Source organism: Sphingobium sp. AP50 (genome assembly GCF_900109095.1).
GTDB lineage: Bacteria > Pseudomonadota > Alphaproteobacteria > Sphingomonadales > Sphingomonadaceae > Sphingobium.
In genome coordinates this window covers 1-41,275 of sequence record NZ_FNYZ01000031.1, presented here as the reverse complement: position 1 = coordinate 41,275, position 41,275 = coordinate 1, and the positions used below count along the sequence as shown (strand labels likewise).

The 41,275-nt window shown below is 59.4% G+C and carries 53 protein-coding genes; 23 read left to right on the top strand and 30 right to left on the bottom strand.

Annotation, left to right across the window (positions count from 1 at the left end):
* Positions 1–305 precede the first annotated feature (305 nt).
* From BMY84_RS27015 to BMY84_RS26995, 5 genes are all read right to left on the bottom strand, one after another.
* Positions 306–632 (bottom strand): single-stranded DNA-binding protein, encoded by a 327-nt coding sequence (locus tag BMY84_RS27015; protein WP_093088114.1) that lies wholly within the window; start codon positions 630–632, stop codon positions 306–308.
* Positions 633–661: 29 nt separating this feature from the next.
* Positions 662–1,459: a hypothetical protein gene (locus BMY84_RS27010; RefSeq protein WP_093088104.1), complete on the bottom strand. Its 798-nt coding sequence runs from the start codon at positions 1,457–1,459 to the stop codon at positions 662–664.
* Complete coding sequence (locus tag BMY84_RS27005; RefSeq protein ID WP_143075187.1) at positions 1,444–2,292, bottom strand: DUF7146 domain-containing protein; 849 nt, start codon at positions 2,290–2,292, stop codon at positions 1,444–1,446. Before BMY84_RS27005 ends, BMY84_RS27010 begins: the two co-directional genes overlap by 16 nt.
* A gap of 163 nt (positions 2,293–2,455) precedes the next feature.
* Positions 2,456–3,094 carry a helix-turn-helix domain-containing protein gene (locus BMY84_RS27000; RefSeq protein ID WP_256215474.1) on the bottom strand — a complete coding sequence of 213 codons (639 nt, stop codon included), beginning with the start codon at positions 3,092–3,094 and terminating at the stop codon, positions 2,456–2,458.
* 567 nt (positions 3,095–3,661) lie between these two features.
* Positions 3,662–4,111, bottom strand: a complete 450-nt coding sequence (locus BMY84_RS26995; RefSeq protein ID WP_256215473.1) for a hypothetical protein — start codon at positions 4,109–4,111, stop codon at positions 3,662–3,664.
* A 67-nt stretch (positions 4,112–4,178) separates the two neighbouring features.
* Between BMY84_RS26995 and BMY84_RS26990 the strand changes: the two genes are divergently transcribed.
* Both BMY84_RS26990 and BMY84_RS26985 read left to right on the top strand, forming a co-directional pair.
* Entirely contained in the window at positions 4,179–4,529 is a 351-nt protein-coding gene (locus BMY84_RS26990) for a helix-turn-helix domain-containing protein (protein WP_371262452.1), read from the top strand.
* A complete protein-coding gene (locus BMY84_RS26985) occupies positions 4,529–4,819 on the top strand; it encodes a hypothetical protein (RefSeq protein ID WP_143075186.1) in 291 nt (96 codons plus the stop codon). The genes BMY84_RS26990 and BMY84_RS26985 overlap by 1 nt, the downstream gene beginning before the upstream one ends.
* A 3-nt stretch (positions 4,820–4,822) precedes the next feature.
* Here BMY84_RS26985 and BMY84_RS26980 read toward each other — a convergent pair whose 3' ends face one another.
* On the bottom strand, positions 4,823–5,407 hold the full coding sequence (locus BMY84_RS26980; protein ID WP_143075185.1) for a helix-turn-helix domain-containing protein: 585 nt from the start codon (positions 5,405–5,407) through the stop codon (positions 4,823–4,825).
* Positions 5,408–5,596: 189 nt separating this feature from the next.
* Here BMY84_RS26980 and BMY84_RS26975 point away from each other — a divergent pair, with 189 nt between their 5' ends.
* The 17 genes from BMY84_RS26975 to BMY84_RS29515 all read left to right on the top strand — a co-directional run bounded on the left by BMY84_RS26975 (position 5,597) and on the right by BMY84_RS29515 (position 22,172).
* Positions 5,597–6,625: a lytic transglycosylase domain-containing protein gene (locus tag BMY84_RS26975; RefSeq protein ID WP_093088096.1), complete on the top strand. Its 1,029-nt coding sequence runs from the start codon at positions 5,597–5,599 to the stop codon at positions 6,623–6,625.
* Positions 6,622–6,876 (top strand): TrbC/VirB2 family protein, encoded by a 255-nt coding sequence (locus BMY84_RS26970; protein ID WP_093088095.1) that lies wholly within the window; start codon positions 6,622–6,624, stop codon positions 6,874–6,876. Before BMY84_RS26975 ends, BMY84_RS26970 begins: the two co-directional genes overlap by 4 nt.
* Positions 6,876–7,187 (top strand): TrbC/VirB2 family protein, encoded by a 312-nt coding sequence (locus BMY84_RS26965; RefSeq protein WP_093088093.1) that lies wholly within the window; start codon positions 6,876–6,878, stop codon positions 7,185–7,187. The genes BMY84_RS26970 and BMY84_RS26965 overlap by 1 nt, the downstream gene beginning before the upstream one ends.
* Entirely contained in the window at positions 7,187–7,453 is a 267-nt protein-coding gene (locus BMY84_RS30685) for a TrbC/VirB2 family protein (RefSeq protein WP_093088091.1), read from the top strand. The genes BMY84_RS26965 and BMY84_RS30685 overlap by 1 nt, the downstream gene beginning before the upstream one ends.
* Positions 7,454–7,484: 31 nt before the next feature.
* Entirely contained in the window at positions 7,485–7,823 is a 339-nt protein-coding gene (locus tag BMY84_RS26955; RefSeq protein ID WP_093088089.1) for a type IV secretion system protein VirB3, read from the top strand.
* Complete coding sequence (locus BMY84_RS26950; protein WP_093088088.1) at positions 7,816–10,188, top strand: VirB4 family type IV secretion/conjugal transfer ATPase; 2,373 nt, start codon at positions 7,816–7,818, stop codon at positions 10,186–10,188. Before BMY84_RS26955 ends, BMY84_RS26950 begins: the two co-directional genes overlap by 8 nt.
* Positions 10,189–10,201: 13 nt before the next feature.
* Positions 10,202–10,915, top strand: coding sequence for a type IV secretion system protein (locus BMY84_RS26945; RefSeq protein WP_177204228.1), 714 nt, complete (start codon positions 10,202–10,204; stop codon positions 10,913–10,915).
* A 16-nt stretch (positions 10,916–10,931) separates the two neighbouring features.
* A complete protein-coding gene (locus tag BMY84_RS26940; protein WP_093088084.1) occupies positions 10,932–11,204 on the top strand; it encodes an EexN family lipoprotein in 273 nt (90 codons plus the stop codon).
* Positions 11,205–11,211: 7 nt separating this feature from the next.
* Positions 11,212–12,258: a type IV secretion system protein gene (locus BMY84_RS26935; RefSeq protein ID WP_093088083.1), complete on the top strand. Its 1,047-nt coding sequence runs from the start codon at positions 11,212–11,214 to the stop codon at positions 12,256–12,258.
* Positions 12,259–12,666: 408 nt separating this feature from the next.
* A complete protein-coding gene (locus BMY84_RS26930; RefSeq protein ID WP_093088081.1) occupies positions 12,667–13,356 on the top strand; it encodes a virB8 family protein in 690 nt (229 codons plus the stop codon).
* Positions 13,353–14,222 carry a P-type conjugative transfer protein VirB9 gene (gene virB9, locus BMY84_RS26925; RefSeq protein ID WP_256215472.1) on the top strand — a complete coding sequence of 290 codons (870 nt, stop codon included), beginning with the start codon at positions 13,353–13,355 and terminating at the stop codon, positions 14,220–14,222. Before BMY84_RS26930 ends, virB9 begins: the two co-directional genes overlap by 4 nt.
* On the top strand, positions 14,219–15,559 hold the full coding sequence (virB10, locus tag BMY84_RS26920) for a type IV secretion system protein VirB10 (RefSeq protein WP_093088079.1): 1,341 nt from the start codon (positions 14,219–14,221) through the stop codon (positions 15,557–15,559). The genes virB9 and virB10 overlap by 4 nt, the downstream gene beginning before the upstream one ends.
* The gene (gene virB11, locus BMY84_RS26915; protein WP_093088078.1) at positions 15,559–16,554 is read left to right on the top strand and encodes a P-type DNA transfer ATPase VirB11; all 996 of its coding nucleotides are present in this window, start codon (positions 15,559–15,561) and stop codon (positions 16,552–16,554) included. Before virB10 ends, virB11 begins: the two co-directional genes overlap by 1 nt.
* 174 nt (positions 16,555–16,728) lie before the next feature.
* The gene (locus BMY84_RS26910; RefSeq protein WP_256215471.1) at positions 16,729–18,624 is read left to right on the top strand and encodes a type IV secretory system conjugative DNA transfer family protein; all 1,896 of its coding nucleotides are present in this window, start codon (positions 16,729–16,731) and stop codon (positions 18,622–18,624) included.
* A complete protein-coding gene (locus BMY84_RS26905) occupies positions 18,624–19,013 on the top strand; it encodes a hypothetical protein (RefSeq protein ID WP_093088074.1) in 390 nt (129 codons plus the stop codon). Before BMY84_RS26910 ends, BMY84_RS26905 begins: the two co-directional genes overlap by 1 nt.
* A gap of 164 nt (positions 19,014–19,177) precedes the next feature.
* A complete protein-coding gene (locus BMY84_RS26900; protein WP_177204226.1) occupies positions 19,178–20,875 on the top strand; it encodes an AAA family ATPase in 1,698 nt (565 codons plus the stop codon).
* 7 nt (positions 20,876–20,882) lie between these two features.
* A complete protein-coding gene (locus BMY84_RS29515; RefSeq protein WP_143075183.1) occupies positions 20,883–22,172 on the top strand; it encodes a hypothetical protein in 1,290 nt (429 codons plus the stop codon).
* 66 nt (positions 22,173–22,238) lie between these two features.
* Here BMY84_RS29515 and BMY84_RS26890 read toward each other — a convergent pair whose 3' ends face one another.
* The 4 genes from BMY84_RS26890 to BMY84_RS26875 form a co-directional block, all read right to left on the bottom strand.
* Complete coding sequence (locus BMY84_RS26890; RefSeq protein ID WP_093088069.1) at positions 22,239–23,546, bottom strand: DNA cytosine methyltransferase; 1,308 nt, start codon at positions 23,544–23,546, stop codon at positions 22,239–22,241.
* A 318-nt stretch (positions 23,547–23,864) separates the two neighbouring features.
* Positions 23,865–24,347 carry a hypothetical protein gene (locus BMY84_RS26885; RefSeq protein WP_093088067.1) on the bottom strand — a complete coding sequence of 161 codons (483 nt, stop codon included), beginning with the start codon at positions 24,345–24,347 and terminating at the stop codon, positions 23,865–23,867.
* The gene (locus BMY84_RS26880) at positions 24,344–25,612 is read right to left on the bottom strand and encodes a relaxase/mobilization nuclease domain-containing protein (protein ID WP_218147047.1); all 1,269 of its coding nucleotides are present in this window, start codon (positions 25,610–25,612) and stop codon (positions 24,344–24,346) included. Before BMY84_RS26880 ends, BMY84_RS26885 begins: the two co-directional genes overlap by 4 nt.
* A gap of 227 nt (positions 25,613–25,839) precedes the next feature.
* Complete coding sequence (locus tag BMY84_RS26875; RefSeq protein WP_093088064.1) at positions 25,840–26,448, bottom strand: ribbon-helix-helix domain-containing protein; 609 nt, start codon at positions 26,446–26,448, stop codon at positions 25,840–25,842.
* A gap of 158 nt (positions 26,449–26,606) precedes the next feature.
* On the opposite strand from BMY84_RS26875, the gene BMY84_RS26870 reads away from it, so the two are divergent.
* A complete protein-coding gene (locus tag BMY84_RS26870; protein ID WP_093088062.1) occupies positions 26,607–26,996 on the top strand; it encodes a hypothetical protein in 390 nt (129 codons plus the stop codon).
* An 81-nt stretch (positions 26,997–27,077) separates the two neighbouring features.
* A complete protein-coding gene (locus BMY84_RS26865; protein WP_093088061.1) occupies positions 27,078–27,335 on the top strand; it encodes a hypothetical protein in 258 nt (85 codons plus the stop codon).
* Here BMY84_RS26865 and BMY84_RS26860 read toward each other — a convergent pair.
* The 9 genes from BMY84_RS26860 to BMY84_RS26820 all read right to left on the bottom strand — a co-directional run bounded on the left by BMY84_RS26860 (position 27,332) and on the right by BMY84_RS26820 (position 32,609).
* Complete coding sequence (locus BMY84_RS26860; RefSeq protein WP_093088059.1) at positions 27,332–27,667, bottom strand: hypothetical protein; 336 nt, start codon at positions 27,665–27,667, stop codon at positions 27,332–27,334. The two genes, BMY84_RS26865 and BMY84_RS26860, sit on opposite strands and share 4 nt — an antisense overlap.
* 217 nt (positions 27,668–27,884) lie before the next feature.
* A complete protein-coding gene (locus tag BMY84_RS26855; RefSeq protein ID WP_093088057.1) occupies positions 27,885–28,208 on the bottom strand; it encodes a hypothetical protein in 324 nt (107 codons plus the stop codon).
* A gap of 155 nt (positions 28,209–28,363) precedes the next feature.
* Positions 28,364–28,711, bottom strand: a complete 348-nt coding sequence (locus BMY84_RS26850; protein WP_093088055.1) for a hypothetical protein — start codon at positions 28,709–28,711, stop codon at positions 28,364–28,366.
* Positions 28,708–29,382, bottom strand: a complete 675-nt coding sequence (locus BMY84_RS26845) for a ParA family protein (RefSeq protein ID WP_177204224.1) — start codon at positions 29,380–29,382, stop codon at positions 28,708–28,710. The genes BMY84_RS26850 and BMY84_RS26845 overlap by 4 nt, the downstream gene beginning before the upstream one ends.
* Before the next feature lie 227 nt (positions 29,383–29,609).
* Positions 29,610–29,951, bottom strand: coding sequence for a single-stranded DNA-binding protein (locus BMY84_RS26840; protein ID WP_093088051.1), 342 nt, complete (start codon positions 29,949–29,951; stop codon positions 29,610–29,612).
* A 317-nt stretch (positions 29,952–30,268) separates the two neighbouring features.
* Entirely contained in the window at positions 30,269–30,850 is a 582-nt protein-coding gene (locus BMY84_RS26835) for a recombinase family protein (protein WP_093088049.1), read from the bottom strand.
* 1 nt (position 30,851) lies between these two features.
* Positions 30,852–31,478, bottom strand: a complete 627-nt coding sequence (locus BMY84_RS26830) for a hypothetical protein (RefSeq protein WP_093088047.1) — start codon at positions 31,476–31,478, stop codon at positions 30,852–30,854.
* A 175-nt stretch (positions 31,479–31,653) separates the two neighbouring features.
* Positions 31,654–32,070, bottom strand: a complete 417-nt coding sequence (locus BMY84_RS26825) for a hypothetical protein (protein ID WP_093088045.1) — start codon at positions 32,068–32,070, stop codon at positions 31,654–31,656.
* Complete coding sequence (locus BMY84_RS26820) at positions 32,070–32,609, bottom strand: hypothetical protein (RefSeq protein ID WP_093088043.1); 540 nt, start codon at positions 32,607–32,609, stop codon at positions 32,070–32,072. Before BMY84_RS26820 ends, BMY84_RS26825 begins: the two co-directional genes overlap by 1 nt.
* Positions 32,610–32,762: 153 nt before the next feature.
* Between BMY84_RS26820 and BMY84_RS30025 the strand changes: the two genes are divergently transcribed.
* On the top strand, positions 32,763–32,924 hold the full coding sequence (locus BMY84_RS30025; protein WP_177204223.1) for a hypothetical protein: 162 nt from the start codon (positions 32,763–32,765) through the stop codon (positions 32,922–32,924).
* Between the two features lie 18 nt (positions 32,925–32,942).
* Here BMY84_RS30025 and BMY84_RS26815 read toward each other — a convergent pair whose 3' ends face one another.
* The 3 genes from BMY84_RS26815 to BMY84_RS26805 form a co-directional block, all read right to left on the bottom strand.
* Positions 32,943–33,182: a hypothetical protein gene (locus BMY84_RS26815; protein ID WP_093088040.1), complete on the bottom strand. Its 240-nt coding sequence runs from the start codon at positions 33,180–33,182 to the stop codon at positions 32,943–32,945.
* A 61-nt stretch (positions 33,183–33,243) separates the two neighbouring features.
* On the bottom strand, positions 33,244–33,465 hold the full coding sequence (locus BMY84_RS26810) for a hypothetical protein (protein ID WP_004213291.1): 222 nt from the start codon (positions 33,463–33,465) through the stop codon (positions 33,244–33,246).
* Between the two features lie 231 nt (positions 33,466–33,696).
* The gene (locus BMY84_RS26805) at positions 33,697–34,164 is read right to left on the bottom strand and encodes a hypothetical protein (RefSeq protein ID WP_093088039.1); all 468 of its coding nucleotides are present in this window, start codon (positions 34,162–34,164) and stop codon (positions 33,697–33,699) included.
* 184 nt (positions 34,165–34,348) lie between these two features.
* On the opposite strand from BMY84_RS26805, the gene BMY84_RS26800 reads away from it, so the two are divergent.
* Positions 34,349–34,687 (top strand): hypothetical protein, encoded by a 339-nt coding sequence (locus BMY84_RS26800; RefSeq protein ID WP_093088037.1) that lies wholly within the window; start codon positions 34,349–34,351, stop codon positions 34,685–34,687.
* Positions 34,688–34,697: 10 nt separating this feature from the next.
* Here BMY84_RS26800 and BMY84_RS26795 read toward each other — a convergent pair whose 3' ends face one another.
* From BMY84_RS26795 to BMY84_RS30280, 8 genes are all read right to left on the bottom strand, one after another.
* On the bottom strand, positions 34,698–35,597 hold the full coding sequence (locus tag BMY84_RS26795; protein ID WP_093088036.1) for a zeta toxin family protein: 900 nt from the start codon (positions 35,595–35,597) through the stop codon (positions 34,698–34,700).
* 8 nt (positions 35,598–35,605) lie between these two features.
* Positions 35,606–35,908 carry a hypothetical protein gene (locus BMY84_RS26790; RefSeq protein ID WP_371262453.1) on the bottom strand — a complete coding sequence of 101 codons (303 nt, stop codon included), beginning with the start codon at positions 35,906–35,908 and terminating at the stop codon, positions 35,606–35,608.
* Between the two features lie 351 nt (positions 35,909–36,259).
* Positions 36,260–36,559: a DUF7673 family protein gene (locus tag BMY84_RS26785; RefSeq protein WP_093088035.1), complete on the bottom strand. Its 300-nt coding sequence runs from the start codon at positions 36,557–36,559 to the stop codon at positions 36,260–36,262.
* A 71-nt stretch (positions 36,560–36,630) separates the two neighbouring features.
* Positions 36,631–38,778: a ParB/RepB/Spo0J family partition protein gene (locus BMY84_RS26780; RefSeq protein WP_093088034.1), complete on the bottom strand. Its 2,148-nt coding sequence runs from the start codon at positions 38,776–38,778 to the stop codon at positions 36,631–36,633.
* Positions 38,779–39,217: 439 nt separating this feature from the next.
* Positions 39,218–39,460: a hypothetical protein gene (locus BMY84_RS26770; RefSeq protein ID WP_093088031.1), complete on the bottom strand. Its 243-nt coding sequence runs from the start codon at positions 39,458–39,460 to the stop codon at positions 39,218–39,220.
* 11 nt (positions 39,461–39,471) lie between these two features.
* Positions 39,472–40,086, bottom strand: a complete 615-nt coding sequence (locus BMY84_RS26765; RefSeq protein ID WP_177204222.1) for a DUF6884 domain-containing protein — start codon at positions 40,084–40,086, stop codon at positions 39,472–39,474.
* Between the two features lie 11 nt (positions 40,087–40,097).
* On the bottom strand, positions 40,098–40,886 hold the full coding sequence (locus tag BMY84_RS26760) for a hypothetical protein (RefSeq protein WP_256215470.1): 789 nt from the start codon (positions 40,884–40,886) through the stop codon (positions 40,098–40,100).
* Entirely contained in the window at positions 40,883–41,275 is a 393-nt protein-coding gene (locus BMY84_RS30280; protein WP_256215469.1) for a hypothetical protein, read from the bottom strand. Before BMY84_RS30280 ends, BMY84_RS26760 begins: the two co-directional genes overlap by 4 nt.

The following is a 41,275-nucleotide window of genomic DNA, read 5'->3' as shown; positions in this document are numbered from 1 at the left end:
GGGGACACCCCCATGATCGCCAAGCGAGGGAGCGCAGCGAGCGAGACGGTCCAGCCCTTGCGCCAGGGGGCCGGAACAGGCCCCTAGAGCAAACCATATGCGGCGGCCCGCCGCCTCGATCGGGAAGGCGACGGCACGGCGCACCCAACAAAAAAGCCGCAAGTTCCGCGTTGCGGATCTCGCGACTATTTTGTGCGCTGATCGTCACCCGAATGGGACGAAACCGCTTGCGGGTTCGGTCGGAGCGCAGCGGAGATAGAGCGGATGCCCGAAGGGCCGCACCCAAAGTCTCCCTTTCGTCCTGATTATCCGGCGTCACCGCCCCCAGCTCGATTGAGAACCGAAAAGGAATCGGCAACCAAATCGGTCCCGTAGATAGTCGCACCTTCTCGCTCGTAAGAGGTCTGCCTGACACGTCCCGTTATATGAACCATGTCACCTTTGCCTGCATTCCCAGCGTATTCAGCACACCTTCCAAAGCATGTGACACGGTTCCAATGCGTATCTTCCTGCCATTCGCCATCAACCTGACGGTTATAATTTGAAGCGACATTGACGTATGTGACTTTATCCTTTGCATCGACGCCACCAACTTGCCCGATGATACGAAATTCAGCGATATTCCTTGGCATTAGAACGTCTCCATCGTTGAAAATGACCGTCAATTGATCGGAATCGCCGGCACTTCGTAGCCTTGCGCTTCCGGCTCGATTTCAGCTTGCAACACGACTGGCTCTTGCGGTTCGGACGCGGGCAAAACGACTTGCTGTTGCATCGCCTGCTGCCGGATTTTCGGGGCGCTCGCCCATCGTTGCGGCAACCCGAACCTCGCCAGATTTTGGGGCGTCATTGCGTGATCGTATGACCCGATCCAGTCCAGCGCGACGGCCTGTTGAGCGGCGGCCAGTGTCAACTGACCGCTGCAAACCATGCGATTGAGCAGGGTTTCAAGGCCGTCCTTCTTCTCGCCGTTCTGTTCGCCCGCCCAGGACTGCAACCATAGGTTGCGTTGGTCCTTGGGCGCGCCGCCCAGCGCGATCGGCACCAACTGATCCAGCACCAGATTGTCGGGATTTTGGTCAGGATAGAGAACATCGGCCATGCGGCGCGTCGTCGCTGCCGTCCATGACGGCGGCGGGGTGCGGGCTTTGATGAAATCGGGATTGCAGATGGTTCGGCTGATATTGGCCTGTGTGATCCGAGAATCTATCACGCCGGGGGTTCGCCTATCGTCGGGACGGGAAGGCACCGCGGCGACCTGGGGCCGTCGCTCCTGCCGCATTTCGTTGAAGGCGACAGCAGCACGGCAATAGTTGCCGTCCATGATCTGTCCGCAAGCCTCGCGGGGGGTTTGCGGCGGATTTTCGATCATGTCGCGGTGGGTGGATATGAAAACGCCAGCGAGAATGACGCCACCAACGATCAAAATAGGAAGGCGCGGGTTCACGCTGCCCTCCAAGCGTCGTTCCAGTCGCCACCTGGGGGCGGAAGGATCACATTGAGCCGGCGTCCCTGGGCCGCAAGGTTCGCCTCGGCCTTCTCGATCCCGACGCGGGCGGCTTTGCCGTGCTGCGAATAGATCGTGATGGATCGGATATGATCGGGAACATGCAAACGGGCGTAAAGCTCGCTGCCGCTGGCCGACCAGCAACCCGGAAGGCCAAATTTGGCAATCACGGATTCAGCGTCCTCGAAACCTTCGGCCAGGTTCAAATGGTCGCGCTCGATAGTGCCGATCTGAACGGCGCCGCCGCAAGGGTCGCCCAAAGTCCGCTTTGGGTCGCAAAGCTGGGGATGCTTGTTGCCCTGCGCGTCCACGAAAACGCGCGCCAGAGCGACGATCGTGCGGCGCTCGACAATGGGCAAGAGCAGGGCGGGAAGGCGGAGCCGCTTGCCGCCCTCGTAGGTCATGGCGGCGGGATCATATCTGCCGATGATCGAATGGCCGATGCGGCGACTATCAAGATATAGCTGGGCGGGCGTTCCGCGCAGGGGGCGAGCCTTTTCCCATAGCTCGCGCGCGAGCGGTGCTAGGTCACGCCGGATTGCCGGGGCCGTGTCGCGTTCGGTCGGGCGGACATATCCGCCGTGGTTGTTGAGCGCGGCCATGATTTCGGCCTGGCTGCATCCGGCGAAGCAATGGAACAGCACGGCGCTGCGGCCCGGTGTGATCGAAAGCGAAGGGCTGCTATCCTGATGGGCTGGGCAACGCGCCTTGCCATAGGAACCGTGCCAAGTTCCCTTGAGGCGTCGCACGACTTCCTGCGCAGCGGCGGTGACGGTCAAGTTCATAGTCCGAGAATAGACTATGGGACAAATCCGGCAATGATTTTTCGCGCTGCCATATCGGCTTGCTCCCGCTGGGGAGCATTCCGGCGGCGTAGCCGACGGTCCTGCCGTCGCCGCTTGGCTTATAGGTTAGATCAGAGCGATTTGGTGCCGTTAGGGTAGCCCGTCAGGGCTGACGTGTTGCCCGACTAGGGCAACTCCGCTTCTCCATCTTATCAAATATAGAAATCATATGAGGTTCAATCCAACCGTTGAACTCACGGCTCCCGGCTTCGACGGCAAGGCGCTGATCGGCGCGCGTGGCGGCGGCAATCAGGGCTGCGCGGGTTTCCGGCTCTGAGGGCATCAGGCGACGGCGTTCGACTTTCCCGGCGCTGGCAAGCATCAAGGCATGATCCTCAAGCGCGGCTTCCCGATGGCTCACAGCATCATCGGGCAGGGGGGCGTCAATGCCGATCAGCTTCGCGAGCCACTTGGGCATTTCAGCGCGATAGAGGTTTGAGGTTTGCTCCGATCGCGCTCCATGCTCCTTGCTCTGGCTATAGACATAGCGGCGTTTCCAATCGAGCAAGCCGATGGCGCGAAGGGCTTTGATCGCATTGTGGACGGTCCCGCGTGAAAGGCCGGTCCAGCGCATGACGGTTTCATAGGACGGGACGCACCAGCCCTTTCGATAGAACAGCTCGTCCAGCAAACGCAGATAGATTTGGTGGCATGATGTGGTGAAGCGCATCAGCTTTGATTGCTCGGCATCCTGGGCTTCCCCGGCGCGGGAATTGCGGGCGACTTCGCGGGCCTTATCCAAGATCAGATGACACGCCTTGCGGAAGCGCGTTCGTTGGAGCGTGGACAGGGGACGGACAAATTCGGTTTCCTCCGTTTCGCCGGTCTGAACGCTGCCAGCCCATACGGGGGTGCCGGTGATGTGAAGGCCCCCCGCGCTTTTGCGCGCCGGGGGTTTGGTCCGCATGATCTGGCGGGTCGCGTGGCCGACCTGGGCGCGATAGTCGCGGGTCACAGGTTCCGCGCCAACTAGGACGGCAAGAGGATAGACCGGCGCACCGGCTCGGCGCTGGGCATCCTGCGTCAGAATGCCAAGATCAATGTCGCCTTGCGAAATGCCACGCGCCAGCAGCTCGTCAATGACGGACTGCGGGGTGCGGGTATCGCCGTTCTTTTGGGCAAGCATCATCGTTCGTCCTCCCATTCGGAAGGCCGTTCGCAGGCAAAGCTAGTCCGTGGCGCGAGACGCGCTGTTTGTTGACAGTGGGTGCGGGAGAGGCTATCCAATCGACAGATTTGATTGGGTCGATCCAAGTGGCGCCAACCACCGGATAACCTTCCCGTAGCCCGGCCTCGTGCCGGGCTTCGTTTATCCGCTCACGGCGCTCCCCCCTTCATCAATTAGCGGTAACTGTTGCGGTGCAGGCGTCAGGTCGCTGACGTGTGCGCCAATGGTTTCCAGAGCAACGCCCAACGGAATGCCCCGATTGCGCAAAGCAACGGATTCCAGAAAGGCATGATGCTCACGCGGAATGTGGACAGCGATCTGCTTTCGCTTCATGTGATCTTCGGGCGGCGGGGGCGCGATTAGTTCGTCTGCCGAGTAATCGACCATCGCCCTCCTTATCATCGCTGAAATTACATGATCGAGGCCGCGCATCTTATAGCGGGCCTTCAATTCCTTGAGGCGTTCACCGAAGCTGACGGGAATGTGCATTTTGCATTGCACGTTGCCTTCATCATATAGCGCCTGCCGCTTGCGGCGCATACAGGCCGCAGGCGTCGTGCCGACTCGTTCATGTGAAACGGATTGTCCCATGCTGCATTGGTTATTGCGGCATGAACGCATTGTCAAACAAAGGCCCTTTTGAGGTAGTTAATCAGATATGGTCGCCAAGGAACCAAAAAAAGCTATAAGCGAAGCCGATGTTATTGACCGGGGGGGAAATGACGATGGAGAGCCACGGAACAGCCGTATGCCGCAATATCTGAAGCTGGACCAAGCTGCATCAGAGCTGGCCACAAATTTAGGTACGAACTGCCGCGAGCGCAGGGCGAAAATGCGGATTTCGCAGGCGGAATTGTCTGAAAGGACGGGAATCGCTGCGTCCCATCTATCGTATATAGAACACGGTCGGGCGAATCCGACCCTTGAGGTGTTGCAGAGTCTGGCCGATGGTTTGGGGTGCACAGTGTTAGATCTCCTAGCGAAGCCAGGTGCATCCAAATTGGGGTAATGCAACTCAATAGCAGGGTGACAGCCGTATCATTCCTGCATTACGGTGAGCTGATGAATGTTCATTTCAGAGGGCCGAACGCGCAAAACGTGAACGGTAATTTCGGTGCGAACGCGCGGAGGGCCGCCAGTGAGGGCGGCCATCCGATCGCGGAACTGGTGAAAACCAGTGCGATCGCGGAAGATCGCTTGCGCTCGATTTTCGACGGCGTTGCCACGGACATTACGCTGCGAGAAATCGCCAGCATGTCGGTCGCTCTGAACGTCACTCTGGACGTGCTGCTCGGATAGCTTTCAGTTATCCGAAGCCGCGCGATGACGTTGCAAGAAATCGAAAAGGGTTGTCCTCCCGACGCCCAGCTCCTTGGCGACGGCCGATACTGTCGCTCCACCATCAATCATCGCCTGGATAGCCGGAAACTGATCGTCAGACAGTAGGGCCTTGCGCCCTACTTTGGCGTCAGGAGAATGGGTTTTCATCCCATGGATACGCCGCCAGTGCTGATCCAGCATTCCGACAAGGCGGAATAAATCGGTTTCTGCATCGGGTTGGATGACGATCTTCGGCGCGCAAAACTCGACCGCGATTCCCTGCCTTAAGACTTTCACCATCATGCGAACAAGCGTCATGGTGTTGATCGGTAAACAGGCAAGATCATAAATTTTGATCTTGTCGCCGCGTTCTAGCCTATGCCCTGCACGCGCTAATGCTTTGGGCAAGTCAAGAAAGCTGACTGTTCCAGCGTCAACGAGAAGATCGCCTGCATGTTCGCACAATGCGCGCTGTTCTTCGATCGTCGGTGATCGGTTTGTTTCTGCGAGGAACAGGACAGTCTTAGCCAATTGCGACGCTCGCTTTGTTGTTGTTGCGGGCATCATTTTTCCCGCTTTTTCCGCGCGAACCTAAGCGAAGAGTCCGGTTTTCATCAAGAGACGAAGCCGGACGATAACCTAAATTGCGGTGAACGATCATTCCGAACGGGCGGATTCCGCAATTGCGAATGTGTGTTGCGCCTATGTCGGAAATGTCTTACATCCTATAACCGGACTCACCAAAGGGAGGCTTGAATGCCTTTGGAAGCATCGGTTTTGGCGGCACTGCTGACCTCTTGCGCACCCAATGTTGCGCCGGCGACGATGATCGCAATTATTCAGGTAGAGTCAGAGAGCGATCCCTATCGGATCGGCGTCAACTCCGGTGCGGCCTTGCGCGGCCAGCCTGCCAGCAAGAGCGATGCGGTTGCTACCGCGCGTAGCTTGCTGCGCCAGGGCGCAAATTTCGACGCTGGGCTTATGCAGATCAACAGCGCCAACTTTGCGCGCCTCGGCGTTACCGCCGACACGGTTTTCGACCCCTGCACCAATCTTCGCGCTGGGGCGCGAGTGCTGGCAGACAACTATGGTCGCGCGGTCGGCGCGGGGCATGGGAACCCGCTTCAAGCGGCGTTGAGCGAGTATAATACTGGATCGAGGTCGCGCGGTTTCCGCAACGGCTATGTCCGCAAGGTCTTCGCGGCTGCGGGGAGCATGATCGCGCCCGTAGCCGCGGCTCAAACGCCTCTGGCAAATGTCGGCAGCATCGCACCGTCACCCGATCAGGTCGGCCAGATTCTCATGGCCGCGTTCGGTGGTCGGATCACGGACACAGTGCGTCCGATGAATGCGCTCTATGGTGCGCGCAACAGCTATCACAAACACGGCCTTGCCGTCGATTTCGTCCCGCATGGTGGGGTAGGCGCGATAGATCGCGGTCAAATTCGCGCGCTCTTGGCAGCGAACGGGATCGCCATTGTCGAACTGCTCGGCCCCGGCGACAAGGACCATAGCGACCATTGGCATGTAGCGTTCGCAGGGGCCGGGATTGCCCCGGCAATCGTCGCGCCTGCTGCGCCATGGTCGGTTACGGTGCAGAACAGCGCCCCCGTTCAATCCGATGCACAGGAAGGAGCCTTTCGGGTCGCCGCCTCCTATGTGCCGGTTGGCGGGGCTGGTGAGGCTCCCCCAACTGCCGATCCAGCCCCGCCAGCGTGGGACGTGTTCGCGCAAGCATCTTGGAAGCAGCGGCAAAGCTCGCCTTCAATGGAGGGCGGTCTGTGAAGCTGTCGCATCATGTCATTCTGAAATTATCAGTCGTGCTTTTGCTCGGCTTGATAGTCACGCCCGCTCATGCGGACGTGGGAGGCATAGCAACTGCGGTTCTCGATGAACTCAAGGCGCTAGTGGCTCCAGCAATACTACTCGGCGTCATTTGGCTGGGTGTTCTTATAATGACGGGCAGGGGGACGCTAATCACGTTTCTGACCTTCTGCGTCGGCATTGTCATTGTCACAAGTGGAGGTTTTTTCTGATGAAAATGGTTCGCTACATCAAGGATCGCTGGACGCATAGCTGCGCCCTTGCTGGTGCCACGCTCGCACTGGCTCCTGCCCCGGCTTGGGCGCAGGCCGTCAACACGAATGACGTCGAAACCATGGTTGACCTGGTTCTGGCGCTGCTGACTGGCCCGATCGCGAAGGGTCTGGCGGCAATCGCGCTGGTGATCGCAGGCATCATGTTCTTCTTCGGCGCGGGCAACAAGGGGCTGCTGGGTTCGATCATCATCGGCTGCTTCATCGTGTTCGGCGCTGGCTGGATCGTCGATACCGTTTCCGGGACGTAATGCGTCGCGTCCCCTCCCTTCTCGCGGCCCTGATCGGGGCGGCGTGGTCGATGCCGGGGGCGGCGCAAGTCGCCTCCGCATCTTCGCAGGCATCAGCCATGGCGAGCAAGATGATGGCTGCGGGTGCCGCCATCGGGACGCTCGTTCTGGTGATCGCCGGGTATTTCTACATGGTCGGCCACGGAGACAGGCAGACGATGGCGCTTTGGTTGGCAGGCTTGGCCGTCATCCTCTGCGCCCCGTTCTTCGTGGATTTGCTGACGTAACAGGCTGCGTAGCGGCAAAGAGAGGTATGGGGTGTCAGAGCCAGAATATCTAACCGAAGATCCGTTGTTCCTCGCGCTCACGCGCCCGACGCTCTGGTTCGGCGTCCCCGTCGAAGCCACGTTGCTGATCGGCATGGCATCGGTGTTCGTGCTGATGGTTGTCGGCAATCCGATTTGGGCGCTTGCGATCGGCGGCGCGCTCCTGGGTGCCGCACGGCTGATCGTCCGCACGGACTACAATATGTTCAAGATCATTTTCCTGTTCGGTCGGACGAAAGCCCCCGCTCCCAACAAGATGTTGTGGGGCGGTTCCAGCTATTCGCCGCTGCCGGTTGCAGGCGTGAAGCGGAAGGGATTTTGCCGTGTTTAAGCGCAAGCCTCCGATCAAGCTGGAACGCGATCCGTCGCAATATCTGCCGTATGCGCGCCATGTAAATGAGCATGTCGTCGCGCTCGACAACGGCGAATATATGGCCGTTTTCGCGCTCGACGGGATCGCATTCGAGACTGCCGATGTATCGACCATCAACGATTGGCATGAAAAGCTGAACACCGCATGGCGCACTATCGCCCATGAGCGGGTGGCAGTGATGGTCCATACGATCCGCCGCATTGAGCGCAACTATCCCGATGGCGGTTTCCAGTCGGATTTCGCCCGCGATCTGAATGCGACATATAAGCGCCGCGTCCTCGGCAAGCGCATGTTCGTCAATGAGCATTATCTGACGGTGCTGTATCGCCCTGCGGTCGGCGCTGCGGACAAAGCCGCCTCATCGGTATTCTCGATCTTCTCCAAGGCCACGGCTGACGAGGCGGAAGAGGAAATCATTGAGACGTTCAGCGATGTGCTGCGGGACGTGCAAAAGCTGCTGGGCCGCGTCAATCCGCGCATCCTCGGCGTCTATGAGTTCAACGGCCTGCAATTCAGCGAGCCGATGGAACTGATCCAGCGGATCATGACCGCCGACAATCGGCGCGTTCCGCTGGTGCGCGGCCATCTAGGCCGTGCTGTCTATTCGGATCGCGTCATCTTCGGGCAGGAATTGTTTGAGGTCCGTGAACCCGGAGGCTCCCGCTATGGCGGGGTGCTGGCGGTTCGCGAACATGCCGCCCGCACATTTCCGGGTCAGCTCAATGCGCTTCTGGAAGCGAAATTCGAGTATGTGCTGGGTCAAGGCTTTGCCTTCCTCGGCAAACAGATGGGCATGGAGACGGCGCGACGGAAGCGGGCGCAGTTGAGCGCCACGGATGACGTGGCATTCAGCCAGCAAGCCCAACTGGATGAAGCGATGGACGATCTACAATCCAATCGCTTCGTGCTGGGCGAACATCATCTGGCGCTCTCGGTCTTTGGCGAGACGCCCAAAATTCTCGCTGAAAACCTAAGCATTGCGCGGGCCGCACTGTCAGAAAGCGGCATCGTTGCAGCGCGCGAGGATTTGGCATTGGAGGCAGCATATTGGTCGATGCTGCCGGGGAATTTCGCATGGCGAACCCGCCCTGCGGCGCTTACCTCGCGCAACTTCGGCGCGCTGGCACCGATCCATACCTACCCGATGGGCCGTCCCGATGGGAACCATTGGGGCAAGGCGGTTGCCCTGCTCAAAACCACGGCAAATTCGCCCTACTATTTCAACTTCCACTTTGGCGATGTGGGTCACACGCTGATCCTCGGCCCTTCGGGCGGCGGTAAGACCGTGATCCAGAATTTCATGCTCGCGCAGGCTGAAAAGAGCGGCGCGCGTATGGCGTTCATCGACAAGGATCGCGGCGCGGAAATCTTCGTGCGGGCGGCGGGCGGCACCTATCTGGCCCTCAAGAATGGCCAGCCATCAGGCTTTGCGCCTCTCAAGGCACTGGACGGAAGCGCCCGCAATCGGGAATTTCTGTCGTCCTGGCTGCGCCAGATTGTCACGCCGGAGAACGGCGAGTTGAATCCGCAAGAGCTATATCAGCTCAATCAGGCGCTCGATGCAGTAACGCGCCTGCCGCAAGAGGTCCGTTCGATCTCCGCACTCCGCTCGCAACTGGATCAAACCAGCATCGACGGGATCGGCGCGCGATTGGAGCGGTGGACCAAGAGCGGTGAATTTGGCTGGGTGTTCGACAATGAGGCGGACACGCTGCGCCTCGATGCCCGACTGATGGGCTTCGACATGACGGATTTTCTTGAAAACGACGCGATCCGCCCGCCGCTCATGAGCTACCTGTTCCATCGGCTCGATGACATCGTGGACGGGAACCCGGTAATCATCGACATTGACGAGTTCTGGAAGGCGCTGGGCGATCCGGCATTCCGCCAGTTCGCGCGCGACGGCTTGAAAACCTACCGTAAGCGCAATGCGCTGATGATGTTCGGCACACAGTCCCCAGCGGACGCGCTTCGCTCCGACATTGCCGAAACCATCATTGAGCAATGCCCGACGAAAATTTTGCTTCCCAACCCAAACGCGCAGGCCCGCGACTACATCGACGGCCTCAATCTGACGGAAGCGGAGTTCCGGCTTATCAAGGTCGATCTGTCGCCGGAAAGTCGGCGCTTCCTCATCAAGCAAGGCCATGATTCCGTTGTGGTCGAATTAGACCTGAACGGCATGGATGACGAATTGGCGGTCCTGTCGGGCCGACAAGGAACGGTCGCGTTGCTCGACAAGCTGCGCGCAGAGTTCGGGGATGATCCCGAAAAATGGCTGCCCGAATTTAAGCGTCAATGGCGCTCGGTCGGGCGTAGGTGATGGAGTAACTGATATGAGAAAGCAGATTATCAGGGCGGCGCTCCTTGCTGCCGCGACATTCGGAATGGCAGGGACCGCGCACGCGCAGCTCGCCGTTGTCGATGTGAAGTCGATCGCGCAGGCTTTGCAGACAGCCAGAAACACGCTCAACACGCTGCGCCAGGCTGAACAGCTTTATTCCTCGCTGAACAGCATTTCCAACATCACCAACGTCAGCAACATGCTGCAACAGCGCATTTTGCGTGATGCCCTGCCCGATGGAATGCAGGAATCCATCAGCCTGATTTCCTCCGATCTGCGCGACCTGGGCGCGATCGGCAATCGGGCAGAGTCGATCATGGGGAATTCGGACTTTTCCCTGTCGGGCCTCAACGGACAGTTCGGGGACGCTGCCGGCATTCTTAACAAGGCGGCGACGGCCAGCGCCCGCGATCAAGCCTATGGCGAATATATGCTGGAATCGACCACCGCGACAACGGAGGGCTTGAACCAGCTCAACACTGGCCTGTCCTCCTCCACGACAATGCGCCAGTCGCAGGACATTGGCGCCCGCGCTGCAATCGAGAATGCAGCGGTGAACAACCGCCTTCTGCAACTGGCGGCGGCGGCGGAAGCCGCGCGGGGTCAGTCGGCTCTCAAGTCGCAGGCCGAGTTCGCAGCCTCGCAGCGCAAAACCCAAGAGAACATCGAGAACGGCAATCTGTGGCCGACTTGGGAAGGCAACTGACAAGGAAGGTATGGCTATGCGGAAGTGTTTCATAATTTTGGTGTGTGCGGCGCTTCCGCTGGCCGCCTGCGGCGAGAAAGAAAAGTCCGTCGAATATTACAAGCTGCACTTGGACGAGGCCCGCGAAAAGGTCGGTCGTTGCCAGAGCAACGGCGATGCCGGTGTCAACTGCGGCAATGCGGCAGTCGCGATGAAGCGCGCTGCGCAGGAGAAGTTCGAGCGCGAACGCGCCCGCACTGAAAAGAACATCAAGGACGGCTCGATCTTTCCGACCTGGAACGGGAAGTAGGTGATTTATGGCGCTCGACGCGATCTATAACATGCTCGAAGGCCAGATTACTGGCACATTGGCGGGCAAATACGCCGCTGTCATGGGTCTGGTGTCGGGGCCGCTACAAACGGCCATGGCGATCAACTTGGTGATCGTCGGCTTCGCCGTGATGCGGGGTATCTCAAACGAGCCTTTCGGCAACTATCTCGGCACCTGGCTCAAATGCTATCTGGTGATACTGGCGGCAACGTCCAGTCTCGCGCCGCAAGTCGCGGCGACCGCGCAGAATGCACCCGATCAGCTTGCCAGCGCCCTCGGCGGCGGCGCGATTTCAGCATCATTCGACGCTTTTGTGCAGAATGCCGTCGAACCCGCGTTGAGCATCCATAATCAGATGGAGCCATGGTTTGAGGCGACGACATGGATTCCCGTCACGGTTCCCAATCTTGCGACCGGACTGATGGTCATCCTCATTCTGCTGCTGTCCTACATCATCGCCGCTATCGCGATGACAGTCGTGTTGTTCATCAAGTTCGGCCTGTTCGTGACGATCGCCACGATGCCGATTTTCGTCGGCGCACTCATCTTCCCGTCCTCGTCGGGCTTGTTCTTTAGCTGGCTGGGCGCGGTGTTGAACTACACGATCCAGACTGCAGCGGTTGCGATCGCCCTCATGTTCGTGGTCGCACTCGTCAACTCGATCCCCGGTTCGGTCGGCGTAGGGTCTGGCGGCGACACATGGACTGCGCTCGCCGCGATGTGCCTGCAACTGGTGGCCGTCCTCGTCGGCGGCTTCATCATTCTGCAAGCGCAGTCGATCGGCTCATTCGCAGGCGGTGGCGGATCGTCGGGCGCGGGCTTCCTGTCCGCGATCTATCCGGCAACCATGCAGCGCAGAATCATGAACTCGGTCATGGGCGCGCCTCGTGGCGCAACAAGGGCCGTTGGCAATACGGCTCGCTGGTCACTCAATCGCCAGTCTGCGGCGCGGGCCAGCTTCATAGCACAGGCTCAACAATCTTCCGGTCGAACGACGATGCCCGGTGCGTCGTCCCGCCCCGGCAACAGGTAGGAGGTATCTCATGGCGAAGGTGAAGCACGGTGCGCCTAGTGCGCGCCGATGGGTTCGGATTCTCTGTGTTGGGGTCACAAGCTGCGCTCTGACGGCTTGTGCGACAACATCGGAGGGCCGCGATCCTCCGAAGCATTGCAGCCGTGGAAGCGCCCGCAATGCAAACCCCAACGGCTCGATCTTCCTACAGGCGACGGCAAATGCAGCGCCGGATGCTGCGGGCCAGCGTGAGGTTGAAGTCATGGTTTTCGGCAAGGATGGCGAGGCGAAGCCCGCCGATCCTGCTGAAACGGTCGTCCCAGCCCCGCCAAGCGGGGCCGTCATTCCACCGGCTGCGCCTGCGGGTAGGCCGCTTTCAATGCGGGGCGGCATGATCCCTCTGCAAACTCAATATGGGAGCTGCTGACCATGGCCCTCGGTGTGAAGAAAAAGAGCGATCTCGATAAGTATTTCGCAGACGCGAAAGATTGGGATTTTGATCGCGTTCGCGAGGCGACCAAGCAAAAGCGTATCGCCTATATCGTTGGCGCCAGCGGTGTAGCTTTCGGCCTCATGATGCTGGGATGGCATGTTGCGATGCCGCTGCGCTCGGTCGAGCCGTATGTGATCCGCGTCGATCGCCAGACTGGCGGCGTCGATGTGGTCACGCGGCTTTCCAATACGCGCGACGTGACGGTTGATGAAACGGTCAACAAGTTCTTCCTGTCGGAATATGTGCGCAACCGCGAGGCATGGAACGCGGCGGCAGCGCGCGAAATGCAGCATCGTGTCTATGCGCTGTCGGTGCCGCAAGAGCAGGAGAAATTCGCGGGGACGCGCCGTGCGCAAAATCCCAACAGCCCGGTCAATCAATATCAGTCGGGTGAGATTGTGGCCGCTTCGGTGCGCAACATCACCTTCATCAATAACCGGGTCGCGCAGGTCCGGTTCACGCGCTCGGTGGTGAAGCCGGGTAATGCGGGCGACGAGACAAGCAATTGGATCGCCACCATCAATTTCAAATATGTCGATCGCCCGACCACGGAGAGGGGGCGGCTCGATAATCCGCTCGGCTTCCAAGTGGTCAGCTATCGCGCTGACCCGGAGATTGGCTCATGAGCGCCCTTCGTCATATCCTGCTGGGCGGGTTCATGGCTTCGGCCATGATCGCGGTCCCGGCTCTTGCGGAGGAAATTCCGAACGCAGGCCGTCAGGATTCCCGCATCCGGTATATCAATTACGATACCGACGAGGTTGTCCGCATCAACGGCGTGTTCCGCGCCGCCTCACAAATCGTTTTCGGGGAGGGGGAAGCGATTTCCAGTGTCGCCCTGGGCGATACCGTGAGTTGGGAAGTCGCTCCTGCGGACAATATCTTGTTCATCAAGCCGCGCGAAAAGGCACCGGCCACCAATCTCATCGTCGTGACGAAACGTGGCGGCGTCGTGCGGACATACACATTCGCACTCTCGGCCCGTAGCGGTGCAATCGCACCGGGAACCGATGCTCAATTTGTGGTGCGCTTCCGCTACCCCCAGCAGGAGGCCGAAGCCGCCCGCATGGCGAAGCTGCAACAGGTCCAGACGCAAATGCTGATGGTGGAGGCGGGCGGCGTGAAAGTGGCACTTGAAGCCGCTGCCGTGCAGGGCCGTCGCAACCTCGATTATGAGATTGCCGGGTCATCGGATCTCGCCCCGTCCGAAGTCACCGACAACGGGCAGTTCACGATCTTGCGGTTCCCCCGGAACCAGCAACTCCCGGCGATCTTCACCGTCCTGCCCGATGGGTCAGAGGCCATCGTTCCTTATGATGTTCGCGGCGAATTCGTCGTGATCCATCAGGTGAGCCGCGAATTGCGGCTGCGCCGGGGGCAGGCGCTGACGTGCATCTGGAACAACGCTTTCGAGCGGTATGGCCCGGATAATTCGTCTGGCACCGCCTCGCCCGATGTTCAACGCAACATTGATGGGAGCAGCCCGCAATGAGTGAGAATGAAAACAACGCCGGTCGCGGCGACGAAACCGATGCCCGCAATCTGGATGATCGCAGAAACCGCCTGACCTATGACAATTCCGAGGTGCAGGATGACGTTCTCAAGGACGCGAACAGCACCAGCCCCGATTTCGATCGCAAGGCATTCAATCCGCGTGGTCGGTTGCAGTCGATGGGCAAGGGCATGGTGAGCGCCGTTGCGATCGGCGCGGCCTTCGTCGGCTTCATGGTCTATTCCATGGCTTCACAGTCCCAAAAGCCCGCAAAGCCCGATGACAGCACGTTTCAGTCAAATGATGCTGATGCCGAAAGGTCGGCGCGGGAAGCTGCCAAGGTCGTTGTCCGTCAGGAGCGGCCTGGGCAGAGCATGGAGCAAGTCGGCACTGATCCCTTTGGTAATCCGATTATGGCCGATGGACAGGATATATCGGGGCCGATCAAGGTGCCTGGCCCTGATGGGGCGCAGCCCGATGGCGAGGGTAATGCCTCTAACCGGGTCGATCGCGAACGGCAGGAACGAATGGCAGCATTGCAGCGCGAACGCGCCAGACAGGACGCCATGCGCCGCGCGCCGATCATGGCAATCTCGCCCGCTGCTGGCGGTCAAGCGTCGGGGCCAGCCCCCGGCAATGGTGGCCCGTTCAGCAATTTGCGCGTGGGCAGTATGGGCGAGAACGGCGGCGAGAGTGGCGAGGGCGCGAGCGAACCGAACGCGCTGCAACGCCAGTTGAACGGCATGGACATTAAACAGGTGTCAGCCGGTCGCCTTCCGAACCGGAATTTCCTCATCACGGCGGGGATGCAAATCCCCTGCGTCCTGCAAACCGCGATGGATTCGACGCAACCGGGCCTGACTAGCTGCGTCGTCCCGCAAGATATTTGGTCGACCAACGGCAGCGTGATCCTGATGGAAAAGGGAACGCGGGTGCTGGGCGAATATTCGGGTGGCTTCTCGACAGGGCAGCATCGGATTTTCGTCCTCTGGAACCGTGCAATCACCCCTGCGGGGATTTCGGTCAGTCTTGGGTCGCCTGCGGCTGACCAGCTCGGCCGCGCCGGGATGGGCGGCAAGGTCGATACCTTCTTCTGGCAGCGGTTTGGCGCGGCGCTCCTGCTCTCGGTTGTCGGTGACGCCGGCAGTGCGTTGAGCAACAGCGTGTCCGGGGTCGATCAGACGATCGACACTCCGAACACGGCGGCAGCGATTGCCGCGCAGGATGCGCAGCGTATCAGGCCACGCCTCCGCGCGGCCCAAGGCAAGGAAATGACGATCATGGTGGCGCGCGACGTGGACTTTAGCAGCGTCTATTCCTTGAGGCTGCGCCGCTGATGTTCGATCAATCCATCCTCGTTCATCATCTGGAACCGCTACGCGGCCTGCTGGATGCCGATGCCGTCACCGAACTGGTCATCAACAAGCCCTTTGAGGTCGGGATTGAGGGCCGGGGCGGTTGGGATTGGGTGAACAATGATAAGCTGTCGGTCGAGTGGCTTGAAACCCTCTCGACCGCCATGGCGAACTTCACAAAACAGAAGGTGGGGCCGCAAACGCCCATCTGCTCGACAAGTCTGCCTACCGGTGAGCGTGTCCAGATTGTCGCGCCGCCAGCCTGCGACCTGGGCAATTACTCCATCACGATCCGCAAGCCGTCGATCAAGACTTTCGGCCTTGATGAACTGGACGCGGGCGGGTTGTTCTCGGAAACCAAGATCGCGCGGGGGCGCACGGTCGCCGCCGATGCGGAATTGATCGCGCTCAAGCAAAAGGGCGATTGGCCGGGATTTCTGGAACTGGCTGTCAAATCGCGAAAGAATATCCTGATTTCGGGCGCAACGGGGTCGGGCAAGACCACGCTTTCCAAAGCACTGATAAAGCTGATCCCCGAAGAGGAACGCTTGCTGACGATCGAGGACACGCGCGAATTGATCGTCCCGCATCGCAATGCCGTCCATCTGCTCTACTCCAAGGATGGGCAGGGCCAGGCGCAAGTCGGCGCGAAACATCTGCTTGAAGCCGCCCTGCGTATGCGGCCCGATCGCATTCTGCTGCAAGAGCTGCGCGACGGCACGGCGTTCTTCTATCTGCGCAACGTCAACAGCGGCCATCCCGGTTCGATCACAACGGTTCATGCCGACTCTGCCGCGCTGGCATTTCAGCAACTCACGCTGCTGGTGAAGGAATCAGAGGGCGGGCGCGATCTCGCGCGCGACGACATTTTGGCGCTGCTGCGAATGCTCGTTGATGTGGTCGTGCAGTGCAAGAAAATCGAAGGTCGCTTCCGGGTGACGGAAATCTATTTCGAGCCGGACACAACCGGCATGTGAGGGAGAACGCTCATGGACCGGCGCTTGATAGCCGTTTACGCCGTGCTGGCGATCATTGTCATCTTCGTCCTGGGCAGTCTCGTCGCGATCATCGGTATGGGCCAGTTCCGGCCCGATCTGAACCTGATCCGCCTGCCCGAATATTTCTGGTTCTACCGCCACAATGCCTTTGTCATGGGCTGGCTCGCGAAAGGCATCGCGGGCGTGGTCGGCGCCGCCGCCCTGATCGCGGTGATGGTCTATCTCAACAGGAAACAATCACTGCACGGCGCAGCTCGGTGGGCCAAGCGGGGAGAGGCGCGGACGGCGGGCCTCCTTGGCAGTGAAGGGCTATTGCTTGGGCGAGGCCCGCGCACACTTTTCGACATATTGCTTTTTAGGGATGGCAAAGAGTTCATCCAGTTCGATGGAACAGAGCATGTCCTGCTGGAAGCCCCGACCCGCGCAGGCAAGGGCGTCGGCGTGGTCATTCCCAATCTGCTGACATGGGCGGATTCAGTCGTCGTCCTCGACGTGAAGCAAGAGAATTGGGAGAAGTCAGCGGGTTGGCGCAAGCGCCTCGGCCATCAAGTGCTGCTGTTCGATCCGCTCGACCCCCAAGGCCGCACGGCGCGCTATAACCCGTTCTCCCACATCAACCGGGGCGATCCTGTCGAAGTCATCGACGAATTGCAGAAGATCGCCGCGATGCTGTGGCCCCCGCCAGCGAACGGTGAAAGTTTCTGGATGGATAGCGCCCGCACGGCGTTTATCGGTGTGGCGGCGTATATCGCAGCCACGCCGGTATTGCCGTTCACGATGGGCGAGGTTTATCGCAATTTCAGCGCCGGGGACGCCAAAGAGCGTTTCCCCAAGATCATCAAACAGCGACGGGCCGCGAACGATCCGCTTTCCGAAGCCTGTATCTCGGCGCTGAATGACTGGATTTCGAGTTCGGCCAATACCTTTACCGGCATTCGGCAATCGGTGTCGGCAAAGATTAACCTCTGGATCAATCCCTATGTCGATGCGGCAACATCGGAATCCGATTTCGATCTGCGCGAATTTCGGTCAAGGCCGATCTCGCTCTATCTCGGCGTTTCGCCTGACAACATCGAGCGCGTTTCGGACATTTACAATCTGCTGTTTCAACAGCTCATCGACCTGAATGTGCGCGAGTTGCCCGATCCAAAGGCAGGCAAGCATCCCCTCAAGCTGCTGCTCCTGCTGGACGAGTTTGCCCGCCTCGGCCGCGCGAGCGTCATCGCATCAGGTTTCAGCTATGTCGCTGGTTACGGTATCCGGCTTCTGCCGGTCATTCAGGCCCGCGCGCAATTGCGCGACGTTTATGGACCGGACGTAACGAGCGAGATTGTCCAGAACTGCGGCGTCGAACTGGTCTTTACCCCCAAGCATGTCGATGTGGCGAAAGAGGTGTCCGAACGCCTCGGCAACTACACATATGAGGCCAAGTCGCGATCCAAGCGGATTTGGGACGCCTTTGAAGGATCGGTGTCAACTTCCGACCAGCGTAGGCCGCTGATGCTGCCGCAAGAACTGCTCCTGCTCTCGCAGGAGGAAGTCATTGTGCTGCGCGCCGGTATCCCGCCGCTCAAGGGCGGGAAAATTCGATACTACAAGGATAAGTGGATGGCGAAGGCATCGAGCGTAGCGCCGCCACCAGTAAAGCCGCGGCCTCTCGATCCATCCGTTGCACGACGTTCGCTGGCGATCATTGAAGGGATAGAAGCCCCGGAAATGTCCGATGCCGAAGCAATGGCCGGTGTCGATTTCGCGCGCCTGGTTGGCTTCCCGATTGATGACCTTCCCGACGATGGCGATCCGCATAAGGCGGCTAAGTTTTTCGCGGCGCTGGGCCTGACGCCGGATTTCACAGGCATGGATTTCAACGCTGCCGAACATCGCGAGGAAGAGAGCGAACGGGAAGCTGCGGAGGACGTGGACGGGCAGGAAGCCGCTGATAGCCCCGATGATATGTCTGCGGCCCAAACGGGCATGGATGGCGGCAGCGTGGCCGAAGGCGACGGCGATCCCGACGCACTGGCCTTTTTGAAAGGAGCTAAGGGATAATGGCAGACGAAAGGACAGAGCGCGCAGAGGGCGGGCGTCCAAGCGATCGGTCAACAGGCGGGCGCGATCCAGTCCGTCAGGAACGCGATCGGCAAGTGACGCAGGATTTCCGGCAGATGACGCAGGCCGAAAGGTTGCAGGACAAGAAAACCAATCCGGCTGCAAAACAGATCGCGGCGATCGACGCGACTATAGATCAGAAATATGGTCGCGCCACGCCGGAAGCCGCTCGCATGAAGGCGGCAGCGCGCGAGGCGGTGGCGCAAACGCTGGAACGTGGTGGCGAGGTCCGCGCGCCCCGCGTCCGCGAGGTCGAGCAGCGCCGGGATGAAACCCGCGACCAGCATCGCGCGGCGGCCGAAAAGACGACAAAGGATCTAGAACGCTAGCAGCGGTCAAATCACCTCAATGATAGACTGCCGGTAACACGCATCATCCGCTGGATAGCGCATAAATGCCGCTATCCAGCGGCTTGCCTTGGCGAATCTGTGCTCACGCTATATCAGGCGCGTGGGTTGGGCCGTGCGGAGCGCCAAACCCCAAGGGGGTGCAGGTGTTCATATCGTCGTTTGTTGAGGATGATCGTGTCTCGCTCAAGGATGAGCTTGAGACATTTCTCGAACACCTTGAAACCACGCACAAATTTGATTGGGCCTTAGGCGAGCGCGATCTCCCGACAGGCGTTCCCTCTAGATTTCTGGACATTTATCCCGCCGGGATCGTCGATAAATATGACTCTTTTGGTCTGATCTACGTTCGCCTTTGGTTAGTCGGAAGCAATCCTCAGAAGATCATATCTGGCATTTTTTTAGGCGCAGCGCGCGCGGAACAGGCCGAACCAAGGAGAGCGGCAGCCTACCTTCGAAGTCGTTTGAATGACATATTCGATCCACTCGAAAGAGAGCGCGGATTCCAATATAAGAATTGGGGTGACGCCGATATTTGGTGGCGTGAGGAAGGCATGTCTGTGCGTGCTGTAAGCCGCCAGCTTGAGCAGTTCATGACATATCGTGCTGCTGAACCCACCGATGAAAATATCCAGCGCATCACCGACGATGTAGCGACGCTCGTCCGCGCGATAGATTCAGCGATCGAGCAGCTGGAACCAATTCGCGAATTTGGAAAAGATATTCTTCTACTATACTACGGTCAAAATTTGCCTGCCGCAACGGGTGATGATGGCTTTATTGAAGGTGCGTCCAACAATGAGGCGCGAGAGATTCAGCAGAATGTCTTAGATGACAAAGTGGATTGGTTTTCATCTCTACCGCCAGTGCCCGACTTGGGCGATCTCAAAGGGATGCAGTCAGCATACGAAAAGTTGGTCGCTGCTTTGGCGGCAGGAAAACACGTCCTCCTCATGGGTGCGCCAGGAGTAGGTAAAACAGAGTTAGCCGAGACTGTATGCCGCCTCATCCCTCAACCATACGATGTAGTCACGGCAACTTCCGACTGGACCTCGGTGCATACAATTGGTGGGTACATGCCGGTTCCACAGGCGGAGGGAGATGCAGAGCCGCTAGACTTCATACCGGGAGTTTTCACGGAAGCTATGGCAGCAAATAAGTGGCTCGTCATAGATGAAATGAATCGCGCGGACATAGATAAAGCTTTTGGCGAAATGTTCACTTTGCTGGGCGGCAAATGGAAAAGCATCATGCTCCCATACCGCAAGCGCCAAGAGGATGGCTCTTATAAAAGGGTGGTCTTGGGTAAAGCGAATACTCAAGATGGCGATGCTCATGTTTACCCTCTCGACCCTTCTTGGCGTTTGATTGGAACTATGAATACTTTTGACAAAGCCAGTCTTTTTCAAATGTCATTCGCGTTCTCTCGGCGCGTGGCTGTGATCGAGATCGCTATTCCGAACGAAGCAGATTATCGCCAAATTATTGCGACCGGAGCTGCCGTTCTTCTGGGAGAAGATAACTCCTTGCATGACGCCGTTCTGAACATTTTGTCGTCAATTTTTGCGGTGGAGTCCGGCGTCGGCCTTGGCCGACTTGGCCTCCGCGTTGGTCCAGCGATACCTCTCGACATCATTCGATTCATTGAGCGAATGCGGCGATTTGAAACCGATCCTGCGAGCCTAGTCCTTGTCGGACTCGAGTCCTATTTATTCCCGCAATTCGAAGGCAGGCATGAGCAAACTGCCGACATAGCGGCGGCAATCGCAACTGCGTTGGGTTGGCCAGCTCTGCCCCAGGAGAGCCTTAACAGGCTATCTACATTCACGGGCGCCGTGGACTGAATTGGCGATGCGCAGAGAAGCTTGGGCGCGTTTGATCTGCGATACGCGCAGTGCTGGACGCTACCTGCTACCTGGGCGTGATCTGGAGTTTCTCCCAAACTTCACTGATCTTGATGAAACGGAAGTTCATGACTTCCTCAACAAATTGGACAGTCATGGCGGCAGTGTGGAATTGCTCGCTTCGGCATATTGGCTAAGTCAACCAGAGGTTGAAAATTTCATATTTACTGACCTTCCAGTTCTTCTTCGAGCACTCGGACATGGCTCTCGTTCTTCTCCGCCTTCCGTAGAGCCTACTTTTAAAGGTCGCGTACTCTGGCAAGAAACCATTTTAGGTCGCCTATCTGGCGCTGTGCCTCGCGGAAGATACCTTGTCCAACACGTCGAGAAGTCGGCGGATATACCAGAAAACCGGTTGTTGAAATTGTTTCTGACGCGAATTGTAAGCGCCTCAACGGAGATGGCGCGTCGAGGAACTGGCGCATTGCCTGTTCGGTTTGCCGCAATCCGCGATGCAGCAACGAAAGCGCTATCAAATACTTACATTCAAGGCGTAGAGCTTGAGCATCGCTTAAGTTCTCGAATGATTAACACTGCGATCCGTCACCGCGATCCGCGCTATTCGAAACTTGCATTGCTGGCGAAAGATTTTGATGCTTCAATAATAAGGGGGAAATGGGCACAGATAGTAGAGCTGCTGCAAAAAGGGTGGCTCTCGCCGGTTTCTAGCGACGACCTCTTTGAACTTTATGCTCTAATCCTCGTGATCCAAGCCGTTGAAACCGGGCTTGGGTTTGGCCCTCCAGTTTCATATGGACTGATTCAGCGTGGGCGCTCAGCCGTTGCATCGTTTCATGACGCTGAGCGTGGTTTGAAAGCAGAACTGTACTTTGACCAAGTTCCAAGTGGAATCTTCAAAAGTACGTCTGAGTACATGGAGATTGTCAAAACCTACAAAGGCATTTCGGCGCAGGAGCGACGGCCAGACATGCTTATCCGCTTTTCGTCGCCATTAGGTGAAAGGCGCGCGCTCATAGAAATCAAAGAAACTGAAGATCCAGCTTATATTAGAGACAGCATCTATAAGGTGCTGGGGTATCTTCGGGACTTTTCTTCTATTTGGGATAATGTCCCCGATCAACAGCCAAAGGCACTTCTTCTATTTCCATCCGGCATCACGCCAACGGATCGAATGCCTGACATAGCGATCGTGTCAGTGGACCAAAATGATGATTTGGTAAACGCCCTTTGCCATGTGGCCGCGCCGATCACGCCTGATCGGAATCAGGCAAGCTGAGGCTGAGCGAAACGGTTTGCCGAAGTCAGATAGTCCGATCCGCCACATTAGCGGCGGATCATGTTCTCAGGCTTCAACGCTCACTGGAGCAGATTTTCGAAAGCTACGAGCGCCCCCCACTTGTTCGAAAATTTTCAGGATCGCTCGCCCCAAGCCTTCGCCCATCAATGGCGGCACCGCGTTCCCAACCTGGCTACAACGGGCAACATCAAACTTCCTGCGAGGCCCATTGATTGTGTAGCGCCCATGAAAGGTGAAACGATCGGGGAACGACTGAAGCCTAGCCATTTCACGCACCGTTATATTACGAGGAAATTTGTAATGTATATACTCATCAGGATGGGTCGTGATTGTTGCAACGACAGCGGAAGAATCTAGAAGAACCTTCTTATCTTTTTTAGTTCCATTCGCCAGAAGAAATTCTTTGGACAGGCGACCTGGCTTCTGTGTGCTATGAGCCAGTTCATAAAGCTCGCGGACTGTCTCGCCGTGTATCGTCATACGATGTGAGTCAGGGATTGCACCACTAGGAACGCCCTCCCGCATTAGCTTTGCGTAGGCGCTTTTCGCACTGGTATAGATACCCGACTTGAATCGGGGACTATCTGGGCTAGGAACCAAGCGCGCACTCGAAAGATCGTCGATCGCGTCCTTGACCGAGATATTCCCGTCGGCAGGCAAGCCATGCTCAAGGCGAACCGCTTTAGCGGCTTCGGCCAAAGCGATGGCTGTGATTTCATGCAACGCTTGACGGGACATTGCCGGAGACAACAAACCGATTATCGCAACCCGCTTACGAGCCTGCGGAACCCCAAAATCGGCGGAGTTTATAAGATGGTAGCTCGCAATGTAACCAAGGTCTTCAAGCTTGGCGATCGCGTCTTCTGCGACAGACCCACCTGCTGAACCTGGCTTCGACACAAATCGCCTAGCCATTCCTTCGACATTCTCAATCAGAACGGCGCGTGGTTGGACCAGTTCGACAAAATCGAGCATCCGGTAAACCAGCGAGTTCCGCTCGTCCTCACCGTCGCGCTTACCTCCAACAGAAAACCCTTGGCAGGGTGGACCTCCAGCAACCAAGTCCACCGTGCCGCGAAGTTTGCTGAGGTTTTCTCGGTAATTATCGTCACTTAATAGTGCGACCAAATCTGTGTTCTGCCTTGGCATCCAGCTCGGCCATTGCCCAAACGCCTTAAAAGGTGCGCTGTCGCCCACCAGATTTGCCTCTAGCGTCTCAAAAGCCATGGCGTCCCGTTCAACAGCGAACAGGCCGTTCCATCCTGCCCGATGCAGACCTAGAGCCAATCCGCCACATCCAGCGAAAAGTTCGATTGAGGTGGGTTGAAGCCCCGCGACCGAGTTTTTAATCATCGTTTTGCTCCACCTTACACTCTTGCCTCGTCACGCTAGAAGCGCGCGCTTTAACTGAAATTGCTGATTCTGCACCATGCGCTGACGGATCATATCCCGCCCATAGCTCTTGGAAGAGTTGTCGAAGCGGCATCCGGCGCCGTTGGGCTTCCGCCTTAAAGGCTTGGGCAGTATCGGGAGGGAGGCTGATGCCTACGATCTGACGAGCGCGAACCATTTTCGTTCTCCCGATGTTCTTATCGGTTTGGTGCCCGGAATGACCCCAAATGTCAATGAGTCGACTCAACCATATAAACCGATCTTTATATCCTGACGATCTCATCGATCAGCTTCCGGGCTTTCAACGTTTGGCTGCCGGTTGACCTCCAAACTTTCTAAATCGCCATAGCGCTCACGGGCCATCCGCTCGATCTGCCTGTTTCTGACGCGCTCCATCATCGAAATATTGGCCTGGCGCTCAAGGTCGCGGAAGCCCGCTGCGAGCCTTGTAGGATCAACTTGGTTGAGTTGGGCTATATGCTCTTCCATGATGGCCTTGCCTGTGATCGGAGGTCCGTCGATTGGATAGTTTGCAAGGAATCGAGCGAACGCCTTGTCCTCAAGCACGTCCACAGGCAGCGGAGTTTCCGACCCCGATGCAAGATAGGTCATCCCGACTGCAACGCCGATCGCTGCCAAGCTGGCGGCCTGCTCATCCAGCTTGGCCGATATCGACTGCTGGTTCTCCATGACGGCCTGGACGCCTTCGGCAAGGGTGCCGATCTGGTCGAGCAAGGCGGTGAACAAGTCGTCCTCGGTCATCGGCCCGGTCCTTCCTTGTCGCGATCACGGTTGCGGTCCTGGGAGCGATCACGATCCCGGTTTTGGGCGCGATCCTTGATCGCCTTATCAAGATCGCGCTGCATAGCTTGAAGCCGATCGCGGGCGCTTGCCAGCGAGCGATCCGCGCCGGCATCGGGAGAGGATGGCCCGTCCCGCAGCTCGGCTGTCTTGGCTCGGATGCGGTCAAAGACGGAAGGTTCGCTGTCCCCTGCCCCCGCCTTTGCGTCCTTGCCCTTCAACTCGGCCGACACGTCTTTGACCTTGCCGGTAGCGCGCTTGATACGATCCAAGGCATCAGCCCGTTGGTCAGCCTCACGATTTTGAACGCGCGATTTCAGCCGCTCAAGATCGGCGTCCTTCTCAAATTCCTTGGGCAACGCATCGCCTGATTTCAGGCGCTCGATAATCTCCGCGCGGGCATTCTTGGGTGTCTCCATCCCGTCCACGAATGAGCGCAGTGCCTTCGCCCTCTCGGCCTCATCAACGCCGCCATGAGCCTCCAGCTCGGCAATGGCGCGCGCATAGACCTCGCGAACGGCTGCATGGTTTTCGACGGTAGCGGAGCGTTCCCGCTCACGATCCGCAAGGCGCCTCTCGGCAGCATTGGACGTGGGCGCAAGCATGTCGGCCCGCCCCTTGTCAGCCTCCGGTTCTGCCCCGCGCTCGCGCATCTTGAGAACCGGCGTCGGGTCTTGCTTTGCTGGATAGCCGCGCGTCATCCTTATGGTGGCATCGGCATCTATCCCACGCTCGCGAAGGTTCTCCGCAAACCGCTCACGGCAATGCTGAAGAAACTCCCGGTTGGGGTTGAAACGCCGTCCGTCATTGTCGCGACCGGCAATGACAAGGTGAACATGAGGATGGGCCTCATCGGTATGAAGCGCCATGACCCAACGACGATTTGCCATATCGTTTTCGGCAAAGTCGCGAACGGCATCGCGCACGGCTTCGGGGTTGGTGCCGGGGGGCATGGAAAAGACCATAGCGATAGCGGTTGCCCCTTTTCGGCGCGCTTCATCGGACTGCTCCCACTGCTGCCACTCGCGCGCCAGGACCATCATTTCCTGCGCGCTCATAAGCTGCTTGCCCTCGCTGGTTTCGACGCCAAGAGGCTCTTTATCGGACATGCCGATACGACCAACATAGGTGAACGCGCCAAGGGTGCTGGCTGCACCGTGAATTCGGCTAGTGATCTTCACCACCACTTGCGGCGCTCGCTTGGCGGTCCTGTCGAGACGCTGCAATGCCTGCGCACTGCGGGCGCTATGGCTGTCCGCGATCCGGTGGCGAAGCGCGTCCGAAACACGGCCAACGCCGGAGAACGTCAGTTCAGCGGGAGTGCGCAACATGCTCCCCAAAGCGCGTTCAAGGCGACGATTGCCGCGACGGTCGATCTTGCCGCGACCTGTCCCGCGCGGCCCTTGCACCCGCTCCAAATCCTCAAGGGTCCGCTCGGAAAACTCAAACGGGTTCATGACTCGATCTCATGGGAAACGCGATCGGTCCCGATCAAATCGGGAAGCCTCCGCTGGCGTCCGGTCCAGTAATAGACCTCGCCGGATGCGATAGCGGTAAGGCCAGATGCGGCCTGATTGATGGTGGACGAAAGGCGTCCCTCCATGGCGATGACTTCACCAGCAACCCGGTGAACCTCAAGCAGGCTTTCAGGCCGGTTAGCGGCATTCATCGCTTTGACTGCCTGATTGAGTGAACGCCCAATCGCGCGCACCTGGCTCACAAGTTTTATGATCGAACGGTGGCTGCTGGGGATCAGTCGCAACTCCCCTGCCCTGTCCCAAAGCTGCCAACGCAAGGTGCGCTTGATCCATTGGGCGCGGGTCATCCCGGCGCTGTGTGCCACCAGCTCCATCGCCGCCAATTCCTCGACGGGGAAACGAAGTGAAAGCATCTTGGAAACCCCCTCCATCGGAGGAACGTCACGAACCTCTTCGGGGCGCGCGGTCAAGGCATCACGGATCGCACGGCTGATCCACTTGCTGCGGGTCATCCCTGCGGCCTTCGCCAGCATGTCGATCGCTTCGGCAATGTCATCTTCAATTCGCAACGTCAGATGCGCCATTTTTACAAGCCCCGTGCAGCGGTCACTATCGAGTGCATTGTGTTACAATGATGTCGGTAGTGCTATCCTGCGTACTATCCTTCTTCGTCTTACCCTTACCACTCCCCCTACCCTCACTCAAGCACTTCGCGGAACAACGTGGACGGGAAGGAAATGTCATGCGGGCGGCGACCTGGGCGCTGTGCTGCACCAGTCGGGGCAGACGGATCGGCGGCGCAAAAAGGAGCGGCTTCGCCGCGCGCTTGTTTGATTTTGGACTTCGATCACACCACGCCTTGCACAATCTGGACTTTGCCGGTGGGTGGTCTATGATTAGTCCGGCTTTGTCTTATACAGAAGGTGGACCCATGGGATTCTGCGTCGTCATTCTCGCAATCGCCTCGATCTATTGCCTTTGGATCGCGCGTAAGGATGACGCCGCAATGCACAGTTTGCTCCACGGTGAGGCAAGGTCGCGCCGAGAGAACAACGCCCGTTGGCACAAGCGAGCGGCTGTGCTTTCAATCATCGGCATGGGCATCGCATTAGGCGCGATGTTCTGGCGCTAGCCGTGTCACATTCACGGCCCATGACGGTAATCGCGCCCTCCCGGCATCGCTCTAATCATTACAACCGAAAGGTGGAACTACATGGCAAAGACCCCCGACCTCGATGCAATCAAACAAGAGCGAGTGAAGGCAGAGGCCGCACTAGCTGCGATCATCCAGCGCGAGAAGGATGCAGAGGCAGCGGTGCGCGATGCAGGCAGGCCCGCGCTGGTAGCCGCACTGGAAAAGATCAAGATCGCCAGCATGGAGCGGTCGGAGGCGAAGGCGATTGCGGACGCTATTGGAAAGCATGGCGGCGCAAAGGTGGCGGCTGCTTTGCGCCAGTTGCAGGCGGACTAGAACCGCCCTTCCCGCTGACGACGATGGTATTCGCTGGCAAGACGCGCCTGCTCATCGGCATAGCTGTAACCGGCGCTGCCATCGTCATCGCTGATCTTGGTGCGGCTCCCAAAGAAGCCAGCAACAGCAGAGAGGACGACATAGAAGCCGAAGGCCATGGCGATAGCCAAGCCCGGCTGCGCCTCGCCAGCGTTCCAAGTCCCTAGCAGGCAAAGCGCACCGATCACCAACGCAACGATGCCACGGAAACGAATTGCGAGCGCAGCAAGGGCCAGGCCGAGAACCACGATCGCCCCGGTTGGGATTTCGGCAATGATCGTCGCGATGCTCATGTGCTGCTCCTGTCATCAAGCGCCCTCGCCCACGAATGGGCGCATGGGTGACGGGCGGCACCATGAGAGTGAAGGTCCATCGTCACACCGGGCAAATCATGTGTCGTCTGCGCCTCTCCTGCAATATCATCCCGAAACGCCGTGTGCGATCCCAGCGAATGCCAGGATCGCACCCGATTGCTAATACTCCGCGACCGTCAGCTTGTTGCTGGAACGATCATTGAAGCGACGGGGGAAGCGGTTGGCAATCTCCGCTCTCGATCCCCAACATGCCGAACAGGTCGCGCAAGAGGATTTCAGGCAACCCCGGATAAAGCTGCGACAGGTTCACCAGATTGTCAGCCGCTCGAACCTTCTGCCCGATCTGGACGATGGTTGATGCTGGCTGCTCGATCAACGCGCGAGCCGCCCACGCATGGGACGCGGCAACGTCTGGCGATATGTCGTCGCCGTCGATCCGCGCTCGCTCAACCTCCGTTTGAAAGAGCGCGCAGGCTTCTCGGTAATCAGCCAACGCGACAAGCCATGCGTGATCGCTCACGCGGCGGTCATTGGCTACATTAGGTGCAGTCATGATTCGCAATCTCCGGTTGCGGTTGTGGTCAGGCCGGGGCCGCTGGGTGCAACCAGCGGCTTCGGCCGTTCAAGGGTTAGCCGGTGCCTTCCCTGCCCTATCGAGACATAAGGTGCCGGCTGTCATCGCGCAGCGGCCCTATGCGCCTCGACAAGTTCCTCGATCACTTGGGCCAACGGAATGTCCCGCGAGTTGGCGACCTCGTAGATATACTCCATCGTCCCCGGCGCCAGCTTGACAGAGAATGGCATAGACCGCCCTGCCCCGCGTTTGCGCCGGGGCGGTTCGGCGGTTTGGTTCTGACGCAACCGCTCGATCTCCGACGCTGCGACAGGAACACGGTCAAAGCCATGCCGCTCTGCCGTGTCCACGGCGCTGGAAGGGCTTGCTGGGGCCTCTTCGGGCCGACTGCGAACACCAGCGAGCGGAAGGGCCAGATTGCGCCTCTGCGGCTTCGTTGCCTCGGTCATGCGGCCTTCTCCTGATTGGCCAGAATTGCCTGTGTAACGGCATCAGCAAGCACTATTCCCTCGGCCCGAGCTTTGTCCGTTCCCGGCACTTCGTCGGGCGGCAGTTGGTCAAGCGTGGTGCAGTATGAAAACAGGCTCTTGTAGGCGGTTCGCTCGGCAAGCTGCCCGATCACCGGCACCCCCGCCTCGGCAAGTTGTGATGCTAAAGCCACGAACTCGCGTGACTGGAATGTTGGAACGCGGGTCCAAAGGACGCCGTGCGGCACACTCCCCTCATGCTGGCGTGTTTGGGTGTCGTGGACGATCTGCACGGTGGCGATGGCGTCCTCAACATCGGCAGCAGACGGGTTCGCCGGGATGATGACAAAGTTCGCGCGGCTGATGGCGAGAGGCACTACCATGTTGGCGCTCCCCTCCACGTCCACGATTACGATCTGCGCGTCCAGCTCGGCGGAGCGGATCGTAGCGACAATTGATGTCGCGTCCGCACTGACGACACTAATGCTATCGCCGGGTGTTCCGACCTCGGCCCAGCGAGCAACGCGCTGCCTCGGATCGGCATCAATGATTCGAACCGTATAGCCCTGCTCGGCATAGGCACCTGCGAGCGTGATCGCAGTCGTGGATTTTCCGCATCCACCTTTCGGGGATGCCAATGCGATTACTGCCATATACCGTCCTTTGCATTCAAAAGCCTTCCTTTGCATCCCAAAGGCAGCAAAGGCTTCCGATGACATTACAGGATATGGGCAGACTTTGAAAGGGCGTTAATGCAAATGCTTTTACATGCTTGTAAATGCCTTTGCATGTACGTGCTTTGCATTGCTTTACATGCAACGGAATGTGATGGAATTTACATGCCTATGGGGCCGCGCTAGCGCAGCCCCGATGCCGGGATTTAATCGTCGCCGTCCCGATCCTGCTCGGCGGGCTTGCCGTTCTTCGCGATCACGGCGATGCGATCAACGATCAGGTCAACACCGTAGATGGTCTGGCCCTCACGCTCGTAGCGGGACTGGCGGACGCGGCCAGTGATATGAACCAGGTCGCCCTTGCCCATCTTGGCGGCGCGCGCGACGTTCTTGCCGAAACAGGTCACGCGGTTCCAGTGGGTATCGTCCTCCCATTCGTTGCCGACCTTGCGACCGTAGTTCGCGGCAACGTCGAGAAATGCCACCTTTTCCTTGATTTCGGCGCTGCCAATGCGGCCGATGATGCGAAATTCGGAAATATTCTGCATGGGTCTGTTCCTTCGTGCTGTCGTTGCTGACGCACTTTGGAAGGGTGGCCCCCTGACGCGGGCAAGCTGAAAAACGGAGGGTCCGCTAGCGGAAACCGTAGGCGCGCAGCGTCGGTTTTCTGCTTGGGGCCGAAGGCCCAAACCCGCATTAGACAGGGGGAGACGCCCATGTGCGTCAATCAGCAACGGGCGCGCGAAGGGGACCGATGTAGGCGTTGCCATTCATCGCAGACGGCCAAGGCACTGCTATCAAGATAGGTGTGTCTGACTGCCGCCCTCTCGTTCAACGGGGAAGGGCAGGGGAGGGCGATACCCGGTCAAGCCGCTTCCTGTTCGGCATTCTTTTCTGCGTTGAGCCGCTTATAGATGGCTTGGCGGGTCACGTTCAGCAGGCTCGCCACTGATGCAACGCTCATTTTATGAGGGCCAGACAATAGCGTCTTGGCTTGGGTCCATTGATCTGCGCTGATCGCGGGCGGTCTGCCCAATTGCTTGCCCGCGCGCCGCGCGGCTTGAATCCCGGCATTGGTGCGCTCGCGGATTACATCACGCTCGAATTGTGCGAACGCGCCAACCATATGGAAGAATAGACGGCCTGCCGGCGTCACAGTCTCGATCTCTTCGGTGATCGACCGAAAGCCGACGCCAAGGCTCCCTAGCATTTGCAGCTCGGTAATGAGCGTGACGAGATTGCGGGACAGGCGATCAAGCCGCCACACTATGATCTCATCACCAGCGCGCGAAGCGCGCAGCAAGTCATGATAGGCAGGCTTGAAAACGGCAGAACCGGAAACGCCCTTATCCTCATAGATGCGCTCGGCCCCTGCGCCTTTCAGCGCGTCGATCTGCAACGCAAGGTTTTGCTCGCCAGTGCTGACGCGCGCATAGCCTATCTTCATGTCAGTTCGATCCAGTGTGATGATAGCGGACTGCGTAATAGTCAGGCCCAAAGGTGGAGCGGCGCTTTTCAACAGTGAATGCCCCGTCCTCAAGCGCCTGCCTCTGCCGCGCGATCCGGTCCAGGGCGCGCACGGCATTAGCGGAATCTGTTTTCCGCCTAAGCCAAGCCGAGAAGGGCCAGGAAAACCATTCAACAATCAGGAAAAATCCGATCATCATCATAATAATGGCGCAGAAGGCGAATAGAGCTGCCTCGGATTTTGAAAGGGGATTATGATGGAAGTAGATTATCGCGCCCGCAATGGTGGCGATAACAACAAGTCCACCGCAAAGAAGTCCGATCGAACGCGCCCTTACTAGGCGTCGATTATCGGCATCGACCTTCTGACTTAATATTGCGGCCTCGTCTCGATCCAGGCTAATGCCCGCATCACGAATAGCAGCGGCTTCGAGTTCGGCTCGACGCTCGGCTGCGCGTTCCCGGCGCAGAGCACGCTTGCGGTCCTGCTCCGCCTTCGCCTGTTCGGCAAGCTCTCGCTCGGCGGCAAGGATGCGATCTTGGCGGTTTCGGTCGCGCCAGTTCCGAAGCGAAGTGATCGTATCTGGCGGTTGCTTCGTCCGTCTCATGACTGGCTCCCGTTTCCGATATGTTCACAATAGGAGGGCGGGACAATCTGTCAACTTAATCTGAAATTTTTTCCATTAAGTTGTCACTCTGAAAATCCGAGAAAATGCTGCACTGCACAATCGGCTAAAACGCTAGTTGAATGCCATCCGCTATCCCACCGTGGTTGTCAGTAAACTAAACCTTCGTTTTGTTGTCATCCTGCATCCAAGCGTCGACCTGTGCAACATGCGCTGCGGCCTCGGCGCATAGTTGGTCGAGCGCCAGCGCGCCGGGCTCGCGAACGAGCTGGGCGAGCGAATGCGTCTTATAGAAGGGTGTCAGCGTTCGGGCCGCATAATGCGCTTCGGGTGCGGCGTTGAAGCCGCGACGGCGCGCGGTCGCAAGGCAGGCATCAAGATCGTGGCGCGCAGTCAGGCATTCGGCATGGGAACCGCCGCTATGAAGAATGGCGGCTTTGGTCGCCAGCTCGAACGCAATGCTGGCGTGATGCAGCCGAATTTCGGGAAAGCGGGGACCGTCAATGGCCGGAAGAAACTCGATGGCCCTCGCTATAAAGTCGGCTGCGCTCATCTGGTCCGCCGCGCCGGTCATCAATTGTAGCCCGGTTTCACAGAAAGGCGGATATTCCACGGATTGAGCGCAGCGGCGACAAGTTCAACGGCAGCTTGGTCAACGCGAAGGTCATCTCGGGGAAGGCCGGTATAACCGGCGTCCCATAGTACCTGCGCTGGACCGCGAAATGGCCCTGAATCCTGTTCAAGCTCGCCGCTCGCCGCATAGTCGGCCGCGAGGTCATATACATCCAGCGTGCCGGTCATCTGGCGAGCGAGGGGGCTTTCAGGGAAAAGGCGATCTTCCGACAGCCGTAGGCCGAACGCCAAGCCACGATCTCTTAGATGCAGCACGAACATGGTCACGGCATCCGGGCCGCAATGACTTGCGAGAATGGCTGCGGTCATGACGGCCATTTCCTCGGTCTGATCTGTGTATCGCTGGGCCAGGCCGTAGCCCAACATATCGTCAAAGTGGGCCTGCGTCCGATTGATGCCGTGGTGGTGCCGAAGCGCCTTCGCTGCCGATAGAATTTGCCGGAAGCTCTCGGTGCAGTAATTGGCCCGAGTTTCGCGCATTTCCTGCTCACGGCGCGCTGGCCTTTCGGCCGTCCTGCGCCGAAATCTATCCCAAAATCCCATCGCTGGGCCTCCGTCTCCGATATGTCGGATATCTTCTATAAGACATTTCCGACATATCGGCAATGTGCTGCCCCGATGGAGTTAGACGGAATGAGAAACGATGAAATCCCTCGGCTCGATCTTGAAAGCGATGGCCCGCTCGTCCGTGCAATGGGCGGGACCTTGTCGCTGTTCGCCACCCTGCTATCGCGCCGGGGGATAGTTGATACAGGCGAGGTCGCCAATCTGCTCGGAGTCTATGCCCTCGGCTAGGAACCGGCGCGCGCGGCGTCAGCCGTGCGCGGCCTCGATCTGCTGGGCCAGCTCGGCCAGGTGATCGGAATTAAGTAGATCCTCTGCGGCAAAATCGAGCGCGAAAAATTCGCCTTCGCCGGAACGCGCGCGATCGGCTGCGAACGCAGCCAGATAGGGCCGTGCCTCGTCGGTCGCGATCCAGCGCCAGAACGCATCGCCCTGACCGAAAAAACCGCTCTCGAACATATCGAGCCGTGCTTGTGCAAAGTCGGTCAATTGGCGTCTCCTGATAATCGGGCGGTTCGGCAAAAAAAGGGAGGCCGAAGCCTCCCTCGTCTTACTGGAACAGTTTGATGAAAGCGGGCGCGAGGCCGATGACTGCGAGGACGAAACCGACGCTGCCGATGACCCAAGTTTGCGCCGTCAGCTTGCTTTCGATTCCCTTGTTCGCCTCCTGAACCTTCACGGCGATATACTCCTCAATAGCCTCTACAACTTCCGCTGCGGCGTCGTCTGACAGATTAGCCGCTTTCAGTGCTCTAAACAATTTGATGTGCATCCGGTTCTCCTTCTCGTTGGTGACGGGAGACACCCGGCATGGGCACCGGCGCCGGCTGTCAGGGACCGCGAAGCGGCCGCGTCAGCGGGCGGTGGGGGAGCCGATTTGCGCAGCAAATTGGGGGAACCGCCGATCCTTGAAAGCTGGCGCGCACCCATGCCAAAATGCCACGACACACAGAGAGAAGAGATTGCACGGGCCGGGGTTCGATGCCCCGGCCCGTGCAGGCGGCTACGGAGTTACGGTCAATGCTGCTCCCGTGTTGAGGTTGGCATTGTAGTTGCAGCTTCCGAAGGTCACGGAATTGAAGAAAAACGAGTTGATGTTGTTGCCGGTTTTCATGATCGTGAACGGCACATTGGCCGATGTAGAGCACGAAAGTCCGCCGCCAGTAATGCGGAGGCCGTGAAAAACGCCGGCTGTGGCCGAAGTGACGGACCAAGTCGTCGAACCAACCGAAAGCTGCCCGCAATTCGGATTGGTGTCTCCGACGCCACCAGAGATCGACCCGCCCGACGATGATGTGGTCTGCCCCTGCAAGGTCCATCCGCAAGCCCAGATGCTACTGCCCTGGACCACGTTGCCGCCGCCCTTGAGGGTGAACGTGTAGCTCGTTGGTGCAACGCTCGCGGCGAACGATGGGCTTGCCAAGGCAAGCGTCGCCAATGCGCCAAGCATGGCGCGAACAGCCATTTTCATGGCTCTCTCCTTTTCAGGTTGTGGGGCCAGTCCTTGCGGTTATCCGGCTCCCGTTAGCGGGGTCATTGCCCGCCCCTGAAAAGTAGCGCCAAGGGTCGGCCCGACGCCAATCAACTTGTTGTGATCGCTTCCTTGCGGTCGTTGGCGCGGGCGCTCATATTCCAATGGTTGGTGAGGAAGATGTATGGGCAAACTCGCAAATTCATTGAAGATATGCGCGTTGCTCTCGGTCGCTGCGCCGGTTGTCGCGCAGTCTGCGGGAGAACAGCCGCGCGTCGTCACTACGCCCGATGGCCGCACCGTGTATGTCGTGCCGGCGCAGCCGGGGGCTGATCGCACGAAACAGCCCCCGGTGCGAACCGTGGTGGCGCCGGATGGTCGCACCGTTTACGTTGTGGAAGAACAGCCGAAGGACACGCGCAGCCCACGGCAGCGCTGCATTGATGAGGAAGTGGCGCGCGAAGGCGGTTCGCCTTCGCAGCTTGCAATGGGCGCGATCGACCTAAAGTGTAGCCAGCGGTAAGCGCAAAATCCTAGCGTTCCCGGTCCTCGTCGCGGCGGGGAGGGGAAGGAACAGCCGGTTTTGCGCGGTCGGCCTCTGCGCTGCGCTCTGGCGCGCGCGCAGGAATGACGCCATGCTTTTGCAGAATCGGGGTCAGCCGCTCGATCTCCCGTTGCTTGTAGGCGGCTTCTTGCGGCGTCAACGGGCGAATGCGTTCGCGCTCGACCAGCGCGCGCGCGCGCGGTTCATCGCCACGCGCGGGGCTGGATAGATCGAAACGGTGAATCGCTTCGCCACCGCGCCGGTAGATTGTGAGGCTGTCGGCAAGCCGCTGATCCTGAATCCGGTCCAGCGTGTCGAGCATCCCGCGCAAGGCATTCTGATGGGCCTCGGTGGTGGTCATGCGACCAACGCCACGGCTCTCCTTTTGCGCCGCGTATCGCTGCAAGATGCCAAGGCTCGACATTTCGGGGCTGACGGCCAGGGCGCGCGCGTCGGTCCTGAAACCGGCCTCCCTGAATTGCCGCAAGGTCGCCGCGACCGTCTCCGGATTGCGCATCGTCCCTTCCACCAGCACATTGACGCGGCGGTGCGCCGCCTCGGCAATCGCCTTCTCGACCAAGCGGCCTGAATCGCGGTCGGTGTAGAAGGCCGCGCTTTTGTCATCGGCGCGCTGCAAGCTCTTATAGTTGGGCAGATAGGCGCGAAGATCATCCCCGATGATCTTCACCATCCCGCCGCTGGCCGCGAACTCGCGGGCGGCGTGGTTTTGCATCGGTGTCTTTCCCGATCCCGGCTGTCCGCCCAAGACAATCGCGGTCGGCTGCTCGACGCTCTGCGCGCCCCTGAACAGGCGGGGCGCAACGCGGGTTTCGTAGATTTTCTGGAGGGCGTCGGGGGAGAGGCTATGCCGTTCGGGGTCGCGATCCATGCCGCCTCTTAGGCGGCAATGGCGACGGCTTCGGCGGCGTCACGCGCGCGCACGATGGCGCTATATTCGGTCAGCACTTGGCGGACGTTCGCGGTGTCCGCGACGTTGAGCGAGTGCATGATTTCGGTCGCCTGATCGGTTCGCATTTCGAGCCAGGCAATACGCGCTGCATTCGGCGTCGGGCTATCCTGCTCAAGCGCGATCTGCTCGCTGTAACCGGCGATCACGTCATTGATGGCCTCTAGCGCCGCCTCATAGGCAATCGCCTGATCTTGGGTCCACAGGGGAGCGGTTGGGGCGCTGGTCGTCATGGTTCCACCTATAGCATTAACTGCTGAACGAATAAAGAACAGGTGAGCGGCGACGGTTCCCGCTGGTCTTTCGGCAAGCGTGAACATTGCCGATCACGCTTGCCGAAAGTGGGCGGCCTGACACTTGGAGGCGTGGCCGTGCATCCAGCTAGAGGCAAGGATTCCGAAGGGCAATCATCGTCCGATGTGCGGCTTGGAGCGCGCGACGGACTGAACGCACATTCCGCTCGATCTTGGGAAGGGGGCCGGTGGAGCGGAACGCTCCACCGGCCAGCACTCAAACAACCGCGGGCTATTTTCGCCTTCGCCCCCGGATGCTCGAAAACCGTTATAGGCCGCGCGCGGCGCGGCTCAAGTCGTGCGCCATTGCTCGACAAGATCGGCCATCGCATCGCGGTAGCCAAAAGCATCGGCGTAGATCGCGCCGGGATACTGGCCCAGGAACGCAAAGATGGTCGCCATGTCGGCGGCAATCGGACGGTCCACACCGAACAGGTCGGAAATCGGGAAGTGGCCCCAATCGTCGCCATTCCACCATGCCAGCAAGAAATTGGCGACACGGGCTGACTGTCCGGTATCGGAGCGGGCAATATCAATGAGCCGGTCCAGCGCGGCTTTCACTTCGGGGTCTGCGAGAATTTCGACGGTCATAGCAATCTCCGCTCGGCAACATAGCAGGGGGGAAGGCCGGTGGAATGCAAAAGACTCCACCGGCCAGAACATTACGCGGCCTCGTCGTATTCGCCGTCATCGTCCCCCAGCTCGTCGGCGTCCTCGTCGGCCTCGTCGGCCTCGTCGTCCTGCTTGACGGGGAGGGGCGGCACGGTGCCGCTCTCCATGAAGTCCGGAAGCCAGTTCACGGCCTCGGCAACATCGTCGGGATGGAGGCCAAGCAACTTGGCGTCCTCGTCATCGCAATTCGCAATGCGAGCGCAGAAAGCGGCGGTTTCGTCGCCCTTCATGCCCTTGACGCGCTCCGCCAAGCCCCAAGTGTCGAGAAGTGCGAGGCGCGCCTTATTCGAGAAGGTGGAGAAAAACGCCTCGTCCAGCTCCACCGCATCGCGCCAGCGTCCGAAACCGGCTTCGGCCTCGATACAGTTGGCCAGCTCGCGGACCATGCGCGGGGTGCGGCCATCGGAACAAACCGATGTGGTCGCCAGCAGCATATGACCGGCGATCATGCCCGCCACCTTGTTCTTGTCGCTATCGGACAGTTGGCGGAACAGGGCAAAGCCCTCGATAGGATCGCGGGCCGTCACCCATGCGCCCGACGCCAAGCCCTCTTTGGTGGTGAGCCAAGCCGCCCGCTCGGGGCGAACTTTGACTAGATCGTGAATCTTGGTCGTGCCGTCCTCGTCGTGCGGAAGGTCATTGATGCCCTGATGCTCGCCATGGAAATAGACGGTGTTCCCATAGCCCTGCGTTGGGGTGAGGATGGTCCGCGCCTGCGTGAACAGCATGAAGTCGAGCGCGAGCGATGAACCGGCGCTGGCCGACTGCATCAGCTCGGCCCGGATCATGTCGCGCCGGATCAGCATCATCACTTGCATGTTGTCCTTCGACAGCCCGAAGCGCGCGCGCTCGGCCTCTGCCGGAGTCGGCTCGGGCTTGGGTCCGCGCTGCTCGGTCGCTCCCTTGGGCAGTTCCGCGCCCTTCGCCGCCCGATCCGCAAACCAAAGCTCTACATCGAAACGGCCATCGTTCTCGATCGACGCGATGCCGACGACTGCGCCCTTCTTGGGAAGGATAACGGTGCGCTGCGCGTCCAGCTCGGCGATCTCGGCCACCAGCTTCTCGTATGCCTCTTCCTGACCGGGCAAAGGCTCGTCATCCTCCCCGATCATGGCGGCAAGGCGGGAAGTCATGGATGCATGGATTTTAGCCCGGTCTTTGGACAGTGGGCCGCGCTTCGGCTCTCGAATGCGAAGCTCATGATCGGTCGAAAGATAGCCATATTGCTTGATCTGCGGAGGGGTGGTCGCCCATGAAAATTCGAGGTCCGCACGGCCCCATTTCTCGCCAAGCATCCGCCCATTGCGGACGATATTATGCTCGAAACGATCCATATCCTCGGCCTTGCGCTGCTCGGCAAGATCGCGCAGCACATCGGGATTCTGAACGATCCCCGCGCCGTCCTGTGCAAATAGGTCCGCTTCAAACTCGCCGCCCGCTGCGCGGTAGGCATCCACGCCGACATAGCACATGAGTTTCGTCAGTTCGTGGTCGCCGGACTTCATCGCCTTGCGAATGGCGCTGGCATTCTTCTGGTGCGCGTGGGTCGCCTCCTTTTCAAGCTGGCGATAGACCGCGATCTGTAACGAGCGATCTTCGGTCGCAGCATAAGCCTGTGCCTGCCCGTCATCGATCTCGCCCGTGCTGTAGAGGGCCATGATTTCGGGATGGAGGTTCGCAATCCGCATGATCCGTGCGGTGCGGGCCACATCATAGCCGAACATCGCGCCAAGTTCTTCTAGGGTCGCCTCGGGGCGCTCGGCCCGAATGGCAGCGAAGCCCATATATACATCGGGCAACGACATAGCCTCACGCGCGCGGTTTTCGGCCATGCTGATTTCAGTGATCTTGCTCAAGTCCTCGATCTTGACGCATGGGAAGGTCAACGCCTTCCTGCTCGGATCGGCCTCGGCAAGCGCGGTGAGAAGGCGGCGGCGGCGGTCCCCTGCCTCAACCGCATAGCCGCCATCCTCGCGCACCGAAACGACCATCGGTTGAATAAGGCCCACGGACAACAGGGAGGCGGAAAGCTCGGCATCGCTCGCGGCGCTGGACGGCTTCTTACGCACGTTCCGTTCGCTCCGGTGAAGCTGATCGACGGTCAGGTGCAGGATGGTGGTCTTGGAAGTCTTAGCCATTGTGCTGTTTCCCTTCTTAAAATGGAGCCGAAGGCGATGGCCCCATCGACTTCTGCCAAGTGGCGAACTGGGTCGGGGAATGGCGCAAATAGGGGCCGATCATGGGGGAGGGGGATCACCCGGCCTGCACAAGCCGAAGGCGCGGAAGGACGGGGAAACCCCCATGATCGCCAAGCGAGCCGCGTAGCGGTGAGACGGTCCAGCCCTTGCGCCAGGGGGCCGGAACAGGCCCCGGAATCGATCAAAAGACGCGGCGGCATTGCCGCCTCGATTTGGGCTGAAGGAATGGCAGGCCATAGCCCGCCATCGGCGGGGAATGTCGATCGACCCGCGCGCCGGGATGCCGGCGATCGGCGTCCTGGCGCGCGCAAACGGGGAGCGCCGCTAGATCTCGGTAACGAGATCCAGCGTCATCATGGCGCCGTAGGTCTGGCTCGCGTCAACCGGGATCGGCCAGCCATTCGATGATGCCGAGCCCTTCGCGCGTGACAGGTCGGCCGAAGTCGTCGCGCTCGTTCTTGCGCCAGTGATAACGGAAGCGGCGCGGCTCGCCCTCGATGGGCGACACGCTGTAGCGGATGCGGCCCGAATACCCCTCGGCCCAGCCTTGAGCGAGGATTTCGCCAAGGTGGCGCTTCTGCGTTGCGGTCAGGTGCAAGCCTTCGATCAGACGGATAGCCATAGTGCGGCCTTTCAATTCGTGGTGAGCCAAGCGAGTTGCTGGCCGATGCCAAGGCCCGCCATCGGGGCCGATGCGCGCCGCTCGATGCTGGGCCAGAGCGGATCGCGATAGTTGCGGCCTGCGAGAACGATCAGCGGCGCGGCGGCGTCGATCTGCGCGGCCATCGCCTCGATCACGCGCGCGCCCCATAGACGGCGCGCGCCTGCCTTCATCGCGCCTAGCGTCTCGTCATAGGGCGCGATCACAGTTTCCGGCGCGATCAGGCCATGCTTAGCGGACAGGATGAACCACGGCGCTCCCTGCCTTTCGACGTAGGCGCGGGCCTTCTGGAACCATGGCGAGGTATAGAGCGCGCGGGCGGGGGCGGGGCGGTCCAGTTTGGCGGCAACGCAAGCGACAAGGATAACCGGCGCGGGGGCCGGGTCGATCTTGGGCGGCTCTCCCGCCTCTAGATCGGCCATGACGGTGCAGCGGCCCCATTTTTGCAATTGGCGCTGCCATCCTTTCGGCGGTCCCTTGCGCTCGGCAACGTGGGAAAGGGTCGGGCCGCCGAACAGGTCGGGTTGTTCCCCGATGCGTTGCACCGGGGGAACGTAGCGGGGTTCTCGGATGCAATGGCGGGCCATGCTCGATCCCCTCAAAAGGCGAAAGCGGTCTGACCGCTCGCCTCGGTGAAGCTGGCGCTATCGCCTGCGGCGTAGCGGTCGCGGCCCATGGGCGACCATTGCAGGAAGCCGGAACGGTCATAGGAAAACCAACCGTCCTCAATCCCGATGATGAAGGACCAAGCCTTATCTTCGGCGCAAGGTCCGTGAAGATGGATCGGCCAACGGTCGGCCCCGCGTTCCTGCTGGCAAGCTGACGGCTTGGCAAAGCTGCGAAGCAACGCGGCGCGGTCGGTCGGTTCGGTAGCTCCCATGTTCCGCATGATCTGACGGGCCTCGGCGGTGCTGATATGGCCGCTCGCCGTCTTATCCTCATGGTGCGAGTAGGTCAGGCCATAGACAACGGCGTTGAAGATGCTCCTCGGCTCGGTGAACTCCTGCGTTTCCAGCAAATCACGCCATTTGCCATCGCTGATAAGGTCCACGGCATGATGCCAAAGGCCATGTTCCCGATTGCTGTAGCCGTAGCGGTTCGTCACACCCTCGCGGGCGATCTCGATCCCCAGAACGCTCTCGACGTGCTGCACGAAAGGATGGGCGACAAGTAAGGGATGGCGGAGGCCGATCTTGCGCGGCTCGTCCTGCTCTGCGCTGATTACCTCGATGGGAAAGCGGAACAGGCGCGACGGCAGATTCCACGGCGCGGGAAGCTGGAAACCATGAGGCACATTAAGCGCCCCATTTATGTCCAGCAGGAAGCCATTGGCAGCAAGGCCAGCGGCAACGATCTGGTCGCCCAGCGTGTCGCCCGCCCCGCTCACTTGCCTGCCTCCAATTCGGCGGTGCGAGCAATGATGCGCTCGAAATGGGCGGAAAGCTCCTTTGCGGTGCCGTGGGCGTCCAAACGGCAATCGGTGTAGTAGGAAACCTTCTCTGCATGTTCCCGATGCCAAGCCGCGTTATGGCGTCCACGATCTGCGAGCGCGATGGACGCGATGCGGAAGGTGACGCGATATTCCCCCTCGTTCTTGGTGATGGTCATGTGCGGCAAGGCGCGAACCGCTGCGAAAAGCTGGCTGTCGGTCCTCATGGTGCTGTTTCCCTTCTTAAAATGAAGCCGAAGGCGATGGCTCCCATCGACTTCTGCCCGCTGGCGAAGTGGGTCGGGGAATGGCGCAAATAGGGGCCGATCATGGGGGAGGGGGATCAC

Coding starts and splice junctions, on each gene's coding strand:
- BMY84_RS26985 (WP_143075186.1), top strand. CDS start 4,529: ATGCAACTCAATAGCAGGGTGACAGCCGTATCATTCCTGCATTACGGT.
- BMY84_RS26805 (WP_093088039.1), bottom strand. CDS start 34,164: ATGAAAATGGCTGTTCGCGCCATGCTTGGCGCATTGGCGACGCTTGCC.
- BMY84_RS26980 (WP_143075185.1), bottom strand. CDS start 5,407: ATGATGCCCGCAACAACAACAAAGCGAGCGTCGCAATTGGCTAAGACT.
- BMY84_RS26800 (WP_093088037.1), top strand. CDS start 34,349: ATGGGCAAACTCGCAAATTCATTGAAGATATGCGCGTTGCTCTCGGTC.
- BMY84_RS26890 (WP_093088069.1), bottom strand. CDS start 23,546: ATGATTAAAAACTCGGTCGCGGGGCTTCAACCCACCTCAATCGAACTT.
- BMY84_RS26885 (WP_093088067.1), bottom strand. CDS start 24,347: ATGACCGAGGACGACTTGTTCACCGCCTTGCTCGACCAGATCGGCACC.
- BMY84_RS26845 (WP_177204224.1), bottom strand. CDS start 29,382: ATGGCAGTAATCGCATTGGCATCCCCGAAAGGTGGATGCGGAAAATCC.
- BMY84_RS26830 (WP_093088047.1), bottom strand. CDS start 31,478: ATGAGACGGACGAAGCAACCGCCAGATACGATCACTTCGCTTCGGAAC.
- BMY84_RS26795 (WP_093088036.1), bottom strand. CDS start 35,597: ATGGATCGCGACCCCGAACGGCATAGCCTCTCCCCCGACGCCCTCCAG.
- BMY84_RS26865 (WP_093088061.1), top strand. CDS start 27,078: ATGGCAAAGACCCCCGACCTCGATGCAATCAAACAAGAGCGAGTGAAG.
- BMY84_RS26820 (WP_093088043.1), bottom strand. CDS start 32,609: ATGCGCGAAACTCGGGCCAATTACTGCACCGAGAGCTTCCGGCAAATT.
- BMY84_RS26905 (WP_093088074.1), top strand. CDS start 18,624: ATGGCAGACGAAAGGACAGAGCGCGCAGAGGGCGGGCGTCCAAGCGAT.
- BMY84_RS26785 (WP_093088035.1), bottom strand. CDS start 36,559: ATGACCGTCGAAATTCTCGCAGACCCCGAAGTGAAAGCCGCGCTGGAC.
- BMY84_RS26990 (WP_371262452.1), top strand. CDS start 4,179: ATGGTCGCCAAGGAACCAAAAAAAGCTATAAGCGAAGCCGATGTTATT.
- BMY84_RS26945 (WP_177204228.1), top strand. CDS start 10,202: ATGAGAAAGCAGATTATCAGGGCGGCGCTCCTTGCTGCCGCGACATTC.
- BMY84_RS26965 (WP_093088093.1), top strand. CDS start 6,876: ATGAAAATGGTTCGCTACATCAAGGATCGCTGGACGCATAGCTGCGCC.
- BMY84_RS26810 (WP_004213291.1), bottom strand. CDS start 33,465: ATGCACATCAAATTGTTTAGAGCACTGAAAGCGGCTAATCTGTCAGAC.
- BMY84_RS26790 (WP_371262453.1), bottom strand. CDS start 35,908: ATGACGACCAGCGCCCCAACCGCTCCCCTGTGGACCCAAGATCAGGCG.
- BMY84_RS26860 (WP_093088059.1), bottom strand. CDS start 27,667: ATGAGCATCGCGACGATCATTGCCGAAATCCCAACCGGGGCGATCGTG.
- BMY84_RS26995 (WP_256215473.1), bottom strand. CDS start 4,111: ATGGGACAATCCGTTTCACATGAACGAGTCGGCACGACGCCTGCGGCC.
- BMY84_RS26870 (WP_093088062.1), top strand. CDS start 26,607: ATGCGGGCGGCGACCTGGGCGCTGTGCTGCACCAGTCGGGGCAGACGG.
- BMY84_RS27005 (WP_143075187.1), bottom strand. CDS start 2,292: ATGAACTTGACCGTCACCGCCGCTGCGCAGGAAGTCGTGCGACGCCTC.
- BMY84_RS29515 (WP_143075183.1), top strand. CDS start 20,883: ATGCGCAGAGAAGCTTGGGCGCGTTTGATCTGCGATACGCGCAGTGCT.
- virB11 (WP_093088078.1), top strand. CDS start 15,559: ATGTTCGATCAATCCATCCTCGTTCATCATCTGGAACCGCTACGCGGC.
- BMY84_RS26840 (WP_093088051.1), bottom strand. CDS start 29,951: ATGCAGAATATTTCCGAATTTCGCATCATCGGCCGCATTGGCAGCGCC.
- BMY84_RS26935 (WP_093088083.1), top strand. CDS start 11,212: ATGGCGCTCGACGCGATCTATAACATGCTCGAAGGCCAGATTACTGGC.
- virB10 (WP_093088079.1), top strand. CDS start 14,219: ATGAGTGAGAATGAAAACAACGCCGGTCGCGGCGACGAAACCGATGCC.
- virB9 (WP_256215472.1), top strand. CDS start 13,353: ATGAGCGCCCTTCGTCATATCCTGCTGGGCGGGTTCATGGCTTCGGCC.
- BMY84_RS26940 (WP_093088084.1), top strand. CDS start 10,932: ATGCGGAAGTGTTTCATAATTTTGGTGTGTGCGGCGCTTCCGCTGGCC.
- BMY84_RS26825 (WP_093088045.1), bottom strand. CDS start 32,070: ATGACCGGCGCGGCGGACCAGATGAGCGCAGCCGACTTTATAGCGAGG.
- BMY84_RS26765 (WP_177204222.1), bottom strand. CDS start 40,086: ATGGCCCGCCATTGCATCCGAGAACCCCGCTACGTTCCCCCGGTGCAA.
- BMY84_RS26770 (WP_093088031.1), bottom strand. CDS start 39,460: ATGGCTATCCGTCTGATCGAAGGCTTGCACCTGACCGCAACGCAGAAG.
- BMY84_RS27015 (WP_093088114.1), bottom strand. CDS start 632: ATGCCAAGGAATATCGCTGAATTTCGTATCATCGGGCAAGTTGGTGGC.
- BMY84_RS26875 (WP_093088064.1), bottom strand. CDS start 26,448: ATGGCGCATCTGACGTTGCGAATTGAAGATGACATTGCCGAAGCGATC.
- BMY84_RS26780 (WP_093088034.1), bottom strand. CDS start 38,778: ATGGCTAAGACTTCCAAGACCACCATCCTGCACCTGACCGTCGATCAG.
- BMY84_RS26930 (WP_093088081.1), top strand. CDS start 12,667: ATGGCCCTCGGTGTGAAGAAAAAGAGCGATCTCGATAAGTATTTCGCA.
- BMY84_RS26910 (WP_256215471.1), top strand. CDS start 16,729: ATGGGCTGGCTCGCGAAAGGCATCGCGGGCGTGGTCGGCGCCGCCGCC.
- BMY84_RS26975 (WP_093088096.1), top strand. CDS start 5,597: ATGCCTTTGGAAGCATCGGTTTTGGCGGCACTGCTGACCTCTTGCGCA.
- BMY84_RS26850 (WP_093088055.1), bottom strand. CDS start 28,711: ATGACCGAGGCAACGAAGCCGCAGAGGCGCAATCTGGCCCTTCCGCTC.
- BMY84_RS30685 (WP_093088091.1), top strand. CDS start 7,187: ATGCGTCGCGTCCCCTCCCTTCTCGCGGCCCTGATCGGGGCGGCGTGG.
- BMY84_RS26835 (WP_093088049.1), bottom strand. CDS start 30,850: ATGAAGATAGGCTATGCGCGCGTCAGCACTGGCGAGCAAAACCTTGCG.
- BMY84_RS30025 (WP_177204223.1), top strand. CDS start 32,763: ATGAGAAACGATGAAATCCCTCGGCTCGATCTTGAAAGCGATGGCCCG.